Here is a 56,150-nt window from a genome sequence, read left to right as displayed (position 1 = left end):
GCCGGTTGACCCGCGACGGTGACGCCGGGCGGAGCTCGCCGCGGCCCTCGAGCAGGCCGTCGGACAGGAAGAGCTCGATGCCGACGCGGGCCAGCACCGCCTCCGAGGCGACGTTGCCGGGCTCGACGGTGGCCTCCATCCAGGTGATGCCGCGGGCGCGGGCGACCGTGGTGACGGCGTCGACCAGCGCGGAGGCGATGCCCCGCCCCTGCTGGGCGTCGGTCACCTCGAAGGCCAGCTCCGCGGCGCCGGGTCCGGTCGTCACGTAGCGACAGATGCCCACCGGCATGCCGTCGACGAGGGCGACCCAGGCGACGTGCCGCTCGCCGTCGACGTCGGCGAGGGCGCGCCGGTGGCCGCTCGGGAGCCGCGGCATCGGGACGAGGAAGCGCTGCTGGCGCGAGCGCGTCGACAGCCCCTCGAAGACCGTCTCGAGGACGGACACCTCACCGCCGACGAGCGGGCGGAGCAGGACGTACCCCCCGTCGCGGAGCCGGACGCGGACGTGGACGTGGATCGGGTGGAACGGCCGCGCCGCGCCGACGGCGGGGGTGTCGGCGCCGACGGCGCGGGGCGCGGCCATGGTGCTGGTGCAGGTCATGCGGGTCTCCTTCGGGAGCGGGTGGCGTGGAGCGGGCGGTGCACGCGTCGCCGTGGCGGGGTGTCCGCCTCCAGCTCGAGCACGTGGGCCATCAGGCGGTCGGGGCGGCGTACGACGGTGCGCAGCTCCCGTTCGCGCGAGGTGGCGAGGGCGGTGGTGAGCGTGTGGTTCATGAGCGGCTCCTGGGTCGCTGTCGGATGAATGGTCCGAGGCTGGCCCGGCCTCCTTCCGGCGTCCTTCCGCGAGCGACCGCCGGTGGGGGAAGGAATGCGGAAGGCCGGGGGAAGGTCCGCCGGCCAACCTCGGTGCCATGACCAGCACCCACCTCGGCGCCTCGGCCCGACGCACCAGGACCGTCACCCGTCGTGACATCGAGCTCTTCACCGCGATCAGCGGGGACCGCAACCCGGTCCACTACGACGACGACCTCGCCGCGCGGTCCCGCTTCGGCGGCATCGTCGTGCAGGGCGGGGTGACCTCGGGGCTGCTGAACGCGCTCGTCGCCGAGCAGCTGCCTGGCCCGGGAAGCGTCTTCCTCGAGGTGTCGTGGCGCTTCCTCGCGCCCGTCCGCCCCGGGGACGCCCTGACGGCCACCGCCGTCGTGACCGCGGTCCGCGACGACAAGCCGGTCACCACGCTCGCGACGAGCATCACGAACCAGGACGACGTGCTCGTCCTCGACGGCACCGCCGTCGTGTGGCGCGACCCCGTGGTCAGCGCCGCCACCACCCACGCCGGGTCCCCGGCACCGACACAGGAGAAGCAGGAGAACATCGCATGAGCACCACCACCGAGAAGGCGCCCCTCAACGGAGTCGACGTCCCCACGCTGTTCGCCACGCGTGACGCCGTGAAGCAGACGAACGAGATCGCCAGGTTCCAGTTCCGGGCGACCAACACCTGGGTGTCCGGGACCCACAGCCGCTCGACCTTCGCCGACTTCCACGGCGCCATGCAGGAGATGCGGCACGAGCACGACACCGTGGTCGAGTCCGACCACCCGGCCGTGCTCGTCGGCACCGACGTCGGCCCGACGCCGGTGGAGTACCTCCTCCACGCCATCGCCGCCTGCCTGACCTCCGGCATCGCCAACATCGCGGCGGCCCGCGGCGTCCGGCTCACGCACGTCTCGTCGTCCGTGACCGGGAACATCGACCTGCTCGGGATCCTCGGGCTCTCGGGCGGCTCGGTCCGCAACGGCTACGAGCAGGTGAAGGTCACCTTCCGCATCGAGGGCGACGCCGACGACGCGACCCTGCGCGACATCGTCGAGCAGTCCCGACGTCGCTCCGCCGTCTACGACGCGCTCACCAACCCGACACCCGTCCACATCGAAGTGGTGACCGGCTGAGCCGGTCACCGGTGCGAGCGGTCGCCGGACCACAGGCGACCGCTCGCGCGAGAACACTGAGAGGAACCCTGCATGACCACCATCGACACCGTCGTGATCGGCGCCGGCCATGCCGGTCTGGCCGTGAGCAAGCTGCTCACGGACGCCGGTCGCGAGCACGTCGTGCTCGACCGAGGCCGGATCGGCCACCGCTGGCGCACCGAGCGCTGGGACTCGCTGCACCTGCTCACCCCGAGCTGGATGACCAGGCTCCCCGGCTGGAGCTACCGCGGGCCCGACCCGGACGGCTACCTCAGCGTCGGCTCCTTCGTCGGCTACCTCGAGGCGTACGCCGCCTCGTTCGGCGCGCCCGTCGTGGACGGCGCCACCGTGCACGAGGTCGCCGCCGCCCCCGGCGCGCGCCGGGCCCACCGCTACCGCGTCGTCACCAGTCGCGGCACCTGGCACGCCCGGCACGTCGTCATCGCCACCGGGCCGCACGGCACGCCGTACGTCCCTGCCGGCCTGGCCGGTCTCGACACCTCGCACGTCGACCTGGTGACCTCGAACCACTACCGCAACCCGGCCCGGCTCGGGTCGGGCGGCGTGCTCGTCGTGGGCGCCTCCGCGTCCGGGATGCAGATCGCCGACGAGCTCAACCGGGCCGGACGCGAGGTGACCCTCGCGGTCGGCCGGCACACCCGGATGCCCCGGCGCCACCGCGGGCTCGACATCTTCTGGTGGCTCGAGAACACCGGCCGCCTGGCCCGGACCATCGACGAGGTGGCCGACCCGGTCGCCGCGCGGGGGGAGACGTCGCTGCAGCTCGTCGGCCGTGACGACCCGGAGCGCGCCACCGAGGACCTCGACCTCGGCCGCCTCCAGGACGACGGCGTCCGGCTCGTCGGACGGCTCGACACCGTCGACGGCCGCACCGCCCACTTCCGCGACGACCTCGCGGCCACCGTCGGCGCCGCGGACGCGGCGCTGGACCGGCTCCTCGACAGCCTCGACCACTTCGTCGAGCGGATCGGCCTGGCCGGCCAGCTGTGGGACAGCCCGCGGCCCCGGCCCGTCGCGATCGGGGCACCACGCCGCCGGGTCGACCTGCACGCCGAGGGCATCGGCACCGTGCTGGTGGCGGCCGGCTACCGACCGCACCACCGGTGGCTGCGGCTGCCGATCACCGGTGCCGACGGGACCATCCGGCAGCACCGGGGAGTGACCCCCGCCGAGGGCGTGTACGTCGTCGGGCAGCGCTTCCAGCACCGGCGCGACTCCGGCCAGATCGACGGGGCCCGCCACGACGCCCGGTCGGTGGTGGACCACCTGCTCGCCGCCAGCGGGTCGCCTGCGCCCGCCACCGCCGGCCTCGGCGGCGCACGTCGCGAGCCGGCAGCATGAGCACCCGAGACGTCGTCGTCGTGGGCGGCCGGGTCGCCGGCGCGTCCACGGCGCTCCTCCTGGCCCGGGCCGGCCTGTCGGTCACCCTGGTCGACCGCGGCCGGCGCGGGAGCGACACGCTGTCCACGCACGCCCTCATGCGTGGCGGGGTCCTCCAGCTGTCCCGCTGGGGCGTGCTCGACGCCGTCGTGGCAGCCGGCACCCCGGCAGTGCGGCGCACCGTCTTCCGGTACGCGGACGGGGAGGTCGCCGACGTCGCCATCCGGTCCCGGGCCGGGGTCGACGCCCTCCGCGCTCCTCGCCGGCACCTGCTGGACCGGCTCCTCGTCGAGGCCGCCGAGGACTCCGGCGTGGAGGTGCTGCACGAGGCGACGGTGACGTCGGTGCGCCGGGACCCGCCGGGGCGCGTCACCGGCGTGGTCGGGCGGACGAGCCGTGGCTCGCCCCTCGACCTGCGCGCGCACCTCACGGTCGGCGCCGACGGGATCCGTTCGCGGGTCGCCGAGCAGGTAGGTGCCGCGACCACCTGGCAGGGTCGGACGGCGAGCGCTGTGCTCTACCGCCACGTCGAGGACCCGGGGGCCGACGCCTACGAGTGGACGTACGGCACCGCTGCGGGCTCGGGGATCATCCCGACCGACGACGGCGCCTCGTGCCTGTTCGTGGCCACCACCCCGGCGCGGATGCGGCGGCTGCGCCGCCTCGGCGTCGAGCACGCCTTCACCTCGCTGCTGGGCGCAGCGGGTACCGCCGCCGTGGAGCGGGCGCGCGGGCTCCGGCCGGTCGGCCCGGTCCGCGGCTGGGCGGGCGTGCCCGGGTTCACCCGTGCGTCCTCCGGGCCGGGGTGGGCGCTCGTGGGGGACGCGGGCTACTTCAAGGACCCGATCACCTCCCACGGCATCACCGACGCGCTGCGCGACGCCGAGCTGCTCGCCGAGCAGGTGCTCGCCGCGCACGCAGGCGGGGTCCCGGAGCACGTGGCCCTGGCGCGCTACGAGGAGACCCGCCGCAGGCTGTCGCGCGAGCTCGTCGAGGTGACCGAGCGGGTCGCGGCGTACGACTGGGACCCGGCCGGGATCCGGTCGCTCCTCAGGCGGGTCAGCGCGGCGATGGCCGACGAGGTCGAGCACCTGGAGCAGCTCGCGCCGGCGGGAGCCGCGACATGAGCGCAGGGATCACCCGGAAATGGCGTCGAGCCGGCCCCGGCCGCGGGCGTAGAGTCGCATCGCTCGTGTCTGGGAGGGTGCGGTGCACGTCGACATCAACCTCCTCGGAGGATTCGCGGTCGTCGTCGACGGCCGCGCCGTCGCCGCGCACGCCTGGAGCCGCCGCAGCGCGGCCACGCTCGTCAAGCTCCTCGCCCTCCGGCCCGGACGCCAGCTGCCCCGCGAGCAGGTGGTCGACCTGCTGTGGCCCGACCTCCTGCTCGAGCAGGCGGCACCCCGGTTGCACAAGGCGGCCCACTACGCGCGTACGGCGGTCGGCGTCCCGTCCGCGGTCGTCCTGGCCGGCGACGTCGTCACGCTGCTCCCGGACGCGGAGGTCGTCGTCGACGTCGAGCTCTTCGACCGGGTCTCGGGCGACCCGGCGTCGGTCGCGGAGGCGATCGACCTCTACCGCGGCGACCTGCTGCCGGAGGACCTCTACGAGCCGTGGGCGGACGCCGAGCGGGAGCGCCTGCGCGTCTCCTACCTCGACCTGCTCCGCTCGGCCGGGCAGTGGGCCGAGCTCGTGGCCGCCGAGCCCCTCGACGAGGAGGCACACCTGCGGCTCGTCCAGCAGCACGTCGAGTCCGGCAACCGGAGCGGGGCACTGCGCCAGCTCGACGCGATGGCACGCCTGTGGCGCGAGGAGCTCGGCGTCGAGCCGGGACCGGCGGCGCGGGCGTTGCACGCGCGGGCACGCGCGATGCCACCGGTCGACCCGGCGGCCCCGGTCCACGGCTCCGGCGCGAGCCGCGTGCCCCGACCAGCGACCCCCACCGTGGGACGCGACCGCGACGTGGCCGCGGTCCTCTCCCTGCTGGAGGACCACCGCCTCGTGACCCTGCTCGGCATCGGCGGCGTCGGCAAGACCCGGCTCGCCGCCGAGGTGGCGCACGGCTGGGCCGAGGCGACGTCCCAGCGGACCTGCTACGTCGACCTCACCAAGATCACCGACCCCAGCATGGTGGCCGGGCTGACCGTCAGCGAGCTCGGCGTCCGGTCCGGCGACAACGCCAACGTCGTCCAGATGCTGGAGGAGGCCCTGCAGCGCCAGTCGCTGCTGCTGGTCCTCGACAACTTCGAGCACGTCGTCGAGGCCGCGGACCTCGTCGCCCGGATGCTCCAGTGGTCCGCGGACATCCGCGTGCTCGTGACCAGCCGGGCGCGGCTCCGCCTGGCGGGGGAGCGGGTCCACGAGGTGCACCCGCTGGCCCTCAGCAGCGAGGACGGCACCGGCGGCCTCGCCGACGCCGTCGCCCTCTTCGACCAGGTCGCCACGGCCGTCGACCCCCACTTCGAGCTCGCCCGGCACGCCGACGACGTCGCCGCGATCTGCCGCGCGGTGGACGGGCTGCCGCTGGCCATCGAGATCGCCGGCGGGCACCTGCGGACGCTGTCGCCCCCGCTGCTGCGCGAGCGGCTCACCGGCCGCCTCGGGTCGCCGGCCGGATCGGGCCGCCACCTCCCCGACCGGCAGCAGACGATCCCGGCGACGATCGACTGGAGCCTGCAGCTCCTCGGGCCGGCGGAGCGCCGGCTGTTCGCGTTGTTCTCGGTGTTCCACGGCGCCGTGCCGCTGGAGGCGGTCGAGGCCGTCTGGGCGGACGGTGACGTGCTCGACCCGCTCAGCGTGCTGGTCGACCACAGCCTCGTCCGTCGTACGACGGGCTACCGCAACGAGCCGCGCTTCGGGATGCTGGCCCTCGTCCGCGACCACGCCGCCCGGCTCGCGGACGGGGACCGGGAGGCCGCCCGGGCCGCCCACGCGGCGTACTTCTCCCACTACCTCGACGACCTCTACGAGCGACGCTGGACCGACGCGACCGATCGCTGGCTCGACGACATCAGCGAGATGCTCCAGGAGGTGCGCGCTGCCCATGCCTGGGCGGCGCACTCGGGCGACACCGCGCTCACCGCGCGCATCACCGCAGCGCTGGGGGCGTACTGGTTCCTCGAGGGCCACCACGCCGAGGGCCTGCGGTGGATCGACGAGATGCTCGCGGTGGAGCACGAGCTCGACCCCTACGTCTCGGCCCGGATCCACCTGGCCGCCGGGTTCATGGCGTTCCCGTCGAGCCGGCCCGAGGCACGCGGGCACTGGGAACGGGCGACCGGCCTGTTCCGCGAGCTGGGCGAGACCCGGCTGGTGGCCTACGGGCTCGCGGTCACCTCGGCGACGTACATCGGGGACGGCGAGCAGATCGAGCTCGCCATGCGGATGAACGACGAGGCGCTGGCGCTGGGGCGTGGGGTGGGCAGTCCCGCCCTGGTCGCGCAGGTGCTCAACATCCGCGGCGAGCTGACCCGCGTGGCCGGCCGGGACGAGCTCGCCCGGGAGGCCTACGAGGAGGGCCTGCAGATCTCCGGCGACCTGCACGACGAGATGTACGTCAGCGTGTTCCTGTCCAACCTCAGCTACCTCGCCGACCACCGCGGCGACCACGAGGAGGCCCGCCGGCTCACCCACCAGGCGCTGCGGATCTGCTGGTCGCAGGGGCGGAGGTTGATGGCTGCGTGGACGGTGTCCCAGCTGGCCGGCCCCGAGCTCGCCCTGGGCCGCGCCGAGCTGGGCGCGGTGCTCATCGGCGCGGGGGACGAGGCGCTGCGCGTGCTCGGCGCACGACGCCACCCGGGCGACGTCCCCGAGCACGACCGGGTCGTGACCGCCCTCCAGGAGAGCCTGGGTGACGAGCGGTTCGAGGACCTCCGCTCGGAAGGCGCCCGGCTCACCCTCGACCAGGTGCTGGCACGCGTGCTCGACGGCGACGACCCGCGGCGCGGTCCGGCGGCCGACCTGGAGCACCTGCCTGTGCACGAACATGTGGAGAACCGCTGACTCCTGGGGATGAGCGGCGTCGCGCTGTGCACGACACGCCGGAACCCGGAGTATGTGAAATAGGTCGCCCGGAGGTCTTGCGGCGGGTGTGACGCAGGGCATAGAACTTCCCCTACGCAGCCCCGCACGGGACGCGGGATGGCTCTGGACGACGAGTCCGCACGACGCGAACCGGTACGCCGGGGACCGTCGCAGGCACCGGGTGATGAGGTGGCTGGGACGCGACGGAGAGAGCGATCGACCGGGATCATCACCTCGACCGGTCACCACCGAGGAGCTGGACGCCACGGCGACCTGATCCTCACCAGAAGGGCCCTTGGCGCTCATACCGCCGAGGGCCCTTCGCCTGTCGGTTCCCGTTTCCGCCCGCGCGACCCGTCCGATCCGACGCACGGCAGGTCTTGCCGAGGAAATGGCGATCCGTCGGCAAGCTCTGCCGTGGCCGCTCGTGCCGGCGAGTCGGTTGAATCGTCCCCATGAGCGCACGGCGGATCAGGATCGGCATCGACACCGGGGGCACGTTCACCGACGTGGTCGCCCTCGACGAGGACTCGGGTGAGCTGGTCACCACCAAGACCCCCAGCACCCCGGGCAACCCGGCCGACGGCTTCATCGCCGGCATCGAGAAGATCCTCGGCATCGTCGGTGCCGAGGGCGGCGACATCACCGCCGTCTCGCACGGCACCACCGTCGCGACCAACAAGCTCCTCGAGGGCAAGGTCGAGGCGCTCGGGTTCATCACCACCGAGGGCTACGAGTTCATGCTCGAGATCGCCCGCCAGTCCGTGCCCGACGGCTACGGCAACTCCTACTTCTGGGTCAAGCCCGACCGCATCGTCCCGGCCGACCGGGTGCGCACGGTCGGCGGCCGCCTCGACTTCACCGGCGCCGAGATCCGTCCCTTCGACGAGGAGTGGGCCGTCGCCGCCGCCCGGTGGTTCCGGGACCAGGGCATCACCACGATCGGCGTCTGCCTGCTGCACGCCTACGCCAACGACGAGCACGAGCTGCGGATGCGCGACATCCTGCGGCGCGAGCACCCCGACGCCGTCGTCTCCATCTCCAGCGAGGTGCTGCGCGAGTACCGCGAGTACGAGCGCTCGATGACCACGCTCGTCGACGCGGCCGTGAAGCCCAACGTCAGCCGCTACGTCACCAACATCTCCGACCGCCTGCACGCCTTCACCGGTGGGCCCAGGACGGGAGATGAGGACATCCCGTTCTACGTCATGAAGTCCAACGGCGGCGTGCTGTCGGCCGACGAGGTCGTGCACCAGCCGATCACCACGGTCCTGTCCGGCCCCGCCGCCGGCGCCTTGGGCGCCGCCCTGATCGCGAAGGTCGCCGGCTTCCCGAAGATCCTCACCTGCGACGGCGGCGGTACGTCGACCGACGTGTCCGTCGTCCTCGACGGAGAGCCGACCCTCACCACCGAGGGCACCGTCGGCGCCTACCCGAGCAAGATCCCGATGATCGACGTCGTGACCGTCGGCGCCGGTGGCGGCTCGATCGCCTGGCTGTCGCCCGAGGGGACGCTCAAGGTCGGGCCGCACTCGGCCGGCGCCGACCCGGGCCCGCTCTGCTACGCCAAGGGCGGCACCCAGCCGACCATCACCGACGCCCACGTCACCCTCGGCCGGATCCCTCCCCACCTGCTCGGCGGCGAGATCCCGCTCGACGTCGAGGCGGCTCGGGCGGGCATCGCCGACCTCGCCGACGAGCTCGGCCTCGACTTCGAGCGCTGCGCCACCGGCATCCTGGAGATCTCGGCCTGGAACCAGGCCAACGCGCTGCGGCAGGTCAGCGTCAAGCGCGGGCTCGACGTGCGTGACTTCATGCTGACGACCTTCGGCGGCTCCGGCTCGCTGCTGGCCTGCCGGCTCGTGGACATCCTCGACCTCGCCGGCGTCGTCGTACCCCCCAACCCGGGCAACGTCAGCGCCTTCGGCCTGCTGACCGTCGACGTGAAGAACGACTACGTCCAGACCCACGTCGCCAAGGAGTCGGTGCTCGACCACGCGGCCGTCCAGTCGATCCTCGACGACCTCACCGACCGCGCCCGCGCGGCGCTCGCCAAGGAGGGCTTCGCGCCCCAGGACCACCGCTTCCAGCGCACCGTCGACGTGCGCTACGTCGGCCAGGCCTTCGAGGTGCGCGTGGCCGCACCGGAGGGCGTCGTCGACCAGGCCTACGTCGAGCAGGTGGCCGAGACGTTCCACCGCGAGCACCACCAGCTCTACGGCTACGACTTCCGCGGCGACCGCGACCAGCAGGTCGAGTGGGTCAACCTGCGCGTGACGGGCATCGGCCCGATCACCCGTCCCGAGATCCAGACGCTCGACAAGGCCGACGGCGACGTCCTGGAGCGTGCCGTCCGCGGCCGGCGCGAGGTCTGCTTCGACGCCGAGCAGGGCTACGTCGACACGCCGGTCGTCTGGCGCGGCGACCTCGGCGCCGGCGACACGTTCAGCGGTCCGGCCATCGTCGAGGAGTTCGGCTCGACCATCCCCGTCCACCCCGGCTTCGAGGTCGTGGTCGACGACTGGGCCAACCTCGTGATCCGGAAGGAGTCGGCCCGATGACCACCTCGATCCCCACCTCGACGACCGACGTCAGCAGCCGCCCCGTCGACCCCGCCTACGTCACCGCGAAGCCGGTCAACCCGGCCGGCCTGCCGACGGCCTACGAGCACGGCGGCCGCCTGACCGCCGAGGGCACGACCGTCGACCCGATCCTCGTCGAGATCGTGCAGGGCACGCTCGCCAGCGTCGAGATGGAGGTGGAGACCGCGATCGGTCGCACCAGCCGCTCGCCGATGATCCGCGACGCCCACGACTTCCGCGCCGGCATCCACGACCGCCAGCTGCGCAAGCTCACCGGTCGCTCCTACAGCGCGCTCGTGCACCCGATCGTGCGCGACTACCCGATCGAGGAGATGCGCGAGGGCGACGTCTTCTTCCACAACGACGTCTACGAGTCCGAGGGCGGCATCGGCCACCTGCCGGACCTGTGCGTCACCGTGCCGGTCTTCCACGACGGCGAGGTCGTCGCGTTCGTCCAGGCCTTCGGCCACCACGACGACATCGGTGGCGCAGTCCCGGGCTCCATGCCCAGCAACGCGACCACCGTCTACGAGGAGGGGCTGGCCGTCCCGCCGATCAAGCTGTGGGACGCCGGCGTACCCAACAGGTCGGCCCTGCGGATCATGACCCGCAACTCGCGGATGCCCGACAGCCTCGCCGCGGACCTCGACGCCGAGTGCTCGGCCTGCCTGATGGGCGCGCGCCGGCTCGGCGAGCTGTTCGAGCGCTACGGCCGCGACGCGATCGAGGCGTCGTTCGACGCCATCCTCGACGCGACCACCGAGACCTACCGTCGCGAGATCCTGTCGAAGATCCCCGACGGCACCTACGTCTGGGAGGACTACGCCGAGCACGACGGCGTCGACGAGCCGCAGCTGCACACCCAGCGGATCACCCTGACCAAGGTCAGCGACGCCCCGGCCGATCCCGAGAACGGCCGCCCGGCCGGACCGCGGCTGATCATCGACTTCACGGGCACCAGTGCCCAGGCCAAGGGCCCGATCAACCACTGCGGCGACTACGTCGGCGGCAACTTCCTCAAGAAGTGGCTCGCGCCGATCCTCCGCAACCTGGCCGACACCCCGGAGCGGATGGCCGAGCTCGACGTCAACGAGGGCATCGTCCCCCTGATCGAGATGCGCTTCCCGGAGAAGGGCACGCTGCTCACGCCGATCCACCCGGGCCCGACCAACGCCCGCACGTTCGTGATCCTGCGGCTGCTCGGCGTGCTCGCCGGTGTGGTGGCCAAGGCCGTCGACGGCAAGATGCCGGCCGACCAGGAGACGATCCGCTACACCGGCGTCTACGGCAAGGACCTCGACGGCAACGACTACCTCATGCGCGAGGTGCTCGGCGGCGGATCCGGCGGTCGCTACTACGCCGACGGCGAGGACACCATCCACGTCGTCCCCGACTCCCGCAACCTGCCGACGGAGTTCACCGAGTCCCGCTTCCCGTTCATCGTCGAGCGCCTCGGCCTGGCCCAGGACTCCGGCGGCGCGGGGGAGTACCGCGGCGGCCTCGGCTATGAGAAGCACATCCGGATGCTCAAGGACGCGCACTTCATGTCCATCGCCGACCGCTCGATCCTCGCCTGCTGGGGCGTGCGCGGCGGCAAGGCCGGCTCGCCGTTCCAGGTCGTCATCGACCCCGGCGGCCCCGACGAGCGCGAGGTCGACGCCCTCGCCGACGCCGAGGTGGTCAAGGCCGGCCAGGTCGTGCGCATCCGGACGACGGGTGGGGGCGGCTGGGGCGACCCGCTGGCCCGCGACCCGGAGTCCGTCGTCCGCGACGTGGTCTGGCGCAAGGTCTCGGCCGAGGCCGCGCTGCGCGACTACGGCGTCGTGCTCACCGGCTCCGCCGACGACGGGACGCTGGGCTTCGACGCCCCGGCCACGGCGGACGAGCGGTCCTCGCGCGCGGCGTGGAGCCGGGACGAGGACGCGTTCTTCGACCGCGGCCCGGGCTACGCCTCGCTCGCCGACGGCGCGGCGTTCGCCGAGGTCGACCGGGTCTGAGCGTGGCACGCGTCGCCGTCCTCGGGGGTCACGGGAAGACCGGGCGCGCGGTCTGCTCGGCTCTCGCCGACCGCGGCGTCGAGGCGCGCCCACTCGGGCGCGCCGACTGGCCGGACCTCTCGTCGGCGGTCACCGGGTGCGAGGCGGCGTACGTCATCGCGCCCAACCTGCACCCGGACGAGCCGTCCTACGTCGCCGCGGTGCTGGCCGCGCTCGGGGCGGCCGGCGTCGGGCGGGTGGTCTACCACTCGGTGGCCTCGCCCTACGTCCCCGCGATGCCGCACCACGTCGGCAAGGCCGTGAGCGAGGACCTGGTCCGGCGCAGCGGGCTCGACTGGACGATCCTCCAGCCGGGCGCGTACCTGCAGAACCTCGACCTCACCGGCCCCGTCGAGCTGCCCTACTCACCGGACGTGCGGTTCGGCTTCCTCGACCTCGCGGACCTCGGTCGTGCCGCGGCGGTCGTCCTGACCGAGGCCGGCCACGGGGGAGCGACGTACGAGCTCGCCACCCGCGTCGCGACGGTCCGCGAGCTGGCCGCCGAGGCAGGGGTGGCGGTGCGGCAGGTGCCGGACCCGGGGACGCACCCGTGGCTGTCGGCGATGTTCGGCTACTACGACGACCACGGGCTGCCCGTCGGCACGCGCGTGCTCAAGGCGCTGCTCGGGCGTACGGCCACCTGAACGGCGCTCGTCGGAGTCCCCGGATATCCGGGGACTCCGGACTCATCGTGGACGATCTGAGCCACCAGGTGACGCGGATCTTCCACGCTGTCCTGCCACTGGGGTCCAATGGACCTGTGAGCGGAGTGGACGAACCGGGGCTGCCGACGCTGTACGAGTGGGCGGGCGGCCTCGACCCGTTGCGCCGGATGATCGACTCCTTCTACGACCGCGTCGAGGCCGACGACGCCCTGGCCGGCTTCTTCCCCGGTGGGGTCTCGCAACGGCACAGGGAGCACGTTTCCGACTGGTGGGCCGAGGTGCTCGGCGGACCGACGACCTACACCGAGCGCCACGGCGGCTACGAATCGATGCTGCGCCACCACGTCGGCCTCGACATCACCCCAGCGCAGCGCCACCGCTTCGCCGCCACCATGAGCCTCGCCGCCGACGACGCGGACCTCCCGGCGGACCCGGAGTTCCGCGCGGCCATCATCGGCTACCTCGAGTGGGGCACGAGGCTGGCGATGGAGAACTCCCGGCCCGGGGCGAAGGTGGTCGAGCACGCACCCACGCCGCGGTGGGGGTGGGGCGTCGCGCCGCCCTATGAAGGCTGAACGAGAGGAGCACGGCATGGGTCCGCACGACACGTACGCCGACCTGGGCGAGGCCGCCTGGCGCTGGGTGCTCGACCAGGTGCGGTGGGACGACGGGCCCTGGATCCCCGAGTCCGTCCCGCACGACGGCGGGCCGCCGGACGAGCGCGACGGCATGCACAGTGGCATCGGCGGCCTGGCGTACGTGCTGGCCGAGATTCGCGAGTCGCGACCGTGGACCGAGGAGGAGCAGCGCCTCGCGGACGGCATCGTCGGCCGCGTCCAGGCGAACCTGCCGTCGCAACCGCTCGCCACCTACTTCGACGGCGTGGTCAGCGACCTCGGCGTGCTGGTCGCGCTGCGCGCCGACGGCGGCGACGTCGCGATCGCCCGGCTCGAGGAGCTGGCGGCGGACGACGGCTGGGAGCAGCCCTACCTGGGCGCACCGGCGTACCCGCCGCACACGCGGATCAACGACCTCACCCTCGGGACCGCCGGTCCGCTGCTCGGTGCGGTCTGGGCACACCGGCACGGTGTCGCCGGTGCCGCCGGGCTGGCCCATCGCGCCGCCGACATCCTGCTCGCCGAGGGGGAGCCGACCGCGGCCGGCACCAACTGGCCGTTCGTGCCGACCCGGTTCACCGACGACGTACCGCCCGAGCGGCGACGTGAGATGCCCAACTGGACGCACGGGGTCGCCGGCGTCGCCGCTGCGCTCGCCGTCGCGGGTGCCGAGCTCGGCCGAGAGGACCTGGTCGAGGCAGCGCGCCGTGGGGCGGAGCACCTGGTGACGCTCGCCGACACCACCCGGGACGGCTTCCTCGTCCCCGTAGCGATCCCGCCGTCGCCGGGGCTCGAGGAGGTGACCTACACGTGGTGCCACGGCCCGACCGGCACCTCGCTGCTCTTCGCCGCCCTCGAGCACGCCGGCGTCGAGGAGGTCGCGGGGGAGACCGGCGCCGGTTGGCACCGACGCTGCCTGCGCACGGTCCGCACCTCGGGCATCCCCGAGCGCCGCTACCCGGGCTTCTGGGACAACGACGGCCGCTGCTGCGGCACCGCGGGCGTCGGGGAGGTGTTCCTCGACTCCTGGCAGCGGCTCGGGGTCGAGGACGATCTCGTCTTCGCGCAGGTGCTCGGCGACGCGCTTGTCGACCGCGCGATCGTGGAGGACGACCGCGCCTGCTGGCGCTTCACCGAGCACCGCAACGACGACCCCCTCCTCCCCCCCGGGGTCGGCTGGATGCAGGGTGCCGCCGGCATCGCGGCGTACCTCATGCGACTCGGCCGCGTCCTCCGCGCGGGGCGTACGACGCCTGCCGTCGCGCGGCTCGACACCTGGTGGGACCTGCCGTCCGATCGGCCTCAGGGCTCGATCAGCCCGGCCCGGATCGCGTAGCGCGTGAGCTCGACCCGGTCGCGCATCCCGAGCTTGCCGAGGATGTTGGCGCGGTGGCCCTCGACGGTCTTGAGCGCGATGTGCAGCTCCTTCGCGATCTCGCGCGAGGAACGGCCCTCGGCGATCAGCTTGATCACCTGGTCCTCGCGCGCGGTGAGCACCGACGCCGGCACCCGCTCGCCGCGGCGCAACCGGTCGAGGTAGTCGCGCACGAGCGTGCTCTCGGCGCCGGGGTAGAGGAAGGTCTCGCCGCGCATCGCCGCCCGGCAGGCGCCGACCAGGTCCTCGTCGGCGACGGACTTGAGGACGTAGCCGCTCGCGCCGGCCTTGAGGGCGCCGAAGAAGTACTGCTCGTTGTCGTGCATCGACAGCATGAGGATCTTGGGCGGGTTGCGGCGCTGGGCGATCTCCGCAGCCGCCTGCAGGCCGGTCATCCGGGGCATCGCGATGTCGAGCACGACCAGGTCGACCTCGGTGTCGCGCACCCGCTCCACGGCCTCGGCGCCGTCGGCGGCCTCGGCGACGACGGACAGGTCGGCCTCCTGCTCGAGGATGAGGCGTACGCCGCGGCGCACCAGCGTGTGGTCGTCGGCCAGCAGGATCCGGATCACGCGCCCGCCTCCGCGACCGTGTCGACCGGCACCTTGAGCCGCACCGTCGTCCCGTGGCGCGGCTGGCTGATCACCGAGAGCTCGGCGCGGACCAGGCCGGCGCGCTCCCGCATCCCCATCAGCCCCGAACCCTCGGTGAGGCCGGTGAACCCGCGGCCGTCGTCGCGGACCTCCAGCACGACGTGATCGCCGAGGCGCTGCAACGACAGCTCGACGGCGCGCGCGTCGGCGTGCCGGGCGGCGTTGGTGAGCGCCTCCTGCGCCACCCGGTAGACCACCACCTCGGCCTCCTGGCTCAGGGCCGGCAGACCGGGTGCGAACGACCGGCGCACCGACGCCGAGCTGTGGTCGGAGAACTCGGTCGCCAGGGCGGCCAGGGCGCTCGCCAGGCCGAGGTCCTCCAGCACGCCCGGGCGCAGCCGCCGCGCCACCCGGCGTACGTCGTCGAGGCCGGCGCGGGCGCTCTCCCGCACGGCCGCCAGCTCGGGCACCAGCGCCGCCGGGGCCTGCGACTCCAGCTGCTTGAGGCCGAGCAGGACGACCGTCAGGCTCTGCCCGACCTCGTCGTGGAGCTCCTGGGCGATCCGGTGCCGCTCGGCCTCCTGAGCGGCGAGGGCGCGCGCGTCGCCCGTACGGCGCTCCTCGGCGAGGCGGTCCAGGAGGCCGTTGACGCTCCGCGCGATGCCGAGGACCGGGCCGGAGCCCTCCTCGGGAAGCTCTGTCGGCTCGAGGTGCTCGATGTCCTCGAGGCGTGCGATCAGGCGGTGGAGGGGTGCCAGCGCCCACCGGATCAGGAGCGCGTTGGTCAGGATCATCACCACGAGCCCGGCGGCGATGACGACGATCTCCGACGGCACGGCGTCGGCGGAGACCCGCGCGGGGGAGAACAGCAGCAGCAGCGCCGCGGCCACCAGCACCACTCCGTTGATCAGGCAGATCGTCCAGAAGAGCGGGAGGTGGCCGGGCAGACGCATGCGGCCAGCCTCCCATCCCCCAGATGGGGTCAGGCACCCATGGTCGCGACCACCCGCTCCGCGAAGACTCGTCGCATGCCCACGCCGGACGAGAACACCGCCACCGACCCGACCGGGGCTGCCTGGTTGGTGTGGCTGGTGATCGCGGGGCCCGGGCTGCTGTTCGCCACGCTGACGTGCGTGCGGCGAGTGGCGCCGGGCGAGATCGTCGTGGTGGTCAGGCGCGGCGAGGTCGTGCGCGTCCGGCGCACCGGCCTCGTCGCCCGCTGGCCGGGCATCGAGCGGTTCGAGCCGGTGCCGACGGAGCCGCGCGTGCTGCCGCTCGTGGTGCGCTCGCGGACCAGCGACGGCGTCGACGTCGTCGCGCTCGCGGACCTCACGGTGCAGGTGCGTGGAGTCGAGCCGGGCACGGCGTACGTCCCCGCGGCGCAGGCCGCGCGCCTGGCCGAGGAGACCGTCGCCCAGGCCGTCGAGCAGCTCGAGGTGGAGTCGCTGGTCGACGACCTCGAGGCCCTCGAGGCCCGGTGGCCCGGCCAGGTCACCCGCCAGCTGCCGGTCGGCACCGAGGCGACCGCGCTGGCGGTCACCGAGGTCGAGGCCCGGCTCACCGGCGGTGCTGCATGAGCGAGCCCCCCTACCTGCTCGAGGTCGCGGTGTCGGTGGCCCTCATCGCCTCCGCCATCGGCTTCGCCGTCGGCCTCGCCATCGGGCGCGGGCGACAGCCCCGCTGGCAGGAGAAGGGCAGCTTCGTCCACAAGGTGTCGATCGGCTTCGCGACCCTCGACCGGCTCGACGCCGTCCTGCTGCGCTTCGAGGTCGAAACCGCCTCCCGGCTCTCGGGCGTCGAGGTCGGTGAGCTGCGGCTGCCACCCGGGTCGGGGGTCGCCATCCTCGCGCGCGGGAAGGAGGTGCTCGTCCCCGATGAGCGCACGGTGCTGCGCTGCGGCGACCAGGTCCTCGTCGTCGCCGCCCTCGGCCAGGTGTCGCAGGTGGAGGACCGGCTGCGCTCGGTCAGCCGCTACGGCCGGCTGGCCGGCTGGGCCGAGGACGTGGACGACCCCGCGCGGTCGGCCCGCGCCTTCGGAGTGCACAGGCGGAGCAAGGCCGGGGCCGCGTGATCCTCACCTCCGCCGCACTGGCGGTCTTCATCGTCGCGTACGCCCTCATCGCGACCGAGCGCGTCCACCGCGTCGCCGCTGCCCTCGGCGGCGTCGCCGGCATGGTCGTCATCGGCCTCGTCGACGCCGAGACGGCCTTCTTCGAGGAGCACACGGGCGTCGACTGGAACGTCATCTTCCTGCTCTTCGGGATGATGATCATCGTCGGCGTGCTCAAGCAGACCGGGCTCTTCGAGTTCCTCGCGCTGTGGGCCGCGCAGAAGTCGGGCGGGCACCCCTACAAGCTCCTCGTGCTGCTCGTGCTCGTCGGAGCCGCGGTCGCCCCGATCCTCGACAACGTCACCTGCGTGCTGCTGGTCGCGCCGGTCACGCTGTCGGTCTGCCGGCGGCTCGACCTGCCCTCGGCGCCGTACCTCATCTCGCTCATCCTGGCGTCCAACATCGGCGGGATGTCGACGCTCATCGGCGACCCGCCGAACATCATCATCGGCAGCCGGGCCGGGTTGAGCTTCACCGACTTCCTCGTGCACTCGCTGCCGCTGACGATCATCCTGCTGGTGCTGTTCGTGCTGATGGCGCGGTGGCTGTTCCGCAAGGACCTCACCCGGATGGGCAACGTCCACGGCCTCGACGACCTGCGCCCGGCCGACGCGATCACCAACGTCCGGATGCTGCGCCGCTCGCTGGTCGTGCTGTTCCTGGTGATGATCGCGTTCAGCCTGCACACGGTCCTGCACCTCGACCCGTCGGTCGTCGCGATGATGGGCGCCGGTGCGACGGTGCTGGTGTCCCGCACCGAGCCCGAGGAGTTCCTGGAGGAGGTCGAGTGGGACACCCTCGCGTTCTTCATGGCGCTCTTCGTGCTGGTCGGCGCGCTCGTCCAGGTCGGGGTGATCGGCGCCATCAGCGAGTGGGCGGCCGAGGCGATGGGTGACCGCGAGCTGCTCGGCGCGACAGCGCTGCTCTTCGGCTCGGGCGTCATCGGTGCGTTCGTCGACAACATCCCCTACACGACGGCGACGGTGCCGGTGGTCGAGGAGATGGTGGCGACCACGTCGGCGAGCGGCGCCGACAGCCCGCTGTGGTGGGCGTTCGTGTTCGGCGCGGACCTCGGCGGCAACGCCACCGCGGTCGCGGCCGGTGCCAACGTGGTCGTGCTCGGCATCGCCGCCAAGGCGGGGGAGCCGATCAGCTTCTGGGGCTTCACCAAGTACGGCGTGCAGGTGACGGTGATGACGCTGGTCGTCGCGTGGGGCTGGGTCTACCTCCGCTACTTCGCCTTCGTGTGAGGTAGACACCTCCCATGCGCACCCTCGTCACCGGCGGCACCCGTGGCATCGGCGCCGCCGTCGCCCGCCGCCTCGCTGCCGACGGCCACGACCTCGTGCTCGGCTACGCCCGCGACGACGCAGCCGCTGCCCACACGCAGGCGGCCTGCGGCGACCTCGGCGTCGACTGCACGACCGTGCGCGCCGACCTCACCACCGACGACGGCATCGAGTCGCTCTTCGCCGCAGCCGGCGACCTGACCGGGGTGGTCAACAACGCCGGCGCGACGCTGCACATCGGCCCGCTCGCCGACACCCCGCCCGACGTCGTCCGGGCGACCGTCGACCTCAACCTCACCTCGGCGCTGCTGGTGGCCCGGGCCGCGGTCCGTGCGATGGCACGCTCCCACGGCGGCAGCGGCGGCGTGCTCGTCAACATCAGCTCGGGCGCCGCGACGCTCGGCGCGCCGCGCGAGTACGTGCAGTACGCGGCCGCCAAGGCCGGCGTCGACGCGCTCACGATCGGCCTCGCGCAGGAGGTCGCGCAGGACGGCGTGCGCGTCGTCGGCGTCGCGCCCGGCATCATCGAGACCACGATCCACGCCGACGCCGGCGAGCCCGGCCGCATCGAGCGGGTCGGGCCGCTCGTCCCGCTCGGACGTGCCGGCCAGGTCGACGAGGTGGCGAACGCAGTCGCCTGGCTGCTGTCGGACGAGGCGTCGTACGTCACCGGCACGACGCTGCGCGTCGCCGGCGGGCGCTAACGCGCGAGCCGCTCGATCTCATCGACCACCTCGGCGATCGCTCGCGTGGAGTCGATCGGGACGCCGACCGAGGGAATGTCCTCCCGCGACGCGTGGAGCCGCAGCACCATCGCCGTCTCCTCGGGATCGCCGCCCCACTCGTCCGGCGGTCGTGCGGCGAGCCGCTCGACCAGCGTCGACCGGTCCAGCTCCAGCACGAAGACCTCGTCGAAGAGGTCGATGAAGCGGGCGAAGTTCCGCGAGCCGCCGCAGAAGAACGTGCGCGGCTCGGAGTGGTCGGCGACGATGCGTCGCACCTCGGCGACGTCCCAGACGTGGTGCTCGTGGACGTGACCGGGCAAGGGAGCGCCGCTGACCGGGTCGCCCTGGTAGGCCAGCACGCGGTCGCCGTGCACCACGTGGTGGCCCCGGCGCTCGAGCTCGGTGGCCACGGTCGTCTTGCCGGCGCCCGAGACGCCTTCGACGAGGTAGTTCTGGATGCCCACCGGGCCAGTATCGACACCGTCCCCGCGAGATGGGCAACACCTGACCGTCTCTCGGCGTCACGCTGACAACAGTTGCCGATGGGGAGGCGTGGTCCGGATCACTACGGTGTGCGCATGAGGGTCCTGCTCGCACTCGGCGGAAACGCCATGACCAACGCCGACGGGCGGGCCAGGCCGGAGGACCAGATCGCCGCCGCCGGCGTGGCGATGGCCGCCGTCGCCGGACTGCTGGAGCACGACCACGACGTCGTCATCACGCACGGCAACGGGCCGCAGGTCGGCAACCTCCTGGTCAAGAACGAGCTCGCCGCGGGCGTCGTGCCCCCGGTCCCGCTCGACTGGTGCGGGGCGCAGACCCAGGCCACGCTCGGCTTCGTCCTGATGGACGCGCTCGACCGCGAGCTCGCCTCCCGCGGGATCGACCGACGCAGCGCCGCGCTCGTCACCCGCACCCTGGTCGACGCAGCCGACGAGGGCTTCGCCCGGCCGACCAAGCCGATCGGGCGCCACCTGCCCGAGGCCGAGGCGAAGGTGCTCGTCGACCACGGCGAGACCTGGGAGGACCGCGGCGAGAAGGGGTGGCGTCGCGTGGTCGCCTCGCCCGAGCCGCAGGAGATCCTCGACGCCCCGGCCGCGCTGGCCCTCATCGAGGCCGGCTTCGTCGTGGTCGCCAACGGCGGTGGCGGCATCCCGCACGTACGTCGTCCCGACGGCTCGCTCGCAGGTGTGGAGGCCGTCATCGACAAGGACCTCGGCGCCGCCCTGCTCGCCCGCACCACCGGGGCCGACGTGCTCGTCATCGCCACCGACGTGCCCAACGCCGTGATCCGCTGGGGCGAGCCGGACGCCGAGCCCCTGGGCCGGATCACCGTCGAGCAGCTGCGATCCCACGCCGCCGACGGCCACTTCGCCTCCGGCTCCATGGGGCCGAAGGTCGACGCGGTCTGCCGCTTCGTCGAGTCCACCGGAGGCACCGGCGTCATCACCAGCCTCGACCAGATCACCGCGGCCGTCGCCGGCGACGCCGGCACCGTCGTCGTACCCGCCTGACACCCCAGCCAGCACCAACGAGAGGAACTGCCGACATGTCCAGCGCCACCCCCAGTGCCATCGAGGTCCGCAAGGTCCCCATCCACTCCGTGGCCGACGCCTCCGAGCTGACGAAGCTCGTCGACGACGGGGTCATCGCCGCCGACCGCGTCTTCGCGATCATCGGCAAGACCGAGGGCAACGGCGGTGTCAACGACTACACGCGCATCATCGCCGACCGTGCCTTCCGCGAGGCGCTGGTCTCCAAGGGGGCCGACCCGGAGCAGGTCAAGGGCATCCCGATCGTGTGGTCGGGCGGCACCGACGGTGTCATCAGCCCGCACGCGACGATCTTCGCGACCACCGACGTCCCCGAGGACGACCCCTCGCGCGAGGAGCTGCGGCTGACCGCGGGCTTCGCGATGAGCGAGGCGATCCTGCCCGAGGAGATCGGCTACACCGCGATGATCGAGAAGGTCGCCGCGGGCGTGAAGGTCGCCATGGAGCGCGCCGGGATCACCGACCCCGCCGACGTGCACTACGTCCAGACGAAGACCCCGCTGCTCACCATCCACACCATCCGCGACGCCAAGTCGCGCGGCAAGACGGTCTGGACCGAGCACACCCACGAGTCGATGGACCTCTCCAACGGCGTCACCGGCCTCGGCATCGCCGTCGCCCTCGGCGAGATCGAGATGCCGACCGACGCCGACGTCATGCACAACCGCGAGCTCTACTCGTCGGTCGCGTCGTGCTCCTCGGGCGTCGAGCTCGACCAGGCGCAGATCGTCGTCGTCGGCAACGCGAAGGGCGTCGGCGGCCGCTACCGCATCGGCCACTCCGTGATGGAGGACGCGCTCGACGCCGACGGCATCTGGGAGGCGATCCGGTCCGCCGGCCTCGACCTGCCCGAGCGCCCCCGCACCAGCGACCTCGACGGCAAGCTGGTCAACGTCTTCCTCAAGTGCGAGGCCAGCCAGGACGGCATGGTCCGCGGGCGCCGCAACGCGATGCTCGACGACTCCGACGTGCACTGGCACCGCCAGATCAAGTCCTGCGTCGGCGGCGTGACGGCGTCGGTCACCGGCGACCCGGCGGTCTTCGTCTCGGTCTCCGCCGCGCACCAGGGCCCCGAGGGCGGCGGCCCCGTCGCGGCCATCGTCGACCTGGGCTGAGCTGCCACCTGGGCTTCTCCACACCCCGTCCGCGGGGCCGGCAGGAGACTGTCGGTCCCGCGTGATGGGGTGTGCCTCATGAGTACGACGACCCGCTACCGGCTGGTGGCGCCCGACCGGTCGGTCGTGGTGCCCGAGCTCGACGAGCACCAGCAGCGCGTGGTCGACCACGAGGGCGGTCCGCTCCTCGTGCTCGCCGGTCCCGGCACCGGCAAGACGACGACGCTCGTCGAGGCGATCGTCGACCGCATCGAGCACCGCGGCGCCTCGCCCGACTCGGTGCTCGCCCTCACCTTCTCCCGCAAGGCCGCCGAGCAGCTGCGCGACCGGGTGACCGCCCGCGTCGCCCGCACGACGTCCGCCGCCGCGTGCTCGACGTTCCACTCCTTCGCCTACGCGCTCGTGCGCAAGTACGCGCCCGCCGAGCTCTACGAGGGCGCCATCCGGCTGCTGTCCGCCCCCGAGGCCGACGTCGTGCTGCGCGAGCTGCTCCGCGACAACCCGGAGTCCGTCGTCTGGCCCGAGGCGCTCCGCCGCGCCGTCGGCACCCGCGGCTTCGTCCGGGAGGTGCAGGCCGTGCTGGCCCGCGCCCGGGAGAAGGGCCTCGACCCGGCCGGCCTCCGCGCGCTCGGCATCGAGCACGACCTGCCCGAGCTCATCGCGGCCGGGTTGTTCCTCGAGCAGTACCTCACCGTCCTCGACAACCTCGGCGCCACCGACTACGCCGACCTCATCCGCCGCGCGGTGATCGAGGCCGAGGCCCACCGCGACGAGCTGCGGGCCCGCTACGCGCACGTGTTCGTGGATGAGTACCAGGACACCGACCCGGGCCAGGTCGCGCTGCTGCGCGCGATCGCGGGCGACGGTCGCGACCTCACCGTCGTCGGCGACCCGCACCAGTCGATCTACGGGTTCCGCGGGGCCGACGTGCGCGGCATCCTCGACTTCCCGGCGAGCTTCCCGACCAGCGCCGGCGCGCCGGCCCCGGTCGTGGTGCTCCAGCGCACCCGTCGGTTCGGGCCGCGCATCCTGCTGGGCGCCGGTCGCGTGGCGAGCCGGCTGACGCTGACCGGCAGCATCTCCCCGGAGGCGCGCGAGGCGTTCCTCTCGCCCGAGGCCGTGCCCGGTCCGCAGGGCGACGGTCGCGTCGAGGTGGTCACCTACGACACCGAGCGCGCGGAGGCCGAGCGGCTGGCCGACCTGCTGCGCCGGGCCCACCTCGAGGACGACATCGCGTGGGACCGGATGGCGGTCCTCGTCCGGTCCGGCCGGGCGAGCATCCCGCCGCTGCGTCGCGCGCTGGCCGCCGCGGGCGTGCCCGTCGAGGTGGCCTCTGACGACCTGCCGCTTGTCCACGACCCGGCCGTGGTGCCGCTGCTCGACGCCCTGCGCGCGGTGGTCAACCTCGACAACGACGATCCCGACTCGCCGGGTTTCCTCGACCCGGGACGGATCGAGTCCCTGCTGCTCTCGCCGCTCGGCGGGCTCGACGCCTCCGACCTGCGGGCCCTCGTCCGCCGCCTCCGCACGCGTGAGAAGGAGCTGTCCGACGCGACCGCCCGGCGCACCAGCCGCGAGCTGCTCCGTCTCGCTGTGGTCGAGGACGGCTTCCTCGACGGGATCGAGGGTCCCGACGTCGAGCGCGCCGTCGCCCTTGCCTCGCTCCTGCGCTCCGGTGCGACGATGCTCGCCGACAAGTCGAGCGTCGAGGACGTGCTCTGGCACTTCTGGTCCGAGACGTCGTGGCCGCAGCGGCTGCGCCGGCAGGTTGACCTCGGGGGAGCGGGTGCGCGGCGGGCCCACCGCGACCTCGACGCGATCGTCGCGCTCTTCGACCTGGCCTCGCGCGTGGTCGACCAGCGCGAGCACATCGGCGTCCAGGCCTTCTTCTCCAACGTGGTCGAGCAGCAGCTGCCCGCCGACACGCTCGCCGAGCAGGGCGTCCGCGGCAAGGCCGTCCGGCTGCTCACCGCCCACCGCTCCAAGGGCCTCGAGTGGGACCTCGTCGTGGTCGCCCACGTCCAGCAGGAGGGCTGGCCCGACCTGCGCCGCCGCACGACCCTGCTCGGCGCCGACCGGATCGGGGTCGACGCCTCGGGCCATCCCGACCTGGTCCCGCCGGTCACCGCCCGCGCGCTGCTCATGGAGGAGCGCCGCCTCTTCTACGTCGCCTGCACCCGCGCCCGACGCCGGCTGGTCGTGACCGCCGTCCGGTCGCCCGACGACGACGGCGAGCAGCCCTCGCGCTTCCTGGAGGAGCTCGGCGTGACGATCGACCACCAGGACGGCCGGCCGCCACGGCCCCTGTCGCTCGGCGGCCTCGTCGCCGAGCTCAGGCGGCACGCCGCCGACCCGTCGGTCTCGCCGGCCCTCCGCGAGGCGGCCGCCCGGCGACTCGCCGCGCTCGCCGCCGAGGAGGTCGACGGCCGCCAGCTCGTCCCGACCGCCGACCCCTCGACGTGGTGGGGCACCCGGAGCGCCTCACGGTCCGTCGAGCCGATCCGTGACCCCGAGCGGCCGGTGCCGATCTCGGCGAGCATGCTCGACTCGATCCTGCTGTGTCCGGCGCAGTGGTTCTTCGAGCGGGAGGCCGGCGGCGTCTCGGCCGTGCACCAGTCGGCCAACCTCGGCCAGATCCTCCACGCGCTCGCCGAGCGGGTCGCCGTCGGCGAGCTGCCCGCGGAGGTCGGGCCGCTGATGGCCGAGGTCGAGGCGGTCTGGGACCGGCTCGCCTTCCGCACGCCGTGGTCGCGCCAGCGCGAGCTCGCCCGCATCCGCAAGGCCGTCGGCCGGTTCGTCCAGTGGCACCTCGACAACCCGCGCGAGGTCCTGGGCGCCGAGCAGCGCTTCCAGAGCACCGTCGACGTCGACGGCCGGCCGGTGATGCTCACCGGCTTCGCCGACCGGCTCGAGGTCGACGACGCCGGCCGGGTGGTCGTCGTCGACTTCAAGAGCGCCCGCACCGCACCGTCGGGCCCCTCCGTGGCGGGCAACCTCCAGCTCGCCCTCTACCAGTACGCCGTCGACGCCGGCGCGCTCGACGAGGCCGCCGGCCGCTCCGTCGCCTCCGGGGGCGCCGAGCTGGTGCAGCTCGGCATCGACGACGACTCCTCGAGCGCCAAGGTGCAGGGCCAGCCCGCGCACGCCGTCGACGGCCCCGAGCGCACCGTCCTGCGGGAGGGCCTGGCGCGCGCGGCGGCGCTCGTCCGCGCCGAGAACTTCCCGGCGACGGCCGGACCGCACTGCCGCGACTGCCCGTTCGTGGCCATCTGCCCGGCCAAGGGCGCCGGGAGCGTGACCGTCCAGTGACCGAGCAGACCCCTCCCGAGCGGACCTTCGAGCCGGTCCGGCTCGACACCCCCGAGGACCTCCGGGTCCTGATGAAGGCCACGCACGCCGCCAGCGACGAGCAGTGGGCCGCGATCACCGCGCCCCTGCGGCCGACCGTCGTGGTCGCGGGCGCCGGCAGCGGCAAGACCACCCTCATGGCCCAGCGCGTCGTCTGGCTGGTCGCGACGGGCAAGGTCCGTCCCGAGGAGGTCCTCGGCCTGACCTTCACGACTAAGGCGGCCGCAGAGCTCCGCCAGCGTGTCACCAAGGCGCTCGGTGACGCCGGGCTGCTCGACCGCTCGGTCGTCGCGGAGGGCGAGGACGTCCTCGAGCCGACCGTCGCGACCTACCACGCCTACGCCGCGAACCTCCTCACCGACCACGGCCTCCGGATCGGCCACGAGCCCGACACCCGGGTCGTCTCGGACGCCTCCCGCTACCAGCTCGGCGCCCGCGTCATCGAGCGGTTCACGGGCCACATCGAGCTGCTGACCGACCACCCCGCGACCGCCATCCAGAACCTCCTCGCCCTCGACGGCGCGATGAGCGAGCACCTCGTCAGCGCGGACGACGTACGTCGCACGGACGAGGAGGCGCGGCGAGGGTTCGAGCGCGCGATCGCCGAGGAGCAGTCCGGCAAGGGGCGCAAGACCTACCTCGAGCCGCCCGCCAAGGCGATCAACGCGATCGACCGCCGTGCCGAGCTGCTCCAGCTCGTCACCGGCTACCGCAGGCTCAAGGCCGACCTCGGCCTGATGGACTTCGGCGACCAGATCGCCCTCGCCGCCCGCCTCGTCGACGACCAGCCCGAGGTGGGCGAGCTCGAGCGGGCACGCTTCAAGGTCGTGCTGCTCGACGAATACCAGGACACCTCGGTCGCCCAGGCGACGATGCTCGCCCGGCTGTTCTCCGGCCCCGACGCCGACCACGGCCTCGGCCACCCGGTGATGGCGGTCGGCGACCCCAACCAGGCGATCTACGGCTGGCGCGGCGCGTCGGTGTCCAACATCCTCAACTTCGCGGGGACCTTCCCGGCCGCCGACGGCGAGGCCGGCCGGCTGCCGCTGACGGTCAACCGGCGCTCCGACCGACGCATCCTCGAGGTCGCCAACCGCCTCGCGCAGCCGCTCCTCGACGCCTACGGCGACAAGGTCGCCAAGCTCCGCCCCGCCGAGATCGCGGAGCAGGGACGCGTCGAGACCCGGGTCCACGAGCGGGCGATCGACGAGCTCGCCTGGCTCGCCGACGCGGTGAAGGAGGCCCACGCCGCCGGCACCGACTGGTCCGACATCGGTGTGCTGAGCCGCGACAACGCTCAGGGCGAGGAGGTCTACGACACCCTCACGTCCGCGGGCATCCCGGTCGAGATCGTCGGCCTCTCCGGCCTGATCCGGCTGCCCGAGGTCGCGGAAGTGGTCGCCACGCTGACCCTGCTCCACGACGTCACGGCCAACGCCTCGATGCTCACGCTGCTCACCGGCCCGCGCTGGGCGATCGGCCCGCGTGACCTGCGGCTGCTCGCGCTGCGGGCCGCGGAGATCGCGGGCGTCCGCGGTCGCAAGGAGGCCGCGACGGTCGCCGACCAGCTGCTCCAGATCGCCGACGGCATCGACGCGTCCGAGCTGCCCGCCCTGAGCGACGCCGTCGAGGCGCCCGGCGAGGCGGCGTACTCACCCGAGGCGCTCGACCGGTTCGCCCTCCTCGCTGCCGAGCTGCGCCGGCTGCGCACCCACGTCGGCGACCCCCTGCTCGACGTGGTGCGCCGGATCATCGACACCACAGGCGTCGACGTCGAGCTCGCGTCGGCGACGTCGCCCGCGGCGGCCGCACGCCGCGACAACCTCGACCTCTTCGTGAAGGCGGTCGCGGAGTTCCAGTCCGTCGACGGCGACGTCACCCTGCCCGCCCTCCTGGCCTACCTGACCGCCGAGGACGACCAGGGCAACGGCCTCGACGTGGCCACGCCCACCGCGGCCGACTCGGTCAAGCTGCTGACGGTCCACCGCGCCAAGGGCCTCGAGTGGTCGTCGGTCTTCTGCGTCGGGGTGGGGGAGACGCGCTTCCCGAGCAACCGCTCCCGCACGCTCTGGACGTCGTCCCCCGCGGTGCTGCCCGCGCCGCTGCGCGGCGACCGTGCCGACCAGCCCCAGCTCGCCGGCCACGACAAGGCCGCACTCGACGCCTACCGCGCGGCCACGAAGGCCCACGATGCCGAGGAGGAGCTCCGCCTCGGCTACGTCGCCTACACCCGCGCGGCCCACCACCTCGCCGTCACCTCCTACGTCTGGGGCCAGCGGGCGACGCCGTTCGGGCCGTCCGACTACCAACGCGTCGTGCGCGAGCAGCTCGAGGAGTGGGGCGAGCCGGTCGAGCACTGGATCGAGAAGCCGGCACCCAGGTCGCCCAACCCCAACGACGACATCGACCCATCGAAGCCGTGGCCGGTGCCCGGCCCGGGGGAGGAGGCGGCGCGCCGGCTCGCGGCCGCCGACCTGGTCCGCTCGATCGACCCCACGGCGCCGGACGAGGGCCTCGACATGGTCGAGGCCGCGCAGGTCGCCGAGTGGGACGACGACCTCGCGCAGCTGATCACCGAGGCCCGCGCCGAGCGGTCGACGTCGATCGACCTGCCGCTGCCGAGCAGCCTCTCGGCCACCTCGCTGGCGCGGCTGCGCGACGACCCCGAGGCGTTCGCCCGCGACCTCGCACGCCCGATGCCCCGACCCCCCGCACCCGCCGCCCGGTTCGGTACGGCGTTCCACGCGTGGGTCGAGGACCGCTTCGGCCAGCAGGCGCTCATCGAGCCCGACGAGCTCCCCGGCCGCGCCGACGCCGGCATCGACGACGAGGCCGACCTCGGCGAGGTCGTGAAGCGCTTCGAGGACGGCCCCTTCGGCGACCGCGCTCCCCACGCCGTCGAGGCGCCCTTCGCCCTCGTCCTGGGCGGACAGGTGGTCCGCGGCCGGATCGACGCGGTCTACGCCGAACCCTCGACCGACGGCGACGGCTATCTCGTCGTCGACTGGAAGACCAGCCGCCACGAGACCGCCGATCCGCTCCAGCTCGCCCTCTACCGCCTCGCCTGGTCCGAGCTCACCGGCACACCCCTCGACCGGGTCCGGGCTGCCTTCCACTACGTCCGCACCGGTCGCACCGTCCACCTCGACGACCTCCCCGACCGCCCCGCCCTCGAGAAGCTCGTCACCGACGTCTGACCGCGGGAGCGGTGCGTCTGCCAGCGGCCGTGTCGTACGGCGGCACGCAGGGGAGCGGTGGCCCAGCCACATTCCGAGGTGCCCGAATGTGGCTCCCGCACCGCCCGACGTTCGAGCGGTGGGTGAGACACCTTTTCGGTGCGCAGAACATGTCTCACGCACCGCCCGCCGGCGCGTCGTACAGGTCAGCCGAGCGCGGCGGTGAGCGCGATCTCGACCATCTCGCCGAAGGTCTGCTCGCGCTCGTGGGAGGTGGTCTCCTCGCCGGTGACGATGTGGTCGGACACGGTGCAGATCGCGAGCGCGCGGCGGCCATGCTTGGCGGCGAGGGTGTAGAGCGCGCTGGCCTCCATCTCGACGCCGAGCACGCCGTACTTCACCATCTCGCCGAGGAGCTCGGGCCGGGCCGGGTAGAACGAGTCGCTGGAGAAGATCAGGCCGACGTGGAAGGGCGAGCCGTCGCGTGCCTCGGCCGCCTCGACCGCACCGCGCAGCAGGCCGAAGTCGGCGACGGGGGCGTAGTCGATGCCGTGGAAGGCGATCCGGTTCATCGACGAGTCGGTGCACGCGCCGGAGGCGATGAGGATGTCGCGCACCCCGACGCGGTCGGTGACGGCACCGCACGATCCGACGCGGATGATCGACTGCACGTCGTAGTCGGTGAACAGCTCGTTGACGTAGATGGCCATCGAGGGCTGGCCCATGCCCGAGCCCTGGACGGAGACCGGGTGCCCGTTCCAGGTGCCCGTGAAGCCGTACATCCCGCGCACCTCGCTGTAGCAGCGGGCGTCGTCGAGGAACGTCTGCGCGATCCACCTCGCCCGCAGGGGGTCACCGGGCAGCAGGACGGTGGGGGCGATGTCGCCGGGCTGGGCGCCGATGTGCGTGCTCACGGCGCCCAGCCTAGGGACTCGAAGGGCTCAGCCGGCGTTGGCCACGATCTCGTTGGGCGTGTGCGGCAGGTCCAGGGTCGACGTGGTCCGTCCGCGGTCGAGGTCCACGACGTGCACGCGGTCGCGGCGCGGGTCGGTGACGTACGCCGTCGCGCCGACGACGTGGAGGGCCGGCCGGGGCTGCTGCCAGTCGAGCGGCTCGCGCCAGCGGCCGACGACGTCGATCGCGTCCGTCTCCTTGCCGGTCTCGGGGTCGATGACGTGGATCGCGCCGTCGGTCCCCAGCACGAGCGCCTCGCCCTCGGGTCCGCGTCCGAGCGAGCGGAAGCTGTAGCTGGTGCCGAGGTCCACCAGGCGGATGGACGCGTCGCGGGTGTCCACCAGCGCCACGCGGGTGGGCCGCTCCAGCTCGGCGTCGGGGTCGGTCTTGTAGTCGCCGAGCAGGACGGGGGAGACCTCCGATCCTGCCTGGTTGCCGATCCGGCCGTACGCGTCCGGGCTGGCCACCTTGGTCATCTCGCGGCCGTCGACCAGGACGGCTCCGTCCTCGCAGCCGAGGACGGCGACGTCCTCGGCGAAGGCCTCGCCGTGCACGCCGGGGCACTCGTCGGTCTCGGCGAGCACCGCCCCGGACGGGCTGACCAGCCGGACGCCCGAGCGGGACTCCTCGTCCCCGACGGTCACCAGCAGGTTGCGGTCCACGAGGCGTACGGCGACCCCGTGGTGGGCCTCGTCGGCCGCCTCCGTCGTCACCGGCGGCGGGCCGTCGGCCAGGTCGTCGGGGTCGAGCACGGTGATCGTGCCGGTGCCGTCGTCGAAGAGCGTCGTGATGCCGTCGTGGGCGACGACGTGCCCGGCCTCCGCGGCCTCGACGAGCGCGCCGGTCAGGCCGGGCTCGCCGGTGTAGTGGTGCGCGTGGTCACCGTGCTCGTGCCCCCACGACCCGAGGTCGAGGACGTGCCACCCCAGGGTGCCGCTCACCAGCGCGTGGCGGCCGTCGCCGGCCGGCGAGACGCGGACGAATCCCTCCATCGGCTCGTCGGCGACCACCTCACCGCTGGTGACGTCGACGACCATCACACCTCCGTCGTGGGTGAGGGCCAGGCGCGGGGCCGCGGCGGCTGCCTCGGTGCCCGCGCGCGCGGCCTCCGGGGCATCGGTGGCGTCGGTGGCGTCGGACTCGGAGTCGGGCGGGGCGGGATCGGTCGCGGTGCCGCAGGCAGTGGCTGCCAGCACGACGAGGGTGGCGAGCAGGACGTGGGGACGAAGTCGCTTCATGAGAATGATTCTCAACACAGATGAGAACCATTGTCAAAGAGGTACGGCGCTAGCCTGACGCGGTGAGCCCCGAACGCCTCCTCCCGCACGTCGCCCTCTCCGCCCATGCGCACAACCGGATGGGGCTCCGGCGCACCGACGCGGCGTGGCTCGCCGAGCAGCTGGCCGACCCGTCGACCCGGGTGCTGGTCGTCGCCGGCAACCGGCTCCGCCCGGTCGACGGCGCGGTGCAGTGGGTGCGGCCCGACGAGGCGCCGGACGGCACGCCCGTGCTGCTGGGCGACAGCGACGGCGTCGTGCACCTGGCCGTCCTCGTTCCACCGGAGGAGGCTCCCGGCGGGGCGGAGGAGTGGGTGCCGCTGCGCTCCGTGCTGACCCTGCTCGCCGAGGGCAGCCCGCAGCAGGCGCCGCTGGTCATGCACGCGATCGGTCTGGCCGAGTGGCACCACGCCACCCGGTTCTGCCCGCGCTGCGGCGGCACCCTCGTGAGCCGGGCGGCGGGCCACGAGCTGCGGTGCACGCAGTGCGACCGTGCCCAGTTCCCGCGCACCGACCCGGCCGTGATCATGGCGATCACGCACGGCGACGGCGAGGACGAGGCGATCCTGCTCGGTCGCAACGCCGCCTGGCCGGCCGGGCGCTGGTCCACGCTCGCCGGGTTCTGCGAGCCGGGGGAGACGCTCGAGGACGCCGTGCGCCGCGAGGTGCACGAGGAGGTCGGCGTACGGGTCGGGGAGGTCGCCTACTTCGGCAGCCAGCCGTGGCCGCTCCCCGCGAGCCTGATGCTCGGCTTCACCGGTCGGGCCCTCACGACCGAGATCGACGTCGACGGCGCGGAGATCGAGGAGGCGCGGTGGTGGACGCGCACCGACTTCGAGGCCGCCGGCCGGTCGGGCGAGCTCGTCGTCCCGCGCGGCATCTCGATCTCGTCCTCGCTCATCGAGAGCTGGTTCGGCCGCCCGCTCGACGGCCCCGGCTGGGGCTGAGGGTCAGTGCCTCCGTCCCCGCTGGTCAGTCGCAGTTGTCGCAGATGCCGGTCGCGGGCAGGGCGATGAAGCACCGCGGGCACAGGTTGACCGGCTTGTCGGTCGCGGCGACGCGGCGGGGCGTCGAGGTGCGGGACGATCGGGGCGGCGCCGACGACGTGCGCGGGGTGCGCGAGCGGGTGCCCGGCACCCGCTCCGTCGGGGGTGAGTCGTCGCGGATCTGGAAGCCGAGACGGGTCAGCGCCTTGCTGGCGCCCGCCCCGCCGCCGGGGACGTCGGCAGGGGTCAGCGTCCGCCCGGTGGCCAGCCCGTGGGCGATGCCCATGATCGCCGCGGCGTCGTACTCGCGACCGCCGTGCAGGAGCACGTGGGTCGAGACCCCGCCGCGCACGAGCATGTAGTTGGCGCCACCCGCCCTGTCCCACGTCTCGATCGCGGTGAGGACGTGGGGGCGGTCGATCGAGTTCAGCAGTGACACGACGTCAGGCTAACCCCGGCGCGGATCGGGCTCCACGCCAGCATCACGAGATCGCGGCCAGCTTCTCCTTGACCTGCGCCACCGACGGGTTCGTCAGCGTGCTGCCGTCGGAGAAGAGGAGGGTGGGCACGGTCTGGTTGCCGCCGTTGGCCTGCTCGACGGTCAGGGCGGCGTCCGGCTCCTGCTCGATGTCGACCATCGAGAACGGGATGCCCTCGCGGTCGAGCTGGCTCTTGAGGCGGTGGCAGTAGCCGCACCACGGCGTGGTGAACATCGTGAAGGTCATGGATCGAGTGTCCCCTCCGGCGTCTAGGGTTTGACGACGAGGGTGGTCGGCCACCCTCTCCGGTCCCAACCACGACGCCGCAGGAGTTGTTCCGTTGCTCGAAGCGCTCGACCCCGAGCAGCGACAGGTCGCCGAGGCGCTGCGCGGGCCGGTGCGCGTGCTGGCCGGCGCCGGCACCGGCAAGACCCGCGCGGTCACCCACCGCATCGCCCACGGCGTCGCCCAAGGGGTCTACGCGCCGACCGAGGTGCTCGCGCTGTCGTTCACCACCCGTGCGGCGGGCGAGATGCGCGAGCGGCTGCGTGCCCTCGGCGCGCCGGGTGTCCAGGCACGGACGTTCCACTCCGCAGCGTTGCGGCAGCTGCGGTTCTTCTGGCCGCGGGTCCACCAGCGCGAGCTGCCCGAGCTCGTCGAGTCCAAGCTGGGCATGCTCGCGCTCGCCGCGCGCCGCCAGCGACTCGGCGTCGACCAGGCCACCCTGCGCGACCTCGCCAGCGAGATCGAGTGGGCCAAGGTCTCCAACGTCGGCCCCGACACCTACCCCGCGATCGCCCGCACCCGCGCCCGAGCGGTCTCAGGCCTCGACCCCGAGGTCGTCGCGCGGGCCTTCGACGCCTACGAGGAGGTCAAGCGCGGCCAGGGCCGGATGGACATGGAGGACGTGCTGCTCCTCGGTGCCGGCCTCCTCGCCGACAACGAGGCCGTGGCCGCCCAGGTCCGCCGCCAGTACAAGTGGTTCGTCGTCGACGAGTTCCAGGACGTCTCGCCCCTGCAGCACGCCCTCCTCGACCTGTGGCTCGGTGGTCGCGACGAGCTGTGCGTCGTCGGCGACCCGGCCCAGACGATCTACTCGTTCGCCGGCGCCGACGCCCGCTACCTGCGCGACTTCACGAAAGCCTTCCCGTCCGCGACGAGCGTCGAGCTGGTGCGCAACTACCGCTCGACCCCGGAGGTCGTCTCCGCGGCCAACCGGCTCCTCGACGGCACGCCGAGCAAGGGTGTGGACCTGGTCGCGCAGCGTCCGGCCGGCGCCCGCATCACCTGGCGCGAGGCCACCGACGAGGTCGCCGAGGCCGAGGCGGTCGCCGACCGGGTGGCGGCGCTGCGTGCCTCGGGCACTCCCGCGAGCCGGGTGGCCGTGCTGCTGCGCATCAACGCGCAGTCCGAGCGGTTCGAGGAGGCGCTCGCGGCTCGCGGGATCCCCTACGTCGTACGCGGTGCCGCGCGGTTCTTCGACCGCCCCGAGGTGCGGCAGGCGATCACCCTGGTCCGGGGTGCGGCCCGCTCCGGCGAGGCGTCGGGGCCGGCCGCCGACGCGGTCGTCGCCGTGCTCTCGCAGATGGGCCACTCCACCGAGCCGCCCGAGGGCAGGGGAGAGGTCCGCAACAGGTGGGAGTCCCTCCAGGCGCTCGTGGACCTGGCTGCCGACTTCGGCCGCGAGCGACCGGAGGCGGGCGTCGGCGACTTCGTCGACGACCTCGACCGGCGGGCGAGCGAGCAGCACGCACCGGTGGCCGACGCCGTCACCCTCGCGACCATCCACTCCGCCAAGGGCCTGGAGTGGGACGCCGTCTTCGTGGCCGGCATGCACGACAAGATGATGCCGATCTCGCAGGCGCAGACCCCGGCCGAGATCGAGGAGGAGCGCCGCCTCCTCTACGTCGCGATGACCCGCGCCCGTGACGAGCTCAGCGTGTCGTGGGCAACCGCCCGCGAACCGGGCGGCCGCTCGACGCGCGGCAGCTCGCCGTTCCTCGCGCCGCTGCTCGACGGCGTGCCCGGCGTGTCCGCCCAGCGGCGTGAGCGCACCCGGCGCAACCGCGCCGCGATGCACTGTCGCGAGTGCGGCAAGGCCCTGTCGACGTCGGTGGAGAAGAAGACCGGTCGCTGCGCGGACTGCCCGGCGTCCTACGACGAGGCGCTGTTCGAGCGGCTGCGCGAGTGGCGCCTAGCTCGGTCCGCAGAGGACAGCGTCCCGGCGTTCGTCGTCTTCACCGACGCGACCCTGCAGCTCATCGCCGAGCACGTCCCCACCGACGAGAAGGGCCTGCGCAAGATCAGCGGCGTCGGGCCGAGCAAGATCGCCAAGTACGGCGACGAGGTGCTCGCGCTGGTCGCCCAGGCCCGCACCTAAGCGTGCCGGAGCGTGCCGGGAGGCAGCCCCGGGCGGTCCGAAAAAAGAAATCTCGGTAATACCCATTAAATGGTTTGCCCCTGACGATGTGAGGGGTCTAACGTTCCCTTCACAACAACCCCGCGCATGGGATCGCTGACAACGATCCGCGCCCGACGCCCCGAAGGAGGTGGCCCCCATGGAGAACTACACGATGACGATGACGGCTTGGACGCCGTCCTTCGGCATGCCCGCTGCCGGCCACCGCTGCGCCACTGATGTGCGCGTCCTCGGTGTCGATGGCGCAGCTGCGCTCCAGGGGACCGCTGTGTCCATCGAGCGCATCAAGGGCGTCTTCCCGGGTCTTCCAGCCTGGAGTCCACCGACGAGTTGACGAAACTCGCATCGGCAGCCTCCAGGCCGCGGAACCCGACACCCGGGATCCGCGGCCTTTCTGTTTGTCCAGTGAGTCACAACACCGCGATCAGGTCAGGAGAAGGAGGTGAACACATGACCATCAGCGTTCTCGACCGCAACCGAGCTGCCGACGCGACCGAGGTGGAGCCCCAGGCCCCGCTCGGAGCCCTGCACGACGCAGCTGCCGGAGTGGATGAGGAGTTGCTGCCCTGCCGCGTCAACGACGCAGAGCTGTGGTTTGCCGAGTCCCCCACGGACGTGGAGCACGCCAAGGCCCTCTGCATCGACTGCCCCGTGCAGGCGCTGTGCCTCGACGGAGCCCTCGAGCGGCGTGAGCCGTGGGGCGTCTGGGGAGGCGAGCTCTTCCTCCAGGGCGTGGTGATCCCGCGCAAGCGGCCGCGAGGCCGGCCCCGCAAGTCCGAGCAGGTCGCCACTCAGGCCGGCCAGAACCAGAAGGACGGGGCCGCCGCGTAAGGCGCCACCGCTCAGTCACCTCCGAGGAAGTACAGGAACAACCACCGATGAAGACCTACCGAAATGGACGGCACGACATGAATCTCATGCATGAAGAACTCGCACGCGCGCAAATGACCGCGCGCCTGGGAGAGGCGCACGAACTGCGACGCGGCCACCAGATGGCCCTGGCCCGTCGCATGAGCCGCAAGGCCGAGCAGGCCGCGCAGCAGGCGCGTCTCGCCCTCGCTCGCGCGATCTGATCTTCCCCTCCGGGGGAGGCTCACCCTGATCGCGGGTGAACACATCACGAGCCGGTACGTCGTCACGGTGACGACGTACCGGCTCGTGGCACGTCCGGGCACGCTCACGGGAGTAGCCTCGAGGCGTGAGCGACCTCGTGACGTGCGACTTCTGCGGCACCCAGGCCCCGGAGGCCGAGACCCTCACCTGGACCACCGCGGTCGAGAACGGCCGGCGGCGCGCCTTCTGCGACACCTGCTCGCGCACCCACCTGCGGGCGATGGAGAGCAAGCTCGACAGCGAGTGGTGGTGACTGCCCGGCCGGCGCAGTTCAGGGTCGCCTAGGCGGTGCCGGGTCCGGAGTCGAACCACGCGCACCCGCAGTAGGGGTGGCGCTGCCAGCGTCGCGCTGCGGGCAGCGGCTCGTGGTCCACGCGCCACGAGGTGAGCCAGGTGTGCGGCAGCTCGGACCGGGACCACGCGACGAGGTCCCGGGCGACCGCTCCGGCCGCGAGCGCGAGCAGCGGGCGCGGCACCGGTCCCGGCGCCGCGTGGTCCCCCTCGTCGAGCACGGCTGCGGCCACGCACCGCGCACACGGACCCACGCCGGGCGCGATCCACGGGCCGACGTCGACGGCGTAGGGCTGCACGCCCACCAGCACGTGCGGGAGCGAGTCGACGCACCACGCGTCGACGGCCGGGGAGACGAGACGTGCGGGCGTCACGGCGATCCCGACGGGTGCGGCGCGGTCGACGGTGACACCGGCAGCGGAGAGCGCGGCGACGACGCCGTCCTTCCAGGGGTCAGGGCAGTCGAGCTGCGCGCGCGTGCCGGCGGCGAAGGGGCCGATCGGGGAGGAGGGGCGGAGTGGCACCGTCCGACCGTGCCACGACGATGCGGGGTGTGGGGCGTCGTCCACAGGCCGGCCCGAGGTCGGCAGCCGGAAGATGCAGCGGCGGCGTCACCCGAGGGGTGACGCCGCCGCCATGAGCTCAAGAGGTGAGGCTCACGCCTTGCCGAGGATGCGGTTCAGGTTGGTGCCGCAGACCGGGCAGACGCCCTTGGCCATCTTGGTGCCCTTGTCGTTGACCTTGATCTCGCCCTCCGCCTCGCGCTTCTCCTTGCACTTGACGCAGTAGAACTCACCGCTCCAGGTCTCCGCCATGACGGCCTCCTTGCTTGTTTTCTTGGTCGTCGCGACGGGGAAGTCTCTCGGGGAAGCCCGCCGGGGAGGACCGGCGGTCGCCAGCACTCCGTCGATGACCCTACGCCACGCGTGAGCCACGCTCACGCACCACACGCGCTGAGCGTGAAACCGGGTCATTCCACGCTCAGCGGGCTCAGTACCCTCGGGCCATGCCAGACACCTCTTCCGAGCTCACCCACCTCCGCCTCGAGCGCCCCTCCGAGGGGGTCGTCCTGCTGACCCTCGACAACCCCGGGATGCGCAACGCGATGAGCGACGAGATGACCTCGTCGTGGGTCGCGGCCGTCGAGGAGGTCGCTGCCGACACGTCCGTGCGCGCCGTCGTCGTGACCGGGGAGGGGAGCGCCTTCTGCTCGGGCGGCAACACCTCGTGGATCGCGAGCGAGCCCGACGCGAGCGTCGACCACCTGCGCGCGCGCATGCTGCCGTTCTACCGGGCGTGGCTGTCGATCCGCCGCCTCGAGGTGCCCACCATCGCCGCCGTGAACGGGGCCGCCATCGGTGCCGGCCTCTGCCTCGCGCTTGCCTGCGACATCCGGTACGCCGCCGGCGGAGCCAGGCTGGGTGTGCCCTTCAACAAGCTCGGCATGCACGCGGGCATGGCCGGCACCTGGCTGCTGCCCAACGTCGTCGGCCCCGCCCACGCGCGCGACCTGCTCCTCACCGGACGCGTCGTGGAGGCCGACGAGGCGCTGCGGCTCGGCCTGGTCTCGCGCGTCATCGACCCCGGGTCGTTCCTGGACGAGGTCCTCGAGACGGCGGCCGGCATCGCGGCGACCGCCCCGATCGCCTCGCGCCTGACCAAGATCGCGCTCGCCGACGGCGGCCACGCCGACTTCGAGTCCGCTCTCCAGTGGGAGTCCCTCGCCCAGCCGATGACGCTCGCGACCGCCGACCTGCAGGAGGGCATCGCGGCAGCGAAGGAGAAGCGGGCCCCGGAGTTCCGCGGCCACTGACCCCGCGCGAGGCCGGCAGGATGGACGAAGAAGGGGCCCCGCAGCCTCCGACGCCTGCCTTCCCCAGCCGGCGTCGAGGAGCCGTGGGGCCCTTCTGGCCGCAACGCTAGGGCCGGCCAGCAGCGCGGTCAACGGGTCCGTCTCCACCCCTGTGGACAGGCCTGTGGAGATGGTGTGCACCGCGGACCGACGGCCGTGGACGACGCCCCGGCGCGTGGGGAGGACCCTGTGCGCGACACGCCCGGCGCGGGCGCCGTACTGTGCGGGTGACCAGCGGTTTCACCCGAGTCGGGCCTGTGGAGGAGAAGAAGTTGGGCGAGGAGTCGACGGTGCGGGGCCCGGTGGCGACCCTGCGGCGCATCGCGTTCCTGATGGAGCGCCAGCGCGAGGAGACCCGCCGGATCGAGGCCTTCCGCAAGGCGGCGCGCACGATCCTGCCGCTGCCCGAGGAGGAGGTACGCCGTCGCGCGGGCGACGGCACGCTCACCGAGCTGCCGGGCATCGGGCCGAGCACCGCCGCCGTGATCACCGACGCGTGCAACGGCGTCGTCCCGGAGCGCCTCACCAGGCTCGAGGCCACCGCAGGACCGCTCGCCCACGGTGGCGAGGAGCTGCGCGCCCGGCTGCGCGGCGACCTGCACTCCCACTCCGACTGGTCCGACGGCGGCTCCCCGCTGGAGGAGATGGCGATGACCGCCATGGAGCTGGGGCACGACTACCTCGTGCTCACCGACCACAGCCCACGCCTGCGGGTGGCCAACGGGCTCAGCGCCGAGCGGCTGACGCGGCAGCTCGGAGTGGTGGACGCCGTCAACGAGCACCTCGGCGGGTCGTTCACGCTCCTGAAGGGGATCGAGGTGGACATCCTCGACGACGGGTCGCTCGACCAGACGCCGGAGATGCTCGGCCGCCTCGACGTCCGCGTCGCCTCCGTGCACTCCAAGCTCAAGATGGACGCCGGCCCGATGACGAAGCGGATGGTCGCCGCCGTCCGCAACCCGCACACCAACGTGCTCGGCCACTGCACCGGTCGCTTGGTGACCGGCAACCGTGGCGTGCGGCCGCAGAGCCAGTTCGACGCGAAGGCGGTGTTCACCGCGTGCGCGGAGGAGGGCGTGGCCGTGGAGATCAACTCGCGACCCGAGCGCCGCGACCCGCCCACGCGGCTGCTCGAGCTCGCCCGTGACCTCGGCTGCCTGTTCTCGATCGACTCCGACGCGCACGCCCCCGGCCAGCTCGACATGCTCGACTACGGCGCCGCGCGCGCCACCGAGGCCGGGATCGACCCCGACCGGATCGTCACCACCTGGGAGCGCGACCGGTTGCTCGAGTGGGCCGCGGCCCGTCTCTGAGCGCGGCGGCCCCAGCGCGTCCACCCCTGGGTGTGGGTGGTGGGGGTTAGGTTCGGCACATGAGCACCCCGGCCAGCACGCCCGACGTGGAGGTGCGCCGCTCGCGCCGCCGCCGCCGGACGGTCTCGGCCTACCGTGACGGCGACCGGATCGTGGTGCTCATCCCCGCCACCATGAGCAAGCGCGACGAGGCGACGTGGGTCGCCGACATGGTGGCGCGCATCGAGCGGCAGGAGAAGCGCCGCCGGCGCTCCGACGACGACCTGGTCGCCCGCGCCGCCAAGCTCAACGACCTCTACTTCGGCGGCCTCGCGGTCCCTGCCTCGGTGCGCTGGGTGACCAACCAGAACGCCCGCTGGGGGTCGTGCACCCCGGGCGACCGCACCATCCGGCTCAGCGACCGGCTGCAGAAGGTGCCCGGTTGGGTCGTCGACTACGTGCTCGTCCACGAGCTCGCCCACCTGCTGGAGTCGGGCCACACGCCCGCGTTCTGGGCGTGGGTCGACCGCTACCCCCGGGCGGAGAAGGCGAAGGGCTACCTCGAGGGCTACTCCGCGGGTGCCCGGCTCGAGCCGCCCCCCGGCGTCGACGAGGGCCGGGACGAGGACTGAGCCGAGGACAGCCGGGCGCGCGCCCGCTCGACCGCGGCCTCGACCAGGACGTACATGTCGTCGAACGTCGCCGGCAGCGCGTCGACGGGCCACCAGCGCACGTCGAGCGACTCCTCGCTCGTGGCGTGGGAGGCGTCCGGCTCGGCGGTGGCCAGGAAGCGGACGTCGAGGTGGTGGACGGTGCCGCGGTCGGAGCAGAACTCCACCGCGTGCTCGTCGAGCGACAGCGGCTCCTCGTCGAAGTCGAACGCCGTCAGCCCGGACTCCTCCACCAGCTCCCGCCGGGCGCCGGCGGCGAGCGAGGCGTCGCCCGGCTCGAGGTGGCCGCCGAAGGCCAGCCACGCGTCGGCCTTGCGGTGGTGGTTGAGGAGCACCGCGCCGGCGTCGGGGGAGACCACGATCGCCCCGGCCGTGAGGTGGTCGGGGAAGCAGGCCTTGGCCAGGCCGTCGGGGTGCGCGGCCAGGTGGGCGAGGTAGCGCTCGCGCAGGACCTCCTGCTCAGGCGTCGGCGCGACCCATCCCGCCAGTGTGGCGACCGCGCTCGTGTGGAGGGTCACTCGCCGGGACGGGTGCCGCTGTCGCCCCCGTCGAGCAGGTCGCGCAGCCCGGCGTCGAACTCCTCGTCCGACAGCTCGCCGGGCGTCACCGAGTCCTCGCGGAAGCCGAGCGGGTCGTCGAGGTCGGCGGCGGTGGGCAGCAGGTGCGGCGACATCCAGACGCCGTCGCGCGCCTCGGTGCCCTGACGGGTGCGCAGCGATCCCCACAGCGTCGAGGCGTCGCGGAGCCGGCGGGGCCGCAGCTCGAGCCCGACGAGGGTCGCGAAGGTCTGCTCGGCCGGGCCGCCCGCCGCGCGCCGACGGCGTACGGTCTCCTGCAGCTTGGCAGCGGCCGGCATCCGCTCGGCCGTGGCCTGGCTGACGACCTCGTCGACCCAGCCCTCGACGAGCGCGAGGGTCACCTCGAGCTTCTCGAGCGCGGCCTTCTGCGCCGCCGACGGCTCGGGGTCGAACAGCCCGCCCGCGAGGGCGTCCTGCATCGCCTCGGGGTTGGTCATGTCGACCTCGCGGAGCTTGGTCTCCATCCCGGAGGTGTCGAAGTCCATGCCGGCGCCGTACTCCGAGACCGCCCCGATGAGGTGGTCGCGCAGCCACGGCACGCCGGCGAACAGCCGCTGGTGGGCGGCCTCGCGCAGGGCGAGGTAGAGCAGCACGTCGTCGGTGGAGACGTCGGGCAGCTCCTCGGCGAACGCCGCCACGTTGGTGGGGAGCAGCGCCGCCTTGCCGATCGGGCCGAGGGGCAGGCCGATGTCGGAGGCGCTGAGCACGTCGCCGGCCAGCGCACCGAGGCCGCTGCCGACCTGCGAGGCGACCATCGCGCCGCTCGCCTTGCCGAGCATCGCCATCAGGGGACCGGCGAGCTGCTTCATCTCCTCGGGCATCGCCTGGCCCAGCGCCTGGGTGGCGGAGCCGGCGATCGGCTCGACGAGCACCTTCCACACCGGGATCGTCTCGACGATCCACTCGGCGCGGGACCACGCGGCGGTGGTGCTCACGCCGGAGGGGAACTCGGTCGTGGTGTCGAGCCAGTGGTCGGCGAGGCGCACGGCGTCGGCGACCGCGGCCGACTGGGCAGGGCTGACGGTCGGGTCGGGCTCCTGCGCCGCGGCGCGCCGGGCCAGGTCGGTGACCGTCTCCCAGTTGACCGGGCCGTCGTGCGGCGCGAAGAACGACTGCATCTGCGCCATCAGCGAGTTGAGGTCGGGCAGGCCGCCTCCCGGGCCGAACCCGCCCATCTGGGAGAAGATCTGCTCGAAGGGCGTGCCCTTGAAGGGGTTGTCGTCGTCGGGGCCCTGACCGGACGATCCGGGACCACCGGGGGTGTCACTCATGGCGTCCACGGTACTCACCGCGCCCAGCAGCGGCACGCCTAGACTCGGCCGCGTGAGCGACCCCTCGTCCGATCCCGTGCGCCTCGTCGACATCCGCGACACCCCGCTCGACGTGGCCGAGGTCCTCGACGCGCTCGGTGACGCCGGCGCCGGTGGGCTCACCCTGTTCGTCGGCCAGGTCCGCGACCACGACGGCGGCAAGGGCGTCACGGCGCTCGACTACTCCGCGCACCCGACCGCGCTGGCCCGGCTGCAGGACGTCTGCCGGCGGGTGGCCGCCGACCACGACGTACGGGGCGTGGCGGCCGTGCACCGGGTGGGCGAGCTGCGCATCGGCGACCTCGCGGTCGTCGTCGCGACCACCGCCGCGCACCGCGGCGACGCCTTCGCGGCCTCGCGCGCCCTCATCGACACGCTCAAGGCCGAGGTGCCGATCTGGAAGCACCAGGTCTTCGACGACCGGACCGAGGAGTGGGTCGGCACGCCGTAGGGCCTCCCGCCGCGCGACCCCCGCGGCACCTACCCTCGTCGCGTGGAGATCCTGCTGTGGCTCGTGCCGTCGGCCGTCGTGGCCGTCGTGGCGATGGTGTGGGTGTCGTGGGCCGGGCGTGACGGTCGCGGCGAGGTCGACCGCGACGTCGCCGTCGAGCGCCTCGGCCGGGCCCTCACCAAGGAGCCGCCGGCCGGCACACGTCGTACGTCGGCACGGGTGCGCGACCGCAGCACCGGCATCGCCGTGCGGCCGAGCCACGGGGCGGGGTCGGGCGACGGCGCCACCCGTCGCGCGTCCTGACCGACGGCTGGGCGACGGCACGTTGCGGGCGAGTTGCCGCCGTTTGAGAGAGTTGCGCCCATGAGTCAGCGGACCAGGGCGGGACTGCTCGCACTGTGCCTCCTGGCCGTGCTGTGGGCGACGGCTGCGTTCGTGCCGCTGCCCTACGTCACCTACTACCCCGGACCGACGGTCGACATACTCGCCGAGGACGGCGGGGACGAGATCGTCCAGGTCTCCGGGCACAAGGCCTACCACGACGACGGCGAGCTGCGGATGACGACCGTCTACGTCAGCTCGCCGCAGGAGGACGTCAGCCTCCCCGAGCTCCTGCGCGCCTACTTCGACCCCGACGCGGCTGTCTGGCCGCGCTCGTCGATCTACGCCCCCGACGAGACCGACGAGTCGAGCGACCAGGAGTCCGAGGCCGCCATGGTGTCCTCGCAGGACACGGCGGTCGCGGCCGCACTCACCCAGCTCGGCGAGAAGGTCGACCCGCTGGTCGAGGTCCTCGCCGTGACCCCGGGGATGCCCGCCGACGGCAAGCTGGAGGTGCGCGACGTGCTGCTCCGGGTAGGCGGCACCAGGATCACCGACGCCCAGGACGTCGTCGACGCCGTGGACGCCGCGTCGCCCGGTGAGCCGCTCCCGTTCGTCGTACGACGCGGCAAGAAGGAGGTGACCGTCGACATCACCCCGGAGGAGGTCGACGGGGACCCCCGGATCGGCATCACCCCCGGCATCGGCTTCGACTTCCCCTTCCAGGTCAGCGTCGACATCGCCGACAACATCGGCGGCCCGAGCGCCGGGCTGATGATGTCGCTGGCCATCTTCGACACCCTCACCCCCGGCTCGCTGACGGGCGGTGCCCACATCGCCGGCACGGGCACCATCACGCCGGCCGGCAAGGTCGGACCCATCGGCGGGATCCAGCAGAAGATCGCAGCCGCGCGCGACGCCGGCGCCGAGCTGTTCCTCGTCCCGGCCGACAACTGCAACGGCATCGGGGGAGTGGACCCGGGCGACATGCGCCTGGCGAAGGCCACCACGATGGACGGCGCCGTCACGACCCTGGACGCGTGGGTCGCCGACCCCGACACCGACCTCCCGAGCTGCGAGGAGACCGCCTCATGACGAGCCCCACCGACCCGACGCCCGACGCCGTCCCCGAGCCCGGCGCCCCCGACGCGCTTCCCGAGGACCCGGCCCTGGCCGCGGCGGTCCTCGAGATCGAGGCGCACGTCGCCCAGGACGGGTGGGACCAGCCTGCCCGGCTCTACGCCCTCGTGGACACCGCGACGCTCGTGGCCCAGGAGCCTGCCCTCGCGGCGGCGATGGCGATCGACGGACCCGGCGACGACGGCTCGTTCACGCCGATCGAGCAGGACGGCCTGCCGCCCGGGCAGGTGCTCGAGGACGCGCTGCACACCATCGCCTGGCCGGAGAGCGTCACCGGGTGCGCGGCCGTCATCGAGCGGCTCGTGCTGCCGCCCGACGTGGACGACGAGATCCCCGACGACCCGACCGCCGCCGAGCTGTTCGCGCGCGAGCACCCCGACCGTCAGGAGGTGCGCATGGTCGCCGGCGTGACCCGCGCCGGGGCGTCGTACTGCGCCCTGCGCCTGCGCGCCCACGACGACGAGCAGTCCGTGGTCAACGGCACCGAGCTGGTCCCCGGCCTCCTCGAGCTGCTCCACGCGACGCTGCAGGACCCCTCGCACGACCCCCACGACCTCACGCACGACACCCAGCCCCGCCCCGACGAGAACCCCTGAGGCCATGAGCAATCCCTTCGACCGACCCAGCGGACCCAGCGGACCCGACGGCCCCCAGCGCCCCGGGGGCAACGGCGGCGCCGGCGGCGCGCGGCCGGCCACCACGTCGCGGCGGCCCGGCGCCCTGGTCATCACCGCGATCATCCTCGTCCTGGCCTTCATGCTCCTGAGCGCGTTCGCGTCCTTCTGGACCGAGCGCCTGTGGTTCGGCTCCGTCGGCTACGAGGGGGTCTTCACCACCCTGCTCCTCACCCGCATCGGGTTGTTCTTCGTCTTCGCCGGGCTGATGGCTGCGGTCGTCGCGGTGGCGATGGCGATGGCCTACCGCTTCCGCCCGGTCCTGTGGCCCGGCATGCCGGGGATGCCCGACGACGGGATGGACCGCTACCGCGAGCTGCTCGGTCCGCGGATGGGCTGGGTCATCGGGGCAGCGGCCGCGGTGATGGGTCTCTTCGCCGGCGCCTCGGCGTCGGGGCAGTGGCGCAACTACTCCCTGTGGCGGCACAGCAAGGACTTCGGCACGACCGACCCCTACTTCAAGAAGGACGTCGGGTTCTACGTCTTCGACCTGCCGTTCTGGCACTACATCGTCGACTTCGTGATGGCCCTGGCCGTCGTCGGTCTCATCGCCTCGCTGCTGATGAACTACCTCTTCGGCGGCATCCGGCTCTCCGCCCGTCCGGGGGAGCGGCTCACCAGCGCCGCGCAGATCCAGGTCTCCGCGCTCCTGGCGCTCTTCGTGCTGGCCAAGGCCGTGGACTACTGGCTCGACCGCTTCGACCTGGTGACCAACTCCGGCTCGATCTTCACCGGCATGGGCTACACCGACGACAATGCCGTGCTGCCCGCCAAGGAGATCCTCGCCGGCATCGCGATCGTCTGCGCCCTGCTGTTCCTCGCCAACATCTGGCGGCGCACGTGGCTGCTGCCGTCGGTCGGCGTGGCGCTGTTCGCGCTCTCCGCCATCATCCTGGGCCTGATCGTGCCGACGCTCGTCCAGGCGATCCGGGTCAACCCCAACGTGCCGGACCGTGAGGGCCCCTACATCAAGGCCAACATCGACGCGACGCGTGCGGCCTACCAGCTCGACCAGATCGACGTGCGCGACGTCGGCAGCTCGTCCGTCGACGACATCCGTGACGACCAGGGGTCGCTCAACAGCAGGACCGACGGGATCCCGCTCGTCGACCCGCAGATCGTGAGCGAGATCTTCGAGCAGCAGCAGCAGGTCCGCGCCTACTACTCGGTGCCCAACGTGCTCGACGTCGACCGCTACGAGATCGACGGCAACGACCGGGCCGTGGTGCTGGGCGTGCGTGAGCTCGACCAGAGCGGTCTCGCCGAGGGCGACCAGAACTGGTCCAACCTCCACACCGCCTACACCCACGGCAACGGCGTGATCGCCGCCTACGCCAACCAGCGACCCGAGGACGACTCGGAGCAGCAGACCGGCATCCAGTGGGCCGAGGGCCAGGAGGCCGACGAGGACGCCCTCACCCGCCTCGCCGGCGAGGACGGCTACGAGACGCGCGTCTACTTCGGTGAGCAGAGCCCCAGCTACAGCATCGTCGGCCAGCGGCCCGGCGGGGCGCCGGTCGAGTTCGACCTGCCGCGCGGGGACCGCAGCGACGAGGAGGTCGCGACGACGTACGACGGCAAGGCGGGCGTCCCGATCGGCAACATCTTCAGCCAGCTGCTCTACGCCGTGCGCTTCAGCGAGCCCAACCTGTTGCTGTCGAGCCGCGTGCACGAGAACTCCAAGATCCTCTACGACCGCAACCCGCGGCAGATGGTCGAGAAGGTCGCCCCGTGGCTGACCGTGGACTCCGATCCCTACCCGGCCGTCGTGGACGGGCGGATCCAGTGGATCCTCGACGGCTACACGGTCACCGACAAGTACCCGCTCTCCCAGCGCGAGTCGCTCGAGGAGATGACCGACGACTCGCTGCAGCAGAACACCGGGTTCCAGACGCTGCCGACCGACGAGGTGAACTACCTCCGCAACTCGGTCAAGGCCACGGTCGACGCCTACGACGGCACGGTCAACCTCTACGAGTGGGACGAGGAGGACCCGATCCTCAAGGCGTGGAAGGAGGTCTTCCCGGACGTCGTGCAGCCCAAGGCGGACATTCCCGACGCCCTGACGGAGCACCTGCGTTACCCCGAGGACCTGTTCAAGGCCCAGCGCTTCCAGTTCCAGCGCTACCACGAGACGTCGGCCTCGGCGTGGTTCGAGGGCTCGAGCCGCTGGGAGGTCCCGAGCGACCCGCAGCGCACCACCCGCCTGCAGCCGCCGTACCGCCTCTTCACCGACACCGGTGACGGCGAGACGTGGTCGCTGACCTCCGTCTACGTGCCGCGGCGCAAGGAGAACAACCTCGCGGCCTACATGGCGGTCAACAGCGACGCGACGAGCGATGACTACGGCAAGGTCTCGGTGCTGCAGCTGCCCAACGAGCCATCGGGCGGTCCGCTGCAGATCGCCAACACGTTCGCCACCAACGAGGACGTCAGCCAGGCCCTGCTGCCCTACACGACCGGCGACGCCGACCGGGTGCCCGGCAACCTGCTGACGCTGCCGATCGGGGACACGTTCATGTACGTGCAGCCGGTCTACACACGTCGAGCCGGTGAGTCGAACTTCCCGATCCTGCGCTTCGTGCTCGTCTCGTACGAGAACCGGGTCGGCATCGGCACCACGCTCGTGGGAGCCATCGAGGACGCGTTGACCGCCGACGCGTCGACGGACGGTTCGACCGACGGGTCGTCCGAGACGCCGACCGAGGAGCCGACGCCCACCGAGGAGCCGACCACCGAGCCGTCGCAGTCGCCCGGCTCGCAGCCGAACCAGCCCGGGGAGCAGGCCAACGTCTCCGAGCTGCTGCAGCAGGCGGAGGACAAGTTCGCCCAGGCCGACGAGGCGCAGCGCGCGGGTGACACCGTGCGGTGGGCCCGGCTGATGGAGGAGGGGCGCCAGCTCGTCGAGCAGGCCGTGCGCCAGCTGGGCTGACCCCCGATTTGGGCTCGGCCCGACACCCCTGTAATGTTCTGTTCACCGACGCGGGGTGGAGCAGCTCGGTAGCTCGCTGGGCTCATAACCCAGAGGTCGCAGGTTCAAATCCTGCCCCCGCTACACAGGAGAAACCGCCCGTGACCTGCAGGTCACGGGCGGTTTCGTATGTCCCAGCCGTCGCGCTTGCCGCGGGGGCGGAACGGCACCTACTGCTCGACCACCTTGCGGAGGGTGTCCATGGCCCTCCTCACGGCGTCGCGGGCCACGTCGATGCGCGCTGCGTCCGAGGGGGCTGCGCGGGTGCGGGCCCGGTCCAGCTCGAGCGTGGCCGCGAACAGGTCCTGGAGCACCTCGGAGTGGAGCGCGTCGAGGATGCGTTCGTGCTCCTCGATGCGGGCCAGGCGTTCGCTGCGGCGGATGTTGCAGACCTGGCTCTGCGAACCGGGCTGGGTGGAGAGGTCGGTCACGGCCATCTCCACCCACGACCAGCCGTCGTCGGTGCGGACCCGGAGCTCGCCGACCCGCTCGGTCCCGCTCGGGTCGACGGCCAGCAGCAGCGCCTCGAGGTCCTCGTGGTCCTCGGGGTGGATGCGGTCCGTGATGAGCGTGCCCACGATCTCGTCGACCGGCCAGCCGAAGAGGTTCGAGACCGCCGGACTGGCATAGCTGATGGCGTGGTGCGCGTCGACCAGGACCGCGGCGTCGCTGGAGCGCTCCATCAGGTGCCGGACGGCCTCGCCGAGGTTGAGGGAGGCGCCGACGATGCCGATCAGCTCGCCGTCGCGGTACACGCCGGTGTCTGTGACCAGCGCGTGCAGCACCTCGCCCCCGCGGCGCCGGACGGGGAAGCCGCCGGACCAGGGGCGGCCCTCCTGCAGCGCCGCCATGATCTCCGCGGCCGCCTGCTGGGAGATCTCGGGCACCGTCACCTCGGTGACGTCACGCCCCAGGGCCTCGGGGGCGGGCCAGCCGTACAGCTCCTCGGCGGCGGCGTTCCAGAACACGACGGACCCGCGCACGTCGGTCGCGATCACGGCGTGCCCGAGCGCCTGCAGCAGCTCGTCGGGAGACGGCCGCGCGGGACGTGTCCCGGTGTTCATGGAGCCAGTGTGCGGCTCGGACGTCGCGCGGACACGGGGCGAAAGACCCGGACCGAACGGTCCTCCCCGCCTCGTCGGGAACGGCGTAGAAGGTTCAGTCCACCGACGTGCGCGGGGCCGGCAGCGCAGGCTCCGGCTCCGGCGGCGGGGCGGGGAGCATGGTCGTCACCAGGAAGGCCGCGACGACCGCCACGATGACCTGGGGGGTCACCGAGACCCCGTCGGCGCCGAGCAGCAGGGTCGCCAGCAGCGTGGAGGTGAGGGGGAGTCGCAGCATGGCGGCGGACATCGCGCCGATCCCCATGCCGATCGCCGGCGCCAGGTCCATGCCGGGCAGCCCGGAGACGGCGATGCCGAGGGCGGCGCCGATGAACATCGCGGGGAAGACCGGTCCGCCGCGGAACGCGCTCAGCGCGAGTCCGTACGCCAGCGTCTTGCAGGCCGCAAGGAGGAGCAGGACCCCGGTGGAGTACGTCGTTGCGTGCGCGACCAGCTCGGGCAGGGCGTCCTGGCCGGAGAACAGCACCTGGGTGAAGCTGTGGTCAGAGACCAGCTGGTAGGCCATCGCGGTCGAGCCGATGGCCGCTCCGAGGGCCGTGGTGACCAGCACCCGGTTGACGTGGACCAGTGGTCGCAGCGACAGGCCGATCCAGCGGATGAGCCAGCCGAGCAGCGCGCATCCGACGCCGATCGGCAGGGCCCACAGCATCGTGGCGATGGTCGGCTCGGTGGCCGGCGGGACGGACGTCAGTGACAGCGAGAAGTTCCCGAGGCCGGTCCAGCTGTTGAGGCCGACGAACACCAGTGCCCCGACGCCGGAGGCCAGCAGTCCCGGCAGTGCCACCAGGATCAGCGTCGCGCCCCCGATGCCGGCGGCCTCCATGATGAGGAACGCGGCGAGCACCGGGGATCCGAGCAGGGTGCTGATCGCCGCGAAGCTGCCGGCCGAGGCCATCACCGTCAGCGCCATCGGCGGCGCGTCCCTCCTCGCCAGGTGCACGGTCAGCGCCGCGAGCCCACCGCCGACGGCGATCAGCGGTGCTTCCGGCCCGAGGACGGCGCCCAGGCTCAACGTGGCCAGCGAGGCCAGGATGATGCCGGGGAGCTCCCTGGGTGTGGGCGGACCTCCGCCCGTCTGGAACCCGAAGGCGGGGGAGTGACCGCCCGTGCCCGGCAGGTGGCGGATGGTGAGGCCGGTCAGCAGCCCGCACACGGCCAGCCAGGGCACCGGCCACCACGCCGGTGCACCTCCCGCGAACGCCGCGTCGGGCAGGTCCACGAAGACCAGCTCCTGGATCTGGGCCACGAGCGCGAGGAAGCCGTAGGCGACGACCGAGATGGGCGCGCCCAGGGCAGCGGCGAGCAGCAGGGCCGTGAGGTACGGGCGCGAGCGGACGACGGCCGCCGGCTCCACCGCCGGCGGGGCGGACGCCGCCGGCGGGTCGCCGTGCCCGTGCGCCGGCGGCGTCAGTAGCCCGTCCCCTTCTTGGTCTGCTCGCGCTCGGCGTGGGCCGTCCCACCCTTGGTGTCGAGGGTCGCGCACGCGTCCGCGATGTCGCGGGTCAGGCGCTCGACCTGCTCACGGCTCATCGTCTCCTTGACGAGGGCACGCATGATCTTCACGTGCTCGGCGTTCGGGGGGAGGGTGTAGGCGGGCACCATCCAGCCGCGTTCCGCGGACAGCTGCCAGGCGATGTCGGACTCGTCGTAAGACGTGTGCTCGCCGGCGAGCCGGAAGGCCACCAGGGGCAGCTGCTCGGCGTCGGCGCCGATCACCTCGAACCGGCCGCCCTCGCGCAGGTTGGCGGCGAGCGCGTCGGCGTTCTGCTTCATCTGCTTCATCACGTACGTGTAGCCGTCGCGCCCGAGGCGGACGAAGTTGTAGTACTGCGCGAGGACCATCGCGGCACCGGTCGAGAAGTTCAGCGTGAAGGTGGCGTCGAGCTTGCCGAGGTAGTTCTCGTAGAAGACCAGGTCCTCGGCGAGGTCCGACTCCTGGCGGAAGACCAGCCAGCCGATGCCGGGGTAGACCAGTCCGTACTTGTGCCCTGACACGTTGATCGAGCGCACCTGCTCGAGCCGGAAGTCCCAGGGCGAGTCGGGGTAGAGGAACGGCCACACGAACCCGCCGCTGGCGCCGTCCACGTGGAGAGGGATGTCGAGGTCGCGCCTGCTCCTGATGTCGAGCAGCAGGTCGTTGATGCCGACGATGTCGTCCATGTGACCGGTGAAGGTGGTGCCGAGGACGGCCGCCACGCCGATCGTGTTCTCGTCCAGGTGGGGCTCGACGTCCTCCGGGCCGATCGTGTACTTGTCCTTGGCCAGCGGGATGATCCGGGGCTCGACGTCGAAGTAGCGGCAGAACTTCTCCCACACCACGTGGACGTCGCCACCGAAGACCAGGTTGGGCCGGTCCGTCGGCAGGTGGGCGGCCTGCCGGCGCTCCTTCCACTTCCACTTCAGGGACAGCGCACCGAGCATGATCGCCTCGGACGATCCCTGCGTACGGCACCCGGTCGTCGGGCCCGGAGCGTGGAAGAGGTCGGCCAGCATCCGCACGCAGCGCTGCTCGATCTCGGCCGAGATCGGGTACTCCGCGTGGTCGATGAAGTTGCGATGCAGGTTCTCCGCGATGATCCGCTGCGCCTCCGGCTCCATCCAGGTCGTGACGAAGGTGGCCAGGTTGCGCTGCGGGTCCCCTTCGAGGGCCAGGTCCTCGCCCAGGAGCCGCATCGCGTCCGTGGGACGCATCCCGCTCCGGGGGAAGGACGTCGCCGGGGCCTTCTCGGTCAGGAAGCGGTTGCCGAAGAGCGTCTCGGCGTCACGCTGGCTCAGTGTGCTCATGGGCTTGCTGCACCACCATTCTTGTCGGGGTCGGTCGGTCGAATGCCTGGATGACGCCGCCGATCGCGAAGCAGACGGCGCCGGCGAAGGTGCCCCAGTTGACGAGACCGGTGTTGATCTCGCTGGACGTCGCGGGGCGCACGAAGGCTGCGAGCCCGGCCAGGAGGAACAGCACCGAGCCGAGCTGGTTCACCGCCACCACCCACCAGCCGATGTCGTGGACCCGCACCACGACGTGGCCGTCGCCGACGTCGAGCATCGCGAGGTGGCCGGAGACGAGGAAGCAGACGCACCCGATCATGTCGGGCAACCAGATCCAGCCGTTGGACTGGCGGGGAGTCAGCCCCTCCGCGAAGGCGGCGACCAGGCTGACCGCGAAGAACAGGGTCCCGACGAACAGCACGACCGCGCTGCGCCAGTCGCGCTGGTCCGGGCGGTTGCCCCACCACCGCATCCCGTCACGTGGGTCACCGGGCCGGCGCTCGGCCGCGTTGACAGCGAGCAGGACCGAGGCGTAGCCCCCCAGGCTGAAGAAGAACCCGCCGACCAGGTACGTCGTGTTCACCGACACCAGCGCCGCATCACGCTCGGCCAGGAACGCGCCCAGGGCGAACAGGCTGCCGCCCAGCACGAAGGCGCAGGCGGCCACGAGGTTGGTGCTGACGAGTCGTCGTCCCACAGTCGCGTACCTCAGCCCCTGGGTAGATGGCCCGGCCGTCAGCCAGTACCTCACGACTGCGAGCGCGGCTGCCTCATCCGCTGCGGGTGACTCGGCACGGCGTCCGCGCCCCTAGTGTCGGCGGATCCTCGACCCCCCCGCGAAGGAGATCCCCCCATGTCCAGACGGTTCCACCTGGCCGTGTCGGCGGCCGCGACGGCCGCCCTGCTCGGTGCCATGACCAGCCCACCGGCGTACGCCGATCCGAACAACAACACCGTCCGCAAGCTCACCAAGGCCGTGACCGTGGACGGCGTGATGGACCACCTCGAGGCGTTCCAGGACATCGCCGACGAGGACGGCGACCGGGCCGCCGGCCGCCCGGGACACCGGGCGTCGGTCGACTACGTGGTCGACCAGCTCGAGGCCGCAGGCTACGACCCGACGGTGCAGGCGTTCGAGTTCCCCTACGAGGAGGACTTCTCCGAGCTCGTGCGGATCTCGCCCAACCCCCGCGTGTTCGAGCAGGACAGTGAGTTCCTGCGCAACGGCTTCGACTCGGGAACCCCGGAGGGCACCGCGACGGGGACGCTCTTCGTCATCCCCGCCTCCGACGCGACCGATGGTTGCGAGGCCGGCGACTTCGCCGGGATGGCGGCCGGCCAGATCGCGCTGATCCAGCGCGGCGGGTGCGGGTTCGCCATCAAGGCCCTGGCCGCCCAGACGGCGGGTGCGGCCGGAGTCATCATCTACAACAACACCGCCGGCATGATCAGGATGATCGGCGACGCAACCGGGTTGACCATCCCGGCGGTCTTCGCCAGCCAGGTCGCCGGCGAGAACCTCGCGACCACGCCTGGTGCGATCGTCAGGGTGAAGGTGGACTTCACCTCCGAGCCGCGGACGGCGTACAACGTGCTCGCCGAGACGGCCAGCGGCAACGACGCCAACACCGTCATGGCAGGCGCCCACCTCGACAGCGTGCAGGACGGTGCCGGCATCAACGACAACGGCTCCGGCAGCGCCGCACTCCTCGAGACCGCCGTCCAGATGGCCAAGGTCAAGCCCACCAACACCGTGCGGTTCGCCTGGTGGGGTGCCGAGGAGGAGGGACTTCTGGGGTCCACGTACTACGTCGGGCAGCTGACGCCCGCGCAGCGACAGGACATCGCGCTCTACCTCAACTTCGACATGGTCGCCTCGCCGAACTACATGTTCGGCGTCTACGACGGCGACAACTCCGGCGGGACAGCGGCTCCCGGATTCATCCCCGCGGGCAGCGCCCAAATCGAGGACGTCTTCGAGAAGTTCTACGCCGACCGCGGGGAGCCGTCGCAGGACAGCGAGTTCTCCGGCCGCTCCGACTACGGGCCGTTCATCGCGGTGGGCATCCCGGCCGGCGGCCTCTTCACCGGCGCGGAGGTGCCCAAGTCGGCGGCGGAGGCGGCGCTGTACGGCGGCGTGGCGGGCGCGTCGTACGACCCGTGCTACCACCAGCCGTGCGACAACCTGACCGGAGCGGGGCAGAACACGGCGCTCTACGACCAGCTGCGGGAGGACTACACCCTCGTCGGCAACATCAACGTGCACGCGCTGGACGTCAACTCCGACGCCATCGCGACCGCGGTGCTGACGTTCGCCTACGACACCTCGAGCGTCAACGGCGCGCCCGGGCACCCGGGTCGCGGCCTGGTCAAGCCCGGTGTGGCCGAGCGGACCCTCGCCGCGATCAGCAACCTGCGCGCCCGCTGATCGACGACGGCGTACGACGGACCGGTCAGGCCGAGACCAGGCCTGGCCGGTCCACCGGGGCCGGCGCGTCGGCGCGGGAGCCGGTGCGCTCGGCGCCGATGCCGGCGGCCACGACCAGCAGGATGCCCGCGACGGCGATGGCGTTGGGCACCTGGCTGAGCACGAGGAAGCCGATCACCAGGGCGAAGGCGGGCTCGAGCGCCATCAGGGTGCCGAAGGCGCCGGTGGTGAGCCGGCGCAGCGCGCGCAGCTCGAGGGCGAAGGGCACGACGGGCAGCAGGATCGCCAAGCCGAGGCCGTACAGCATCAGCTGCGGTGTGAGGTCACCGACGACGCCGGGGCCGGCGACGACGGTCGCGACGAGGGCGGCGACGGGCATCGAGACAGCGAGCCCACCGAGCCCGCTGACGGCGTCACCGACACGCTGCGTGAGCAGGATGTACGCCGCCCAGCACGCGGCGGCGCCCAGTGCGCAGGCCACCCCGACCGGGTCGGCCGCGCCGGTCCAGGGCTGGGTCAGGAGGAGCACCCCGACGGCCGCCACCGCTGCCCAGGAACGTCCCACGCCACGGCTGCGCCAGACCGCGATCGTCAGCGGGCCGAGGAACTCCAGCGCGCTGGCCATGCCGAGGGGGAGGCGCGCCACGGCGGCCATGAAGAGCAGGGTCACTCCGGCGGTGACGACGCCGAGCGCGACGCCCGACCACAGCGCCTCGCGCGAGTAGAGGGACAGACGGGGCCGGACGATGACCAGCAGGAGGATCCCGGCCCAGAAGAGCCGGATCCAGGCCGCGCCGGAGGCGCCGAGGTCGTCGATGAGGCCGACCGACACGGCGAGACCGAGCTGCACGCAGAGCATCGAGGCGACGGCCATGGTCGCGCCCGCGCGGGCCGTGGAGCCGTGGGTGGAGCGAGGGGTGGTGGAGGGCATGCAACCAGTAGAGACGCCCGAGACCGTTCGCGTCCACGTGACTTTGCTGGACATTCCGTTCGCAAACTCGACACAATAAGTCATGGACGTCCGTCGCCTCCGGATGCTGCTCGAGCTGTCCCGCCTCGGCTCGATGCACGAGGTCGCCGACGCGCTCGCCACCACCACGTCGAGCGTCTCGCAGGGGATCGCCGCGTTGTCCCGCGACGTGGGGAGTCCGCTCCTGGAGCCCGACGGCAGGCGGGTGCGGCTCACCCCGGCCGGCCGACGGCTGGCCGACCACGCCGTCACGATCCTCGCCGCGGTCGAGGCGGCCCGCCTCGATCTCGACCCGACCGCGGAGCCGGCGGGCGTGGTGCGGGTGGCGGGGTTCGCGTCGGCGATCCGGAGGTCGCTCCTGCCGGCCATCGACCACCTCCGCTCGACCCATCCCCGCATCGAGGTCCGGATCCACGAGTACGAGCCGCTCGAGTCGCTCGACCTGCTGGCGCGCGACGACGTCGACCTGGCCCTGGCCTACGACTACGACCTCGCTCCGGCGGAGTGGCGGGACGACCACGTCGTCCAACCGCTGTGGGACCTGGAGTGGGGGATCGGCGTGCCGACGCGCGACCGGCACCTGGGGCTCGCCGACCTCGCCGACCGCGACTGGATCGTGAACTCGCGCAACACCGCCGACGAGGACGCGCTGCGCACGCTGGCCTCGCGAGCCGGCTTCATGCCACGGGTCGTGCACCGCATCGACTCGCTCGAGCTGGTCGACGACCTCGTGGTGGCCGGACGGGGCGTCGGCCTCCTCCCGCGGGGGCGTGCGTCGAGGCGCGGCGTGAGCGTCGTACGCCTGCGGGACCCGGAGGTGCGCCTCCGCGCCTACGCGGTGACCCGGCGCGGACGGGGAGGCTGGCCGCCGCTGCGCGCGGTGACCGACCGGCTCGTCACCGGCTGAGGGCAGGGGGCGTCAGAAGGCGTACCGGATCCGGCACCCGGGCAGCTTCTCGTCGACGAGGTCGGTCAGCTGCTGCACCCAGCGTCCCTTCCACCCGGTGCGGTAGCGCACGTTGACCTGCCCGCTCTGGCTGCGCTTGACCTCCTGGAGGTCCGGGCGCCACAGCAGCTCCTCGCCCCGGGGGTGCCAGCCGAGGTTGACCTCGTGGAGCGCCTCGTTGTGGGTCAGGAAGACGACCTCGGCCGCGAGCTGCGCCCGGGTGCGGGCGTTGGTGCCGTCGGCGACCTGCTCGAGGAGCTCGGCCCACTCGGCGAGCCAGGTCTCGTGCACGATCACCGGGCTGAGGTTGAGGTGCACCTCGTAGCCCGCCTCGACGAAGTCGTCCATCACGGCGATGCGGTCGCGGATCCGCGAGGTGCGGACGTCGACCGCGCGCGAGGGACCCTCCGGCATCAGGCTGAAGCGGACGCGGGTGCCACCGCGCGGGTCCCACGTGAGGAGGTCGCGGTTGACCAGCTTGGTGGCGAAGCTGGCCTTGGCGTTCGGGAGCCGGGCGAAGAGGTCGACGAGGTCGCGCACGTTGTCGGAGACGAGGG

51 protein-coding genes, 1 tRNA gene and 1 pseudogene (2 of these 53 cut by a window edge) are annotated in these 56,150 nt (G+C 72.7%); 34 read left to right on the top strand and 19 right to left on the bottom strand.

Translation table 11 applies throughout. The features are described from left to right. Both AC3A3L_RS01705 and AC3A3L_RS01700 read right to left on the bottom strand, forming a co-directional pair. Window positions 1-601, bottom strand: the 5' portion of a protein-coding gene (locus AC3A3L_RS01705; protein ID WP_487638302.1) for an N-acetyltransferase family protein. 71 nt of this gene lie to the left of the window's left edge; only the first 601 of its 672 coding nucleotides appear in the window; its start codon is at window positions 599-601; its stop codon lies off the left edge, out of view. Continuing rightward, entirely contained in the window at window positions 598-774 is a 177-nt protein-coding gene (locus tag AC3A3L_RS01700) for a hypothetical protein (RefSeq protein WP_487638301.1), read from the bottom strand. Before AC3A3L_RS01700 ends, AC3A3L_RS01705 begins: the two co-directional genes overlap by 4 nt. 137 nt (window positions 775-911) lie before the next feature. Between AC3A3L_RS01700 and AC3A3L_RS01695 the strand changes: the two genes are divergently transcribed. The 10 genes from AC3A3L_RS01695 to AC3A3L_RS01650 all read left to right on the top strand — a co-directional run bounded on the left by AC3A3L_RS01695 (window position 912) and on the right by AC3A3L_RS01650 (window position 14,632). Next, window positions 912-1,382 carry a MaoC family dehydratase gene (locus tag AC3A3L_RS01695; RefSeq protein WP_487638300.1) on the top strand — a complete coding sequence of 157 codons (471 nt, stop codon included), beginning with the start codon at window positions 912-914 and terminating at the stop codon, window positions 1,380-1,382. Continuing rightward, window positions 1,379-1,951, top strand: a complete 573-nt coding sequence (locus AC3A3L_RS01690; protein WP_487638299.1) for an OsmC family protein — start codon at window positions 1,379-1,381, stop codon at window positions 1,949-1,951. Before AC3A3L_RS01695 ends, AC3A3L_RS01690 begins: the two co-directional genes overlap by 4 nt. Before the next feature lie 72 nt (window positions 1,952-2,023). After that, window positions 2,024-3,334: a flavin-containing monooxygenase gene (locus AC3A3L_RS01685; RefSeq protein WP_487638298.1), complete on the top strand. Its 1,311-nt coding sequence runs from the start codon at window positions 2,024-2,026 to the stop codon at window positions 3,332-3,334. Beyond that, complete coding sequence (locus tag AC3A3L_RS01680) at window positions 3,331-4,500, top strand: NAD(P)/FAD-dependent oxidoreductase (RefSeq protein WP_487638297.1); 1,170 nt, start codon at window positions 3,331-3,333, stop codon at window positions 4,498-4,500. Before AC3A3L_RS01685 ends, AC3A3L_RS01680 begins: the two co-directional genes overlap by 4 nt. Window positions 4,501-4,582: 82 nt before the next feature. Then, window positions 4,583-7,375: an AfsR/SARP family transcriptional regulator gene (locus AC3A3L_RS01675; protein ID WP_487638296.1), complete on the top strand. Its 2,793-nt coding sequence runs from the start codon at window positions 4,583-4,585 to the stop codon at window positions 7,373-7,375. A gap of 476 nt (window positions 7,376-7,851) precedes the next feature. Further along, a complete protein-coding gene (locus AC3A3L_RS01670) occupies window positions 7,852-9,957 on the top strand; it encodes a hydantoinase/oxoprolinase family protein (protein ID WP_487638295.1) in 2,106 nt (701 codons plus the stop codon). Next, on the top strand, window positions 9,954-11,975 hold the full coding sequence (locus AC3A3L_RS01665) for a hydantoinase B/oxoprolinase family protein (RefSeq protein WP_487638294.1): 2,022 nt from the start codon (window positions 9,954-9,956) through the stop codon (window positions 11,973-11,975). Before AC3A3L_RS01670 ends, AC3A3L_RS01665 begins: the two co-directional genes overlap by 4 nt. A gap of 2 nt (window positions 11,976-11,977) precedes the next feature. Continuing rightward, the gene (locus AC3A3L_RS01660; protein WP_487638293.1) at window positions 11,978-12,658 is read left to right on the top strand and encodes an SDR family oxidoreductase; all 681 of its coding nucleotides are present in this window, start codon (window positions 11,978-11,980) and stop codon (window positions 12,656-12,658) included. Between the two features lie 116 nt (window positions 12,659-12,774). After that, window positions 12,775-13,254 (top strand): group II truncated hemoglobin, encoded by a 480-nt coding sequence (locus AC3A3L_RS01655; RefSeq protein ID WP_487638292.1) that lies wholly within the window; start codon window positions 12,775-12,777, stop codon window positions 13,252-13,254. A 16-nt stretch (window positions 13,255-13,270) separates the two neighbouring features. After that, the gene (locus AC3A3L_RS01650) at window positions 13,271-14,632 is read left to right on the top strand and encodes a lanthionine synthetase LanC family protein (RefSeq protein WP_487638291.1); all 1,362 of its coding nucleotides are present in this window, start codon (window positions 13,271-13,273) and stop codon (window positions 14,630-14,632) included. Here the strand turns inward: AC3A3L_RS01650 and AC3A3L_RS01645 are convergent. Next, a complete protein-coding gene (locus AC3A3L_RS01645) occupies window positions 14,599-15,243 on the bottom strand; it encodes a response regulator (RefSeq protein WP_487638290.1) in 645 nt (214 codons plus the stop codon). The genes AC3A3L_RS01650 and AC3A3L_RS01645 overlap by 34 nt on opposite strands. Beyond that, on the bottom strand, window positions 15,240-16,217 hold the full coding sequence (locus AC3A3L_RS01640) for a sensor histidine kinase (RefSeq protein ID WP_487638289.1): 978 nt from the start codon (window positions 16,215-16,217) through the stop codon (window positions 15,240-15,242). Before AC3A3L_RS01640 ends, AC3A3L_RS01645 begins: the two co-directional genes overlap by 4 nt. A gap of 75 nt (window positions 16,218-16,292) precedes the next feature. Between AC3A3L_RS01640 and AC3A3L_RS01635 the strand changes: the two genes are divergently transcribed. From AC3A3L_RS01635 to AC3A3L_RS01620, 4 genes are read left to right on the top strand one after another with little or no spacing between them, the layout of a single operon-like run. Next, window positions 16,293-16,841 carry an SPFH domain-containing protein gene (locus AC3A3L_RS01635; RefSeq protein WP_487638288.1) on the top strand — a complete coding sequence of 183 codons (549 nt, stop codon included), beginning with the start codon at window positions 16,293-16,295 and terminating at the stop codon, window positions 16,839-16,841. Next, window positions 16,838-17,335, top strand: a complete 498-nt coding sequence (locus tag AC3A3L_RS01630) for a TrkA C-terminal domain-containing protein (protein WP_487638287.1) — start codon at window positions 16,838-16,840, stop codon at window positions 17,333-17,335. Before AC3A3L_RS01635 ends, AC3A3L_RS01630 begins: the two co-directional genes overlap by 4 nt. Then, on the top strand, window positions 17,332-18,624 hold the full coding sequence (locus tag AC3A3L_RS01625) for an ArsB/NhaD family transporter (protein WP_487638286.1): 1,293 nt from the start codon (window positions 17,332-17,334) through the stop codon (window positions 18,622-18,624). The genes AC3A3L_RS01630 and AC3A3L_RS01625 overlap by 4 nt, the downstream gene beginning before the upstream one ends. A gap of 14 nt (window positions 18,625-18,638) precedes the next feature. Then, window positions 18,639-19,367: an SDR family oxidoreductase gene (locus AC3A3L_RS01620; RefSeq protein ID WP_487638285.1), complete on the top strand. Its 729-nt coding sequence runs from the start codon at window positions 18,639-18,641 to the stop codon at window positions 19,365-19,367. Here AC3A3L_RS01620 and AC3A3L_RS01615 read toward each other — a convergent pair. Continuing rightward, window positions 19,364-19,852, bottom strand: coding sequence for an AAA family ATPase (locus AC3A3L_RS01615; RefSeq protein WP_487638284.1), 489 nt, complete (start codon window positions 19,850-19,852; stop codon window positions 19,364-19,366). The genes AC3A3L_RS01620 and AC3A3L_RS01615 overlap by 4 nt on opposite strands. A gap of 114 nt (window positions 19,853-19,966) precedes the next feature. Between AC3A3L_RS01615 and AC3A3L_RS01610 the strand changes: the two genes are divergently transcribed. The 4 genes from AC3A3L_RS01610 (at window position 19,967) to AC3A3L_RS01595 (ending at window position 28,601) form a co-directional block, all read left to right on the top strand. After that, window positions 19,967-20,902 carry a carbamate kinase gene (locus tag AC3A3L_RS01610; RefSeq protein ID WP_487638283.1) on the top strand — a complete coding sequence of 312 codons (936 nt, stop codon included), beginning with the start codon at window positions 19,967-19,969 and terminating at the stop codon, window positions 20,900-20,902. A 35-nt stretch (window positions 20,903-20,937) separates the two neighbouring features. Further along, window positions 20,938-22,056 carry a barbiturase gene (bar, locus tag AC3A3L_RS01605; protein WP_487638282.1) on the top strand — a complete coding sequence of 373 codons (1,119 nt, stop codon included), beginning with the start codon at window positions 20,938-20,940 and terminating at the stop codon, window positions 22,054-22,056. Window positions 22,057-22,134: 78 nt separating this feature from the next. Beyond that, a complete protein-coding gene (locus AC3A3L_RS01600; RefSeq protein WP_487638281.1) occupies window positions 22,135-25,365 on the top strand; it encodes an ATP-dependent helicase in 3,231 nt (1,076 codons plus the stop codon). Next, the gene (locus AC3A3L_RS01595; protein ID WP_487638280.1) at window positions 25,362-28,601 is read left to right on the top strand and encodes an ATP-dependent helicase; all 3,240 of its coding nucleotides are present in this window, start codon (window positions 25,362-25,364) and stop codon (window positions 28,599-28,601) included. The genes AC3A3L_RS01600 and AC3A3L_RS01595 overlap by 4 nt, the downstream gene beginning before the upstream one ends. 185 nt (window positions 28,602-28,786) lie before the next feature. On the opposite strand, the gene deoD is transcribed toward AC3A3L_RS01595, so the two are convergent. Beyond that, on the bottom strand, window positions 28,787-29,494 hold the full coding sequence (deoD, locus tag AC3A3L_RS01590; RefSeq protein ID WP_487638279.1) for a purine-nucleoside phosphorylase: 708 nt from the start codon (window positions 29,492-29,494) through the stop codon (window positions 28,787-28,789). Between the two features lie 27 nt (window positions 29,495-29,521). Continuing rightward, entirely contained in the window at window positions 29,522-30,772 is a 1,251-nt protein-coding gene (aztD, locus tag AC3A3L_RS01585) for a zinc metallochaperone AztD (protein WP_487638278.1), read from the bottom strand. Window positions 30,773-30,834: 62 nt separating this feature from the next. Here aztD and nudC point away from each other — a divergent pair, with 62 nt between their 5' ends. Next, entirely contained in the window at window positions 30,835-31,758 is a 924-nt protein-coding gene (nudC, locus tag AC3A3L_RS01580) for an NAD(+) diphosphatase (protein ID WP_487638277.1), read from the top strand. A gap of 25 nt (window positions 31,759-31,783) precedes the next feature. On the opposite strand, the gene AC3A3L_RS01575 is transcribed toward nudC, so the two are convergent. Then, complete coding sequence (locus tag AC3A3L_RS01575) at window positions 31,784-32,236, bottom strand: ScoMcrA-related endonuclease (protein WP_487638276.1); 453 nt, start codon at window positions 32,234-32,236, stop codon at window positions 31,784-31,786. Between the two features lie 43 nt (window positions 32,237-32,279). Further along, window positions 32,280-32,522: a mycoredoxin gene (locus AC3A3L_RS01570; protein ID WP_487638275.1), complete on the bottom strand. Its 243-nt coding sequence runs from the start codon at window positions 32,520-32,522 to the stop codon at window positions 32,280-32,282. Window positions 32,523-32,616: 94 nt separating this feature from the next. Here AC3A3L_RS01570 and AC3A3L_RS01565 point away from each other — a divergent pair, with 94 nt between their 5' ends. From AC3A3L_RS01565 to AC3A3L_RS01550, 4 genes and pseudogenes are all read left to right on the top strand, one after another. Continuing rightward, window positions 32,617-34,656, top strand: coding sequence for an ATP-dependent DNA helicase UvrD2 (locus AC3A3L_RS01565; RefSeq protein ID WP_487638274.1), 2,040 nt, complete (start codon window positions 32,617-32,619; stop codon window positions 34,654-34,656). Window positions 34,657-35,145: 489 nt separating this feature from the next. Beyond that, a complete protein-coding gene (locus AC3A3L_RS01560; RefSeq protein WP_487638273.1) occupies window positions 35,146-35,526 on the top strand; it encodes a WhiB family transcriptional regulator in 381 nt (126 codons plus the stop codon). Window positions 35,527-35,567: 41 nt separating this feature from the next. Then, a pseudogene (locus AC3A3L_RS01555) lies at window positions 35,568-35,768 on the top strand (hypothetical protein); the annotation flags it as partial. A gap of 125 nt (window positions 35,769-35,893) precedes the next feature. Beyond that, a complete protein-coding gene (locus tag AC3A3L_RS01550; RefSeq protein WP_487638272.1) occupies window positions 35,894-36,061 on the top strand; it encodes a hypothetical protein in 168 nt (55 codons plus the stop codon). A 28-nt stretch (window positions 36,062-36,089) separates the two neighbouring features. On the opposite strand, the gene AC3A3L_RS01545 is transcribed toward AC3A3L_RS01550, so the two are convergent. Together AC3A3L_RS01545 and AC3A3L_RS01540 are read right to left on the bottom strand one after the other, a co-directional pair. Continuing rightward, window positions 36,090-36,623 carry a hypothetical protein gene (locus AC3A3L_RS01545; protein ID WP_487638271.1) on the bottom strand — a complete coding sequence of 178 codons (534 nt, stop codon included), beginning with the start codon at window positions 36,621-36,623 and terminating at the stop codon, window positions 36,090-36,092. A gap of 132 nt (window positions 36,624-36,755) precedes the next feature. Beyond that, window positions 36,756-36,914 (bottom strand): DUF5679 domain-containing protein, encoded by a 159-nt coding sequence (locus AC3A3L_RS01540; RefSeq protein ID WP_090969683.1) that lies wholly within the window; start codon window positions 36,912-36,914, stop codon window positions 36,756-36,758. A gap of 191 nt (window positions 36,915-37,105) precedes the next feature. Between AC3A3L_RS01540 and AC3A3L_RS01535 the strand changes: the two genes are divergently transcribed. From AC3A3L_RS01535 to AC3A3L_RS01525, 3 genes are all read left to right on the top strand, one after another. Continuing rightward, window positions 37,106-37,912 (top strand): enoyl-CoA hydratase/isomerase family protein, encoded by an 807-nt coding sequence (locus AC3A3L_RS01535; RefSeq protein WP_487638270.1) that lies wholly within the window; start codon window positions 37,106-37,108, stop codon window positions 37,910-37,912. Window positions 37,913-38,178: 266 nt separating this feature from the next. Then, complete coding sequence (locus tag AC3A3L_RS01530; RefSeq protein ID WP_487638269.1) at window positions 38,179-39,264, top strand: PHP domain-containing protein; 1,086 nt, start codon at window positions 38,179-38,181, stop codon at window positions 39,262-39,264. 59 nt (window positions 39,265-39,323) lie between these two features. Continuing rightward, window positions 39,324-39,875 carry a M48 metallopeptidase family protein gene (locus tag AC3A3L_RS01525; protein WP_487638268.1) on the top strand — a complete coding sequence of 184 codons (552 nt, stop codon included), beginning with the start codon at window positions 39,324-39,326 and terminating at the stop codon, window positions 39,873-39,875. On the opposite strand, the gene AC3A3L_RS01520 is transcribed toward AC3A3L_RS01525, so the two are convergent. Both AC3A3L_RS01520 and AC3A3L_RS01515 read right to left on the bottom strand, forming a co-directional pair. Continuing rightward, window positions 39,812-40,432 (bottom strand): NUDIX hydrolase, encoded by a 621-nt coding sequence (locus tag AC3A3L_RS01520; protein WP_487638267.1) that lies wholly within the window; start codon window positions 40,430-40,432, stop codon window positions 39,812-39,814. The two genes, AC3A3L_RS01525 and AC3A3L_RS01520, sit on opposite strands and share 64 nt — an antisense overlap. Beyond that, window positions 40,429-41,763: a zinc-dependent metalloprotease gene (locus AC3A3L_RS01515; protein ID WP_487638266.1), complete on the bottom strand. Its 1,335-nt coding sequence runs from the start codon at window positions 41,761-41,763 to the stop codon at window positions 40,429-40,431. Before AC3A3L_RS01515 ends, AC3A3L_RS01520 begins: the two co-directional genes overlap by 4 nt. Before the next feature lie 52 nt (window positions 41,764-41,815). On the opposite strand from AC3A3L_RS01515, the gene AC3A3L_RS01510 reads away from it, so the two are divergent. From AC3A3L_RS01510 to AC3A3L_RS01485, 6 genes are all read left to right on the top strand, one after another. Continuing rightward, on the top strand, window positions 41,816-42,253 hold the full coding sequence (locus AC3A3L_RS01510) for a molybdenum cofactor biosynthesis protein MoaE (protein WP_487638265.1): 438 nt from the start codon (window positions 41,816-41,818) through the stop codon (window positions 42,251-42,253). Window positions 42,254-42,295: 42 nt separating this feature from the next. Then, entirely contained in the window at window positions 42,296-42,556 is a 261-nt protein-coding gene (locus tag AC3A3L_RS01505; protein ID WP_487638264.1) for a hypothetical protein, read from the top strand. Window positions 42,557-42,616: 60 nt separating this feature from the next. After that, the gene (locus AC3A3L_RS01500) at window positions 42,617-43,669 is read left to right on the top strand and encodes a YlbL family protein (protein ID WP_487638263.1); all 1,053 of its coding nucleotides are present in this window, start codon (window positions 42,617-42,619) and stop codon (window positions 43,667-43,669) included. After that, window positions 43,666-44,310: a PPA1309 family protein gene (locus AC3A3L_RS01495; RefSeq protein ID WP_487638262.1), complete on the top strand. Its 645-nt coding sequence runs from the start codon at window positions 43,666-43,668 to the stop codon at window positions 44,308-44,310. Before AC3A3L_RS01500 ends, AC3A3L_RS01495 begins: the two co-directional genes overlap by 4 nt. Before the next feature lie 4 nt (window positions 44,311-44,314). Beyond that, window positions 44,315-47,320, top strand: a complete 3,006-nt coding sequence (locus tag AC3A3L_RS01490) for a UPF0182 family membrane protein (protein ID WP_487638261.1) — start codon at window positions 44,315-44,317, stop codon at window positions 47,318-47,320. Window positions 47,321-47,369: 49 nt separating this feature from the next. Beyond that, window positions 47,370-47,443 (top strand) — tRNA-Met (locus AC3A3L_RS01485). Window positions 47,444-47,529: 86 nt separating this feature from the next. Here the strand turns inward: AC3A3L_RS01485 and AC3A3L_RS01480 are convergent. The 4 genes from AC3A3L_RS01480 to AC3A3L_RS01465 all read right to left on the bottom strand — a co-directional run bounded on the left by AC3A3L_RS01480 (window position 47,530) and on the right by AC3A3L_RS01465 (window position 51,946). Then, on the bottom strand, window positions 47,530-48,423 hold the full coding sequence (locus tag AC3A3L_RS01480) for a PAS domain-containing protein (protein ID WP_487638260.1): 894 nt from the start codon (window positions 48,421-48,423) through the stop codon (window positions 47,530-47,532). Between the two features lie 94 nt (window positions 48,424-48,517). Beyond that, window positions 48,518-49,837: a chloride channel protein gene (locus AC3A3L_RS01475; RefSeq protein WP_487638259.1), complete on the bottom strand. Its 1,320-nt coding sequence runs from the start codon at window positions 49,835-49,837 to the stop codon at window positions 48,518-48,520. Window positions 49,838-49,890: 53 nt separating this feature from the next. After that, entirely contained in the window at window positions 49,891-51,267 is a 1,377-nt protein-coding gene (gad, locus tag AC3A3L_RS01470; protein ID WP_487638258.1) for a glutamate decarboxylase, read from the bottom strand. Further along, window positions 51,245-51,946 carry a hypothetical protein gene (locus tag AC3A3L_RS01465; protein ID WP_487638257.1) on the bottom strand — a complete coding sequence of 234 codons (702 nt, stop codon included), beginning with the start codon at window positions 51,944-51,946 and terminating at the stop codon, window positions 51,245-51,247. Before AC3A3L_RS01465 ends, gad begins: the two co-directional genes overlap by 23 nt. Before the next feature lie 156 nt (window positions 51,947-52,102). Between AC3A3L_RS01465 and AC3A3L_RS01460 the strand changes: the two genes are divergently transcribed. Further along, a complete protein-coding gene (locus AC3A3L_RS01460) occupies window positions 52,103-53,677 on the top strand; it encodes a M28 family peptidase (RefSeq protein ID WP_487638256.1) in 1,575 nt (524 codons plus the stop codon). 25 nt (window positions 53,678-53,702) lie between these two features. Here the strand turns inward: AC3A3L_RS01460 and AC3A3L_RS01455 are convergent, their stop codons facing one another. Continuing rightward, complete coding sequence (locus AC3A3L_RS01455; protein ID WP_487638255.1) at window positions 53,703-54,608, bottom strand: EamA family transporter; 906 nt, start codon at window positions 54,606-54,608, stop codon at window positions 53,703-53,705. A gap of 82 nt (window positions 54,609-54,690) precedes the next feature. Between AC3A3L_RS01455 and AC3A3L_RS01450 the strand changes: the two genes are divergently transcribed. Beyond that, window positions 54,691-55,554 carry a LysR family transcriptional regulator gene (locus tag AC3A3L_RS01450; protein WP_487638254.1) on the top strand — a complete coding sequence of 288 codons (864 nt, stop codon included), beginning with the start codon at window positions 54,691-54,693 and terminating at the stop codon, window positions 55,552-55,554. Between the two features lie 12 nt (window positions 55,555-55,566). On the opposite strand, the gene AC3A3L_RS01445 is transcribed toward AC3A3L_RS01450, so the two are convergent. Beyond that, window positions 55,567-56,150 carry the 3' portion of a spore photoproduct lyase family protein gene (locus AC3A3L_RS01445; RefSeq protein ID WP_487638253.1) on the bottom strand. The gene runs 499 nt beyond the window's last position, so the window shows 584 of its 1,083 coding nt (coding positions 500-1,083); the start codon falls outside the window, past its right edge — the gene reads right to left on this strand; the stop codon is at window positions 55,567-55,569.

The sequence above is a fragment of the Nocardioides sp. Soil_C_8 genome (genome assembly GCF_057656315.1).
The sequence above is the reverse complement of the archived record's forward strand: the minus strand, read 5'-3'. Positions and strand labels throughout refer to the sequence as shown.

Excerpts from the sequence above, each read along its gene's own strand:
- AC3A3L_RS01700 (WP_487638301.1), bottom strand. The coding sequence starts at position 774 with ATGAACCACACGCTCACCACCGCCCTCGCCACCTCGCGCGAACGGGAG.
- AC3A3L_RS01695 (WP_487638300.1), top strand. The coding sequence starts at position 912 with ATGACCAGCACCCACCTCGGCGCCTCGGCCCGACGCACCAGGACCGTC.
- AC3A3L_RS01690 (WP_487638299.1), top strand. The coding sequence starts at position 1,379 with ATGAGCACCACCACCGAGAAGGCGCCCCTCAACGGAGTCGACGTCCCC.
- AC3A3L_RS01685 (WP_487638298.1), top strand. The coding sequence starts at position 2,024 with ATGACCACCATCGACACCGTCGTGATCGGCGCCGGCCATGCCGGTCTG.
- AC3A3L_RS01680 (WP_487638297.1), top strand. The coding sequence starts at position 3,331 with ATGAGCACCCGAGACGTCGTCGTCGTGGGCGGCCGGGTCGCCGGCGCG.
- AC3A3L_RS01670 (WP_487638295.1), top strand. The coding sequence starts at position 7,852 with ATGAGCGCACGGCGGATCAGGATCGGCATCGACACCGGGGGCACGTTC.
- AC3A3L_RS01665 (WP_487638294.1), top strand. The coding sequence starts at position 9,954 with ATGACCACCTCGATCCCCACCTCGACGACCGACGTCAGCAGCCGCCCC.
- AC3A3L_RS01650 (WP_487638291.1), top strand. The coding sequence starts at position 13,271 with ATGGGTCCGCACGACACGTACGCCGACCTGGGCGAGGCCGCCTGGCGC.
- AC3A3L_RS01640 (WP_487638289.1), bottom strand. The coding sequence starts at position 16,217 with ATGCGTCTGCCCGGCCACCTCCCGCTCTTCTGGACGATCTGCCTGATC.
- AC3A3L_RS01635 (WP_487638288.1), top strand. The coding sequence starts at position 16,293 with ATGCCCACGCCGGACGAGAACACCGCCACCGACCCGACCGGGGCTGCC.
- AC3A3L_RS01630 (WP_487638287.1), top strand. The coding sequence starts at position 16,838 with ATGAGCGAGCCCCCCTACCTGCTCGAGGTCGCGGTGTCGGTGGCCCTC.
- AC3A3L_RS01620 (WP_487638285.1), top strand. The coding sequence starts at position 18,639 with ATGCGCACCCTCGTCACCGGCGGCACCCGTGGCATCGGCGCCGCCGTC.
- AC3A3L_RS01610 (WP_487638283.1), top strand. The coding sequence starts at position 19,967 with ATGAGGGTCCTGCTCGCACTCGGCGGAAACGCCATGACCAACGCCGAC.
- bar (WP_487638282.1), top strand. The coding sequence starts at position 20,938 with ATGTCCAGCGCCACCCCCAGTGCCATCGAGGTCCGCAAGGTCCCCATC.
- AC3A3L_RS01600 (WP_487638281.1), top strand. The coding sequence starts at position 22,135 with ATGAGTACGACGACCCGCTACCGGCTGGTGGCGCCCGACCGGTCGGTC.
- aztD (WP_487638278.1), bottom strand. The coding sequence starts at position 30,772 with ATGAAGCGACTTCGTCCCCACGTCCTGCTCGCCACCCTCGTCGTGCTG.
- AC3A3L_RS01570 (WP_487638275.1), bottom strand. The coding sequence starts at position 32,522 with ATGACCTTCACGATGTTCACCACGCCGTGGTGCGGCTACTGCCACCGC.
- AC3A3L_RS01560 (WP_487638273.1), top strand. The coding sequence starts at position 35,146 with ATGACCATCAGCGTTCTCGACCGCAACCGAGCTGCCGACGCGACCGAG.
- AC3A3L_RS01540 (WP_090969683.1), bottom strand. The coding sequence starts at position 36,914 with ATGGCGGAGACCTGGAGCGGTGAGTTCTACTGCGTCAAGTGCAAGGAG.
- AC3A3L_RS01535 (WP_487638270.1), top strand. The coding sequence starts at position 37,106 with ATGCCAGACACCTCTTCCGAGCTCACCCACCTCCGCCTCGAGCGCCCC.
- AC3A3L_RS01525 (WP_487638268.1), top strand. The coding sequence starts at position 39,324 with ATGAGCACCCCGGCCAGCACGCCCGACGTGGAGGTGCGCCGCTCGCGC.
- AC3A3L_RS01515 (WP_487638266.1), bottom strand. The coding sequence starts at position 41,763 with ATGAGTGACACCCCCGGTGGTCCCGGATCGTCCGGTCAGGGCCCCGAC.
- AC3A3L_RS01500 (WP_487638263.1), top strand. The coding sequence starts at position 42,617 with ATGAGTCAGCGGACCAGGGCGGGACTGCTCGCACTGTGCCTCCTGGCC.
- AC3A3L_RS01495 (WP_487638262.1), top strand. The coding sequence starts at position 43,666 with ATGACGAGCCCCACCGACCCGACGCCCGACGCCGTCCCCGAGCCCGGC.
- AC3A3L_RS01490 (WP_487638261.1), top strand. The coding sequence starts at position 44,315 with ATGAGCAATCCCTTCGACCGACCCAGCGGACCCAGCGGACCCGACGGC.
- AC3A3L_RS01480 (WP_487638260.1), bottom strand. The coding sequence starts at position 48,423 with ATGAACACCGGGACACGTCCCGCGCGGCCGTCTCCCGACGAGCTGCTG.
- gad (WP_487638258.1), bottom strand. The coding sequence starts at position 51,267 with ATGAGCACACTGAGCCAGCGTGACGCCGAGACGCTCTTCGGCAACCGC.
- AC3A3L_RS01460 (WP_487638256.1), top strand. The coding sequence starts at position 52,103 with ATGTCCAGACGGTTCCACCTGGCCGTGTCGGCGGCCGCGACGGCCGCC.
- AC3A3L_RS01455 (WP_487638255.1), bottom strand. The coding sequence starts at position 54,608 with ATGCCCTCCACCACCCCTCGCTCCACCCACGGCTCCACGGCCCGCGCG.
- AC3A3L_RS01450 (WP_487638254.1), top strand. The coding sequence starts at position 54,691 with ATGGACGTCCGTCGCCTCCGGATGCTGCTCGAGCTGTCCCGCCTCGGC.